General features: G+C 72.1%; 42 protein-coding genes, 1 tRNA gene and 6 pseudogenes (1 of these 49 only partly in view). 13 read left to right on the top strand and 36 right to left on the bottom strand.

Features of this window, described 5'->3' with window-relative positions:
• Window positions 1-13: transfer RNA gene (locus ACGF8A_RS19160), tRNA-Sec, on the bottom strand (it extends 80 nt beyond the left edge of the window).
• Between the two features lie 52 nt (window positions 14-65).
• On the opposite strand from ACGF8A_RS19160, the gene selD reads away from it, so the two are divergent.
• Window positions 66-1091, top strand: coding sequence for a selenide, water dikinase SelD (gene selD, locus ACGF8A_RS19155; protein ID WP_393109585.1), 1026 nt, complete (start codon window positions 66-68; stop codon window positions 1089-1091).
• Between the two features lie 7 nt (window positions 1092-1098).
• Here selD and fdh read toward each other — a convergent pair whose 3' ends face one another.
• The 7 genes and pseudogenes from fdh to ACGF8A_RS19120 all read right to left on the bottom strand — a co-directional run bounded on the left by fdh (window position 1099) and on the right by ACGF8A_RS19120 (window position 10010).
• Complete coding sequence (gene fdh, locus ACGF8A_RS19150) at window positions 1099-4359, bottom strand: formate dehydrogenase (protein ID WP_393109583.1); 3261 nt, start codon at window positions 4357-4359, stop codon at window positions 1099-1101.
• Between the two features lie 150 nt (window positions 4360-4509).
• Window positions 4510-5556 (bottom strand): NrfD/PsrC family molybdoenzyme membrane anchor subunit, encoded by a 1047-nt coding sequence (gene nrfD / locus ACGF8A_RS19145; protein ID WP_393109581.1) that lies wholly within the window; start codon window positions 5554-5556, stop codon window positions 4510-4512.
• Between the two features lie 22 nt (window positions 5557-5578).
• Complete coding sequence (locus ACGF8A_RS19140; RefSeq protein WP_393109579.1) at window positions 5579-6625, bottom strand: 4Fe-4S dicluster domain-containing protein; 1047 nt, start codon at window positions 6623-6625, stop codon at window positions 5579-5581.
• A gap of 290 nt (window positions 6626-6915) precedes the next feature.
• A pseudogene (locus ACGF8A_RS19135) lies at window positions 6916-7304 on the bottom strand (oxidoreductase); the annotation flags it as partial.
• Between the two features lie 40 nt (window positions 7305-7344).
• Window positions 7345-8202 carry an ANTAR domain-containing protein gene (locus tag ACGF8A_RS19130; RefSeq protein WP_393109577.1) on the bottom strand — a complete coding sequence of 286 codons (858 nt, stop codon included), beginning with the start codon at window positions 8200-8202 and terminating at the stop codon, window positions 7345-7347.
• A 324-nt stretch (window positions 8203-8526) separates the two neighbouring features.
• Window positions 8527-8988 carry an MSMEG_6728 family protein gene (locus tag ACGF8A_RS19125; RefSeq protein WP_393109575.1) on the bottom strand — a complete coding sequence of 154 codons (462 nt, stop codon included), beginning with the start codon at window positions 8986-8988 and terminating at the stop codon, window positions 8527-8529.
• 141 nt (window positions 8989-9129) lie between these two features.
• A pseudogene (locus ACGF8A_RS19120) lies at window positions 9130-10010 on the bottom strand (SDR family oxidoreductase).
• Window positions 10011-10238: 228 nt separating this feature from the next.
• Between ACGF8A_RS19120 and ACGF8A_RS19115 the strand changes: the two are divergent.
• Window positions 10239-12224, top strand: a complete 1986-nt coding sequence (locus ACGF8A_RS19115) for a DUF1996 domain-containing protein (protein ID WP_393109573.1) — start codon at window positions 10239-10241, stop codon at window positions 12222-12224.
• Window positions 12225-12303: 79 nt separating this feature from the next.
• Here the strand turns inward: ACGF8A_RS19115 and ACGF8A_RS19110 are convergent.
• Window positions 12304-12848: pseudogene (locus ACGF8A_RS19110) on the bottom strand (ATP-binding cassette domain-containing protein); the annotation flags it as partial.
• Between the two features lie 503 nt (window positions 12849-13351).
• Here ACGF8A_RS19110 and ACGF8A_RS19105 point away from each other — a divergent pair.
• Window positions 13352-13567: a hypothetical protein gene (locus ACGF8A_RS19105; protein ID WP_393109571.1), complete on the top strand. Its 216-nt coding sequence runs from the start codon at window positions 13352-13354 to the stop codon at window positions 13565-13567.
• Window positions 13568-13758: 191 nt separating this feature from the next.
• On the opposite strand, the gene ACGF8A_RS19100 is transcribed toward ACGF8A_RS19105, so the two are convergent.
• The 3 genes and pseudogenes from ACGF8A_RS19100 to ACGF8A_RS19090 all read right to left on the bottom strand — a co-directional run.
• The gene (locus ACGF8A_RS19100; RefSeq protein WP_393109569.1) at window positions 13759-14046 is read right to left on the bottom strand and encodes a hypothetical protein; all 288 of its coding nucleotides are present in this window, start codon (window positions 14044-14046) and stop codon (window positions 13759-13761) included.
• 74 nt (window positions 14047-14120) lie between these two features.
• Window positions 14121-14392: pseudogene (locus ACGF8A_RS19095) on the bottom strand (hydrolase); the annotation flags it as partial.
• 130 nt (window positions 14393-14522) lie between these two features.
• Window positions 14523-14954, bottom strand: a pseudogene (locus ACGF8A_RS19090) (ABC transporter permease subunit); the annotation flags it as partial.
• A gap of 1 nt (window position 14955) precedes the next feature.
• On the opposite strand from ACGF8A_RS19090, the pseudogene ACGF8A_RS19085 reads away from it, so the two are divergent.
• Window positions 14956-15399, top strand: a pseudogene (locus ACGF8A_RS19085) (GntR family transcriptional regulator); the annotation flags it as partial.
• 161 nt (window positions 15400-15560) lie between these two features.
• Window positions 15561-16925, top strand: a complete 1365-nt coding sequence (locus ACGF8A_RS19080) for an APC family permease (RefSeq protein WP_393109567.1) — start codon at window positions 15561-15563, stop codon at window positions 16923-16925.
• An 83-nt stretch (window positions 16926-17008) separates the two neighbouring features.
• On the opposite strand, the gene ACGF8A_RS19075 is transcribed toward ACGF8A_RS19080, so the two are convergent.
• From ACGF8A_RS19075 to ACGF8A_RS19065, 3 genes are all read right to left on the bottom strand, one after another.
• Window positions 17009-17554 carry a snapalysin family zinc-dependent metalloprotease gene (locus ACGF8A_RS19075; protein ID WP_393109565.1) on the bottom strand — a complete coding sequence of 182 codons (546 nt, stop codon included), beginning with the start codon at window positions 17552-17554 and terminating at the stop codon, window positions 17009-17011.
• Window positions 17555-17794: 240 nt separating this feature from the next.
• A complete protein-coding gene (locus ACGF8A_RS19070) occupies window positions 17795-18463 on the bottom strand; it encodes a class F sortase (RefSeq protein WP_393109563.1) in 669 nt (222 codons plus the stop codon).
• Window positions 18464-18572: 109 nt separating this feature from the next.
• Window positions 18573-19109, bottom strand: a complete 537-nt coding sequence (locus ACGF8A_RS19065) for a hypothetical protein (RefSeq protein WP_393109561.1) — start codon at window positions 19107-19109, stop codon at window positions 18573-18575.
• 1011 nt (window positions 19110-20120) lie between these two features.
• Here ACGF8A_RS19065 and ACGF8A_RS19060 point away from each other — a divergent pair.
• Window positions 20121-21308 carry a phosphatidylserine/phosphatidylglycerophosphate/cardiolipin synthase family protein gene (locus ACGF8A_RS19060; RefSeq protein WP_393109559.1) on the top strand — a complete coding sequence of 396 codons (1188 nt, stop codon included), beginning with the start codon at window positions 20121-20123 and terminating at the stop codon, window positions 21306-21308.
• 228 nt (window positions 21309-21536) lie between these two features.
• On the opposite strand, the gene ACGF8A_RS19055 is transcribed toward ACGF8A_RS19060, so the two are convergent.
• Entirely contained in the window at window positions 21537-22397 is an 861-nt protein-coding gene (locus ACGF8A_RS19055) for an RNA polymerase sigma factor SigF (protein WP_393109557.1), read from the bottom strand.
• Window positions 22398-22692: 295 nt separating this feature from the next.
• A complete protein-coding gene (locus ACGF8A_RS19050; RefSeq protein WP_393109555.1) occupies window positions 22693-24006 on the bottom strand; it encodes an amidohydrolase in 1314 nt (437 codons plus the stop codon).
• A gap of 167 nt (window positions 24007-24173) precedes the next feature.
• Between ACGF8A_RS19050 and ACGF8A_RS19045 the strand changes: the two genes are divergently transcribed.
• Window positions 24174-24350: a thiazolylpeptide-type bacteriocin gene (locus ACGF8A_RS19045; RefSeq protein WP_053760578.1), complete on the top strand. Its 177-nt coding sequence runs from the start codon at window positions 24174-24176 to the stop codon at window positions 24348-24350.
• Between the two features lie 119 nt (window positions 24351-24469).
• Here ACGF8A_RS19045 and ACGF8A_RS19040 read toward each other — a convergent pair whose 3' ends face one another.
• The 10 genes from ACGF8A_RS19040 to ACGF8A_RS18995 form a co-directional block, all read right to left on the bottom strand.
• Window positions 24470-26401 carry a TOMM precursor leader peptide-binding protein gene (locus ACGF8A_RS19040; RefSeq protein ID WP_393109552.1) on the bottom strand — a complete coding sequence of 644 codons (1932 nt, stop codon included), beginning with the start codon at window positions 26399-26401 and terminating at the stop codon, window positions 24470-24472.
• The gene (locus ACGF8A_RS19035) at window positions 26398-27153 is read right to left on the bottom strand and encodes an ABC transporter permease (RefSeq protein ID WP_393109550.1); all 756 of its coding nucleotides are present in this window, start codon (window positions 27151-27153) and stop codon (window positions 26398-26400) included. The genes ACGF8A_RS19040 and ACGF8A_RS19035 overlap by 4 nt, the downstream gene beginning before the upstream one ends.
• Window positions 27150-28196, bottom strand: a complete 1047-nt coding sequence (locus ACGF8A_RS19030; protein ID WP_393109548.1) for an ABC transporter ATP-binding protein — start codon at window positions 28194-28196, stop codon at window positions 27150-27152. The genes ACGF8A_RS19035 and ACGF8A_RS19030 overlap by 4 nt, the downstream gene beginning before the upstream one ends.
• A gap of 24 nt (window positions 28197-28220) precedes the next feature.
• On the bottom strand, window positions 28221-29333 hold the full coding sequence (locus tag ACGF8A_RS19025) for a peptidase M50 (protein ID WP_393109546.1): 1113 nt from the start codon (window positions 29331-29333) through the stop codon (window positions 28221-28223).
• Window positions 29330-30346, bottom strand: a complete 1017-nt coding sequence (locus ACGF8A_RS19020) for a lantibiotic dehydratase C-terminal domain-containing protein (protein WP_393109805.1) — start codon at window positions 30344-30346, stop codon at window positions 29330-29332. Before ACGF8A_RS19020 ends, ACGF8A_RS19025 begins: the two co-directional genes overlap by 4 nt.
• Before the next feature lie 26 nt (window positions 30347-30372).
• Window positions 30373-33093, bottom strand: a complete 2721-nt coding sequence (locus ACGF8A_RS19015; protein WP_393109544.1) for a lantibiotic dehydratase — start codon at window positions 33091-33093, stop codon at window positions 30373-30375.
• A gap of 12 nt (window positions 33094-33105) precedes the next feature.
• Window positions 33106-34695: a nitroreductase family protein gene (locus ACGF8A_RS19010; protein ID WP_393109542.1), complete on the bottom strand. Its 1590-nt coding sequence runs from the start codon at window positions 34693-34695 to the stop codon at window positions 33106-33108.
• Window positions 34696-34748: 53 nt separating this feature from the next.
• Window positions 34749-36686 (bottom strand): TOMM precursor leader peptide-binding protein, encoded by a 1938-nt coding sequence (locus ACGF8A_RS19005; protein ID WP_393109540.1) that lies wholly within the window; start codon window positions 36684-36686, stop codon window positions 34749-34751.
• A complete protein-coding gene (locus tag ACGF8A_RS19000) occupies window positions 36676-38880 on the bottom strand; it encodes a TOMM precursor leader peptide-binding protein (protein ID WP_393109538.1) in 2205 nt (734 codons plus the stop codon). Before ACGF8A_RS19000 ends, ACGF8A_RS19005 begins: the two co-directional genes overlap by 11 nt.
• A 98-nt stretch (window positions 38881-38978) precedes the next feature.
• On the bottom strand, window positions 38979-40868 hold the full coding sequence (locus ACGF8A_RS18995) for a BTAD domain-containing putative transcriptional regulator (protein ID WP_393109536.1): 1890 nt from the start codon (window positions 40866-40868) through the stop codon (window positions 38979-38981).
• A gap of 1052 nt (window positions 40869-41920) precedes the next feature.
• On the opposite strand from ACGF8A_RS18995, the gene ppk2 reads away from it, so the two are divergent.
• The 3 genes from ppk2 to ACGF8A_RS18980 all read left to right on the top strand — a co-directional run bounded on the left by ppk2 (window position 41921) and on the right by ACGF8A_RS18980 (window position 44490).
• Complete coding sequence (gene ppk2 / locus ACGF8A_RS18990; RefSeq protein WP_393109534.1) at window positions 41921-42913, top strand: polyphosphate kinase 2; 993 nt, start codon at window positions 41921-41923, stop codon at window positions 42911-42913.
• A gap of 115 nt (window positions 42914-43028) precedes the next feature.
• Complete coding sequence (locus ACGF8A_RS18985) at window positions 43029-43475, top strand: DoxX family protein (protein WP_393109532.1); 447 nt, start codon at window positions 43029-43031, stop codon at window positions 43473-43475.
• A gap of 310 nt (window positions 43476-43785) precedes the next feature.
• Window positions 43786-44490 (top strand): FAD binding domain-containing protein, encoded by a 705-nt coding sequence (locus ACGF8A_RS18980; protein ID WP_393109530.1) that lies wholly within the window; start codon window positions 43786-43788, stop codon window positions 44488-44490.
• Window positions 44491-44586: 96 nt separating this feature from the next.
• On the opposite strand, the gene mgrA is transcribed toward ACGF8A_RS18980, so the two are convergent.
• Window positions 44587-45636, bottom strand: a complete 1050-nt coding sequence (mgrA, locus tag ACGF8A_RS18975; protein ID WP_393109528.1) for an L-glyceraldehyde 3-phosphate reductase — start codon at window positions 45634-45636, stop codon at window positions 44587-44589.
• Window positions 45637-46133: 497 nt separating this feature from the next.
• Here mgrA and ACGF8A_RS18970 point away from each other — a divergent pair, with 497 nt between their 5' ends.
• The 3 genes from ACGF8A_RS18970 to ACGF8A_RS18960 all read left to right on the top strand — a co-directional run bounded on the left by ACGF8A_RS18970 (window position 46134) and on the right by ACGF8A_RS18960 (window position 49680).
• Window positions 46134-46469, top strand: a complete 336-nt coding sequence (locus ACGF8A_RS18970; protein WP_393109526.1) for a hypothetical protein — start codon at window positions 46134-46136, stop codon at window positions 46467-46469.
• 589 nt (window positions 46470-47058) lie between these two features.
• A complete protein-coding gene (locus ACGF8A_RS18965; protein ID WP_393109524.1) occupies window positions 47059-48126 on the top strand; it encodes a glycoside hydrolase family 5 protein in 1068 nt (355 codons plus the stop codon).
• Between the two features lie 414 nt (window positions 48127-48540).
• Complete coding sequence (locus ACGF8A_RS18960; RefSeq protein ID WP_393109522.1) at window positions 48541-49680, top strand: AI-2E family transporter; 1140 nt, start codon at window positions 48541-48543, stop codon at window positions 49678-49680.
• A 58-nt stretch (window positions 49681-49738) separates the two neighbouring features.
• Here the strand turns inward: ACGF8A_RS18960 and ACGF8A_RS18955 are convergent, their stop codons facing one another.
• From ACGF8A_RS18955 to ACGF8A_RS18920, 8 genes are all read right to left on the bottom strand, one after another.
• Complete coding sequence (locus ACGF8A_RS18955; RefSeq protein WP_393109520.1) at window positions 49739-50152, bottom strand: cytidine deaminase; 414 nt, start codon at window positions 50150-50152, stop codon at window positions 49739-49741.
• Between the two features lie 165 nt (window positions 50153-50317).
• Window positions 50318-51115, bottom strand: a complete 798-nt coding sequence (locus ACGF8A_RS18950) for an enoyl-CoA hydratase/isomerase family protein (protein WP_393109518.1) — start codon at window positions 51113-51115, stop codon at window positions 50318-50320.
• Window positions 51112-52392 (bottom strand): cytochrome P450, encoded by a 1281-nt coding sequence (locus ACGF8A_RS18945; protein ID WP_393109516.1) that lies wholly within the window; start codon window positions 52390-52392, stop codon window positions 51112-51114. The genes ACGF8A_RS18950 and ACGF8A_RS18945 overlap by 4 nt, the downstream gene beginning before the upstream one ends.
• Window positions 52393-52452: 60 nt before the next feature.
• Complete coding sequence (locus tag ACGF8A_RS18940) at window positions 52453-53829, bottom strand: cytochrome P450 (protein WP_393109514.1); 1377 nt, start codon at window positions 53827-53829, stop codon at window positions 52453-52455.
• Between the two features lie 10 nt (window positions 53830-53839).
• The gene (locus tag ACGF8A_RS18935) at window positions 53840-54400 is read right to left on the bottom strand and encodes an ATP/GTP-binding protein (RefSeq protein ID WP_393109512.1); all 561 of its coding nucleotides are present in this window, start codon (window positions 54398-54400) and stop codon (window positions 53840-53842) included.
• 3 nt (window positions 54401-54403) lie between these two features.
• A complete protein-coding gene (locus ACGF8A_RS18930) occupies window positions 54404-54787 on the bottom strand; it encodes a DUF742 domain-containing protein (RefSeq protein ID WP_393109510.1) in 384 nt (127 codons plus the stop codon).
• Complete coding sequence (locus ACGF8A_RS18925; protein ID WP_393109803.1) at window positions 54780-55607, bottom strand: roadblock/LC7 domain-containing protein; 828 nt, start codon at window positions 55605-55607, stop codon at window positions 54780-54782. The genes ACGF8A_RS18930 and ACGF8A_RS18925 overlap by 8 nt, the downstream gene beginning before the upstream one ends.
• A 20-nt stretch (window positions 55608-55627) precedes the next feature.
• Complete coding sequence (locus tag ACGF8A_RS18920) at window positions 55628-56761, bottom strand: ATP-binding protein (protein ID WP_393109508.1); 1134 nt, start codon at window positions 56759-56761, stop codon at window positions 55628-55630.
• Window positions 56762-57285: the final 524 nt, after the last annotated feature.

The following is a 57285-nucleotide window of genomic DNA, read 5'->3' as shown; positions in this document are numbered from 1 at the left end:
CCCACACGCCTCCATCGCCCGCCCAGGCTACCGGAGGGCCAGACCCACGACCCGGAGGACCCGGCATGACCACCACACGAGAAACACCGGTACGTCTGACGCAGTTCGCCCACGGCGGCGGCTGCGCCTGCAAGATCCCGCCCGGTGAGCTGGAGGACGTCCTGCGCGGGCTGTCCGGGCCGACGGCGACCGCGAGTGACAGCACGCTCCTGGTCGGTCTGGCCACCGGCGACGACGCGGCCGTCGTCACCGTGCCCGACGCGGCCGGCGCGCCGGACCGGGCGGTGGTCTCCACGGCGGACTTCTTCACCCCGGTCGTGGACGATCCGTACGACTGGGGGCGCATCGCCGCGGCCAACGCGCTCTCCGACGTGTACGCGATGGGCGGCCGTCCGCTTCTCGCCGTCAATCTCCTGGCCTGGCCCCGCGAGGTGCTTTCGTTCGACCTGGCCCGCGAGGTGCTGCGCGGCGGGCTCGACATCGCCACCGAGGCGGGCTGCCACGTGGGCGGTGGGCACAGCGTGGACGACCCCGAGCCCAAGTACGGCATGGCCGTCACCGGCCTGGCCGATCCGGCGCGCCTGCTGCGCAACGACGCGGGCCGGCCGGGCATGCCGCTGTCGCTGACCAAGCCCCTGGGTCTGGGCGTGCTGAACAACCGTCACAAGGCCACCGGTGAAAGGTTCGGACAGGCGGTCGCCACGATGGTGGCGCTCAACCGCGACGCGTCGGCCGCGGCCCTGCGCGCGGGCGCGACGTGCGCCACCGATGTCACCGGGTTCGGCTTCCTCGGCCACCTGCACAAGCTGGCCCGCGCCTCGGGCGTGACCGCCGTGGTCGACACCGCGGCCGTGCCGTACCTCGACGGGGCGCGGGAAGCCGTCCGGGACGGCTACGTCAGCGGCGGCACCCGGAGGAATCTGGACTGGGTCGCTCCGGTCACGGACTTCGGGCAGGCCGACGAGGACACCCGGCTGCTGCTGGCCGACGCGCAGACCTCCGGCGGGCTGCTCGTGGCGGGGGAGATCCCCGGCGCGCCGGTGGTCGGAGAACTCGTGCCGCTGCGGGAGCACTCCGTGGTCCTCACCTGAGGTCGGGTCAGGGCTCCGTACCCGTCCGTTCGTCGATGCCGGCCAGGGCCCGGTAGTCGCGCACCAGCCGCACGGCCGCCGGGCCCCTGGGCCGGCGGCCCGGCCGGATGTCGACGGCGAACGCCTTGGTCTCCTGGATGTGGGTGTTGGGGTCGAGGGCCATGTGCAGCAACTCGTTGGCGGCGTCCCCGGTGCTGTAGCCGTTCGGCCCCCAGTGGTAGGGCAGGCCGACCTGGTGCAGCGGGCGGCCGTGCACGGTCAGGGGCGGCACGCGGTCCGTGACCAGCACCCGTGCCTCGATCACGTTCCGGGCGCTGACGATCGTCGCCCAGCCCGTGTGTTCCAGGCCGCGCTCGGCGGCGAGTTCGGGGGAGACCTCGCAGAAGAACTCCGGCTGCAGCTCCGCCAGGTAGGGCTGCCAGCGGGACATGCCACCCGCGGTGTGGTGTTCGGTCAGCCGGTAGGTGGTCGCCACGTACGGGAACACCTGCGAACCGGGCTCGGTGCCGCTGGGCTGGTAGCGGTTGTCCGGATGTGGTGGCAGCAGATGGCGTACCGGGTTGCGCTGCCGGCCGTACAGCAGGTTCGGGAACGGCGAGTCCTGCGGCTCGTAGTGCGTGGGCAACGGGCCGTCCGTCAGGCCGGACGGCACGTACAGCCACGCCTTGCCGTCGCCCTGCATGATGAACGGGTCCGTGCCCGACAGGGCCTCGGGCCCGGTCGCGCCGCGCGGCGGCCGGTGGCCGGGCGACTTGTCCTTCTTGAAGTCGGCCACGTCGTGACCGGTCCATTCGCCGCGCTCCGCGTCCCACCAGACCAGTGCCTTGCGTTCGCTCCACGGCTTGCCGTCCGGATCGGCGGAGGCGCGGTTGTACAGGATGCGCCGGTTGGCGGGCCACGCCCAGCCCCACTCGTTCGCCACCCAGTTCTGCTGCTCGCCCGGCTTGCGGCGGGCCGCCTGGTTGACGCCGCCGGCATGGACGCCGCAGTAGATCCAGCAGCCGCACGCCGTGGAGCCGTCGTCGCTCAGGTCCTCGTACGAGGCGAGCGGGTTTCCCCCGGCGTCATGGCCGTTGATCTCGGCGAGGACGGCCTCGGCCTCCGGCTCGGCCAGCTCGCCCTTCGTCGGGTAGTCCCAGGTGAGGTCCAGCACGGGCCGGTCCATGGCGTCGGTCGAGGCGGCGAGCCTCTCCCGGACGATCCGCCCGAGGTGGTAGATGAACCACAGGTCGCTGCGCGCCTCGCCGGGCGGTTCGACGGCCTGGTGATGCCATTGCAGCAGACGCTGGGTGTTGGTGAAGCTGCCGTCCTTCTCGGTGTGGGCGGCGGCCGGCAGGAAGAACACCTCGGTGCGGATGTCCTCGGTGCGCAGCTCACCCGTCTCGATCTCCGGGCCGTCCTGCCACCAGGTGGCCGACTCGATGAGGGAGAAGTCCCGTACGACGAGCCAGTCCAGGTTGGCCATGCCCAGGCGCTGCATCTTGGCGTCGGCGGACCCCACCGCGGGGTTCTCCCCCATGAGGAAGTAGCCCTTGCAGGTGCCGTTGATCTGCGACATGACCGTCTCGTAGGTGGAGTGGGAGCCGGTCAGGCGCGGCAGGTAGTCGAAGCAGAAGTCGTTCTCGGCGGTCGCGGCCTCACCCCAGTACGCCTTGAGCAGGCTGACCAGATACGCCCGCATGTTGCCCCAGTAGCCCTTGCGGGCCGTGTCGGCCTGGACGAAGGAGCCCAGGTCCTGCTGGTGGTGGGCGTGCGGCATCGGAATGTAGCCGGGCAGCAGGTTGAACAGTGTCGGGATGTCCGTCGAGCCCTGGATTGAGGCGTGCCCGCGCAGGGCGAGGATGCCGCCTCCGGGCCGGCCGATGTTGCCGAGCAGGCTCTGCAGCACGGCGGCCGCGCGGATGTACTGGACGCCGACGGTGTGCTGCGTCCAGCCGACCGCGTAGGCGAACGCGGTGGTGCGCTCGCGCCCGGAGTTCTCGGTGACCAGTTCACACACCTGGCGGAACAGGTCCTGCGGGACGCCGCAGATCTCCTCCACCATCCGGGGCGTGTAGCGGGCGTAGTGCCGCTTGAGGACCTGGAACACGCAGCGCGGATGGGAGAGCGTCTCGTCGCGTCGGGGCGCCCCCTCGCCCACGTCCGCGCCGCCCGCGCCATGGGCCTCACCGCGCGCCGCCTCCGTCACCGCACTGCTGTCGCCGGTGCGCCTGTCGTACTCCTGGTCACGCCGGCCCGACGCCGCCTGGACCTCCGTACCGGCGTACTGCCAGCTGGTGTTGTCGTAGCTGCGGGTCTCGGGATCGAGCCCGGAGAAGACGCCGTCGAGGTCCTCGGTGTCGCGGAAGTCCTCGCGCAGCACGACAGGCCCGTTGGTGTAGGCCACCACGTAGTCACGGAAGTACTTGTCGTTGCTCAGGACATGGTTGATGATCCCGCCGAGGAAGGCGATGTCCGAGCCCGCGCGCAGCGGCACGTGCAGGTCGGCCAGCGCGCTGGTCCGGGTGAACCGCGGGTCGACGTGGATCACCTTCGCGCCCCGGGCCTTCGCCTCCATCACCCACTGGAACCCGACCGGGTGGCACTCGGCCATGTTCGAGCCCTGGATGACGATGCAGTCGGAGTTCTGCAGGTCCTGCTGGAAGGTGGTCGCGCCGCCGCGGCCGAACGAGGTTCCCAGACTGGGAACGGTGGAGGAGTGTCAAACACGCGCCTGGTTCTCGATCTGCACTGCTCCGAGGGCGGTGAACAACTTCTTGATGAGGTAGTTCTCCTCGTTGTCCAGCGTGGCCCCGCCCAGGCTCGCGATGCCGAGGGTGCGCCGGGTGCGGATCCCGTCGACCTCCCACTGCCAGCCCGCCCGGCGCGCCTCGACGACCCGGTCGGCGATCATGTTCATGGCCGTTCCGAGGTCGAGCCGCTCCCACTCGGTGCCGTGCGGGCGCCGGTACAGGACATGGTGCTCGCGGGCGCCGCCGGTGGTCAGCTGGAGGCTGGCCGAGCCCTTGGGACACAGGCGCCCACGGGAGATGGGGGAGTCGGGGTCCCCCTCGATCTGCGTGACCCGCTCGTCCTGGACGTACACGTTCTGGCCGCAGCCCACGGCGCAGTACGGGCAGATCGACTTCACCACGCGGTCCGCCGAGGCGACCCGGGGGGTGAGCCGCGCGCCGGCGCCGCTCTTGGCGGCGGCCCCGCGGCCCAGGGGATCCGTCCCCGTGAGCTGGCGGTAGACCGGCCAGGAGTCGATCCAGGTGCGCACGCCCATGTCGTCTGCCCTCTCGTCCCCCCATGCCTCTCCTGCTGATTCTCCCGCAGCCGGGCGGGCACGGCATCCGCTGCTGCGGACCTTCCGCGCGGTCGCGGCACGCCGCGGGGTACCCGGCAGGCCGACGCCGAAACGGGGCCGGGCGGCCGGTCAGTGGCCGTCGGAGCGGGCCCGCGCCTCGAGACGTTCCCGCTGCGGTACGACGGTGTACTTCGGGTCCTCCGCCGAGGCCACGCCCGCGTGGAACACGCCGAACCGCAGCGCCGCCGAACCGGCCAGCAGAGCCGTGCCGGCCGTCGCGGCGACCAGCCGGGCCCGGCCACCCGCGCCGTCCTCGCGGCCCCCGTACACCGCCAGCGCGGCGCCGCCGGCCGTGAGCACCTCGGACGCGCGCAACTGCCACCGCTGCTTGCCCAGTCCGTACGGCTCGGCGGCCAGGCCCATACGCCGCTTCATCAGCTGGAAAGCACCCAGCTCCAGTCCCGCGCCGAGCAACGCCATACGGCGTGCCGGGCCGGTCTCCCGCAGCGGCGCACAGGCCAGGGCCAGCCCCGCGGCCGCGGTGGCGGCCGAGCCGGCGAAGACGAACGGCATCTCGCGGTGGCCCTCGTGCCACGACGGGACCGCGGTGTCGGAAAGCAGCACGGCGGTGTAGGTGGCCACGGCCGGGCCGAGCGCGGCGGCGCCCGCCGTGGCGGCGCCCCCGGCGATCCGGTGGCGGCCCGCGACATCGGCGGCAGCGGCGGCCATCGTCAGCGGGGCGTAGCCCGCCAGCAGCCACGAACCCAGGTTCAGGGGGGAGGTCGGCTTGAAGACGCGCAGCATGTGGAGGAAGCGGGCGGGACGCCCCAGGTCGTGCACCAGCGCGGCCAGCGAAACGGAGATCGCTCCGGCCGCGCCGAGCTTCGCGGCGCGAGCCAGTCCCGGGCGGCCCGTGACGTGGCCGCCGGCGGCCAGCAGGGAGGAGGCGCCGGCGAGCCCGCCCAGGCAGAGGTAGCCCGCGACGTCCAGCGGCTTCCACGTCGGCCGGTTCAGGATCGGCCTGCCGTAGTACGAGGAGAACTCCACGTCGGGCACCATCGCCCGCTCGCCGCCTCCCCGCCGCCGTCGCCGGCGCCCGGCCCGGGCCCCTGTCGGGGCCTCGCGGCCGGGACGCGCGCCTTCCACCCCGTTCCTGGTGACGTCGGACCCGCTCATCGCGGCCTCCTGACGGAAGTGGTCATCGTGGCCTCCTGGCGAAACTGACGGCGGCCAGCGCGGCGAGCGACGCGGCGGCGGCCGCCGCGTGCCGCCACATCGAGGGCAGATCGCGGGTCGTGACGACAGGGTCGGGCGGCAGCCCGTAGACCTCCGGTTCGTCCAGCAGCAGGAAGAACGCGCCGTCGCCGCCGACGCCGTCCCCCGGGTCCTCGCCGTACAGGCGCGCGTCCGTGACGCCGGCCGCGTGGAGTTGCGTGACCCGGGCAGCCGCCCGCTCCCGCAGCTCCTCCAGGGGACCGAACTGGATGGAGTCGGTCGGGCACGCCTTGGCGCAGGCAGGTTCCATGCCGACGCCGAGACGGTCGTAGCACATGGTGCACTTCCAGGCGCGGCCGTCGCCGGGGCGCTGGTCGATGACGCCGTACGGACAGGCCGGAATGCAGTAGCCGCAGCCGTTGCAGATGTCCTCCTGGACGACCACCGTGCCGAACTCGGTGCGGAAGAGCGACCCGGTCGGGCAGACGTCGAGGCAGGCCGCGTGCGTGCAGTGCTTGCACACGTCGGAGGACATCAGCCAGCGCAGTTCGGTACGTCCGTCGGGCGCGACGGGGGAGATCGCCCCAGCGGGCGCGCCCGCTGGGGCGGAGCCGGGCTCCGGGGACGTGGCGCCGGGGCCGGGGGACGCAGGGGACAGGCCCAGGTTCGTGGCTGCGGTGAAGACGTCGACGTTCTCGTGCCCGACACCGGGTTCCTGACCGCCCAGCGGCTTGCGCTGCTCGATGAAGGCCACATGCCGCCAGGTGTCGGCGCCGAGTCCCTGGGTGTTGTCGTAGGACATGCCGGTCAGTTCCAGACCGTCCTGCGGGATCGCGTTCCACTCCTTGCACGCCACCTCGCACGCCTTGCAGCCGATGCACACGGAGCTGTCGGTGAAGAAGCCCATGCGCGGTGGGTGGCCGGTGTACCCGGCCGCTCCCGCCACGTCGTGCTGCGGACCGGACAGCAGGCCGCCGTGGGGCGCCTCCCTGCCCGTCCCCGACCCTGCGGCGGTGCTGTCTTCCGTCATGCCAGGGACCTCCTCGCTCACGACCGGCCGGCCTGCCCGTGGCGGAACGCGTTCCCGGGGCGGTGCTCACGGACCCGTGCGCCGTACCCGGTCCGTGTGCCCCTGGCGGCCACTCGTCACGCGTGTGGTGGCCGCTCCTGCCGATGACTGCCGCCGGTCCTCGCGGTCCGTCCGCGGCCGCCTGCCTTCCAGCAGACGCCGACGGCCGGTCGTCCGCAGCCCGGACGCACCCGTTCGGCGGGCCGCGGCTGCGCAAGCGACGCGCCTCCTGGACGGCTCGGGTCTCGGCCGGCGAACGCGTCGACGCCGGTCAGTTGGGCGGACAGGGCCCGCAGCCGGGCCGCCTCCTCCGGGTCCGTCGCCCGCTCCTCGACCCCGGATCGGTCACCGTCCGCCGGGGCGGGCCCGGCGATGGCGAGTCCTCCAGGCAGACGCCGCCCATGCCGTTCAGCCGGGGGGGAGGTCGCCGCCCACACCTGTGGGGCGGCGCCCTGCTGCGGCGTCTTGAACGGCTCGGGGTGGAACAGGTCGCCGTCCTCGTCGGTCCAGCCCCGTTCGACCATCTCCCGCTTCGGCGGATGCCGCTGAAGGGGGGTGAGGGATGCCACCGGGGTGCAGTGAGAACGCCGCGCTCCCGGCCGAGCCGGTCGGGATGCACGGCGAACAGCGCGTTCGCCGCCCGCGGCCGCCGCCCGGACCGGCCCGGGCCGTGGCGTCGTCTACCGCCTGGCCGTGGCGTGCAGGTCCTCCAGGGCGTCGAGGACCACGGTGTTGCGGTGCCATACCAGCCACCGGCCGACCTGGGAGCCCAGGTGGCGCAGCGCGGTGAGCTGCGCGCCGGTGAGCTCGTTCAGCGTCTGCTCGTGGTGGGAGGAGATCATGCCCAGCACGGTGCCTCTCGGCGTGGTCAGGGGCACACTGTGGCAGGCGCGGCTGCCGGACTGCAGGATCGCTTCCCGGGAGGCCTCGTCGAAGGTGTCCGAGGCCGCCACGTCCTTGACGGTGACCTGCCGGTTCTGCTCCGCCGCCTGGGCGCACGAGGTCGTGGTGGACTCGATGAACGCGAAGAAGTCGGTGAAGCGCCGGTTCAGTCCGGTGTGCTTCTCCATGCGCAGCATGCCGCTCTCCACGAGCTGCACGTTGCCCATCGTGGTGTCGTTGATGTGCAGCACCCGCCGCATCGCGGCCTTGAGCACCGCGCTGTCGCTCGTGGTGCTCGCTCCGTCGTTCAGCGGCAGGCCGGGCAGGGGCGGCGGCCCGGGGCGGTGAGGCCGGGAGAACCATCTGCGGCCGGCCGGGTCGGGGGCCGGACTCCGCAGGGTGGCGTCGGCGAGGGTGTGCAGCTTGGTGTTGTGGCGCTGGGAGGCGGAGCGCAGCAGCTCGAACGCCTCCTGCCGTGATTCGAGCCGGTAGCGGGAGAGGAGAACGTCCTCCGCGCCTGCCACCACGGCATGCGCCAGGCGCCTGTTCCGGGCTTCGACCGCGCCCTGGCGTTCCGCGTCCTGCGTGTCCCGGCACCGGCCGTCGCCCGGGTCCCTGGTGGCGTACGGCACGGGCGTGTCGGGGCGCTCTGTCACTGCATCGTCTCCTCACCCGGGCAGCCGGCCTCACGGCGCCACCCGGATAGCCGTTCCGTGTCGCGCCGAGTGGCGCTCGCGGACATCGCGGGGGTGTGCCTGCTGCCCAAGCACCCGCCCCACTGTAAACACGGCATCGACCGGCAGCGCCAGACCGCCTGGGGGCCGCGTCCGCCCGCGGTACGGGGCGCTTTCGTGCTCCCCGTCCGCGGCGCGCCGACCGCGCACGGGCGTTCCCGTCCCGCACCTGAGCGGTCTCAGCCGTGACCCGTCCGAGGCGGCGGGCCGAGCCCGGGGCCTGTGGAGAGCGCCGCCTTCCCCGGGCTACCGGTCGGACCGCGGCCACACGTAGGGCAGATCGTCCGGCACGCCGGGGAACGCGTCCGTGTACGCCTCGGGGTCCTTGCGTACGAGTGCGGAGCGATGGCTGAGGTGGAAGGCCTCGTCGCCGAGCCAGGGCGGCAGTTCCGACGCGGCGGCCAGAGCGGACTGGTCGCGTACGCGAGCGCCCGGACGGCCCGCGGCGAACCCGGCGACCAGGGAGGCCGCACAGCTGTCCTGGTGGCCCTGCTCACGCCACACCCGGCATACCTCCAGCCCGTACCGGACCAGGGCCTCCTCGTACCCGTTCCACATGCGTACCGCCGGGTGCCTGCGCCAGCCGTATCCCGGCACGGTCAGTCCCCGCAGCACTTGGAGCGCCTCGACCCGCTGCTTGCCCAGGCGGCGGCGGTCGAGCAGCAGGGCGGAGCGCCGGAAGTCCGGATCGGGCAGGAACGTCTGCATGATCGCCGTCCTGACGAGGGGACAGGAGGAAGGGCCACCGCCCCGGGAGGCTCGCCCACTGTGTACCAGGGGCACCACCCAATGTGCCCCAACGACGTGTGCCCCAGCGACCTGCGCGCCCACGACCGGTGCCGCGACGACTCAGGGTGCGTCTCCCGTCGCCGCGCGGTCGGCCTCGCCACCCGCGCCGAGCAGCCCGGTCGGCAGGAAGGGCTCCTGTGCCTCCAGGAGCGGCAGGCGGCGCCGGGCGAGGCGAAGGACCAGGGGAGGCAGGGCGGCACGCACCGGCTGCACCAGCCGCAGCCAGGGTGGCGCGTAGACAGCCGTCCGCCGGCGTTCCAGACCGCGCACGATCCGGCCGGCGACCGCCTGCGCGCTGTACACGCGCCGTGCGGGCGGCGGCATGTGCAGGCGCAGCTGCCGCAGTACGGCGTGCCGGTCGGCGTCGTGGACCATGTCGGTGCCGGTCCAGTTCAGGTAGGCGATGCCCACGCTGACGCCCTGGTGCGCCACCTCGGCCCGGAGGCTGTGGGCGAAGGCCTCGACGCCGGCCTTGGAGGCGCAGTAGGCGCTCATCAGCGGGGCCGCCCCGAGCGACGCGAGGGACGCCACCTGAAGGAAGTGGCCCGCCGTGGCGATCAGGTCGGGCAGGAAGGCGCGGGCGGTCTGGGCGCTGCCGACGAGGTTCACGTCGACGACCCGCCGCCAGGTGGCCGGGTCCGACGTGACGAACGGACCGCCCTCGGCGATGCCGGCGTTCGCGATCACGACGGAGGCCGGTCCCAGACGGTCGCGTACGGTGCGCGCGGCCGCGTCGAGCGCGGCAGGGTCGGTGACGTCGAGCTCAGGGCGAGCGCCGTCGTGGGCAGCCCCGCGGCCACCGACTCCAGGAGGGGCCTCTCGTGCCCGAGCAGGGCCACCCGTGCGCCCCGAGCCGCAGCTTCGCGTGCCAGCGCCGCGCCCAGCCCCCGTGCGGCTCCGGTCACCACGACCGTCCGGTTGCCGAGCGGACTGCTGTGCATCGCCTGCCCTCCTCGCCGGCTCGGTACCAAGCCCCCACGCATCACTTCCCGCTTCCGGCAGCGGGTGGATGCGCCCCAGACGGTCTTCCTCCGATCGGCCGACGATCACCGGGCGGCCGCCCTCGACCCTCGCGAATTCCGCGAGCCGATTGAACACACCGGCTCCCTCCCGCGTATGGCATCCGGGGGAACTCATGCCCGGGTCGACCAACGCGTAGGAGTACAACCGTGGGACGCAACACGCGCAGACGCCCAACCGGCGCGAGACGCGCGACATTCGCAGCCGTCGCGCTGATGCTGGGCGGCGGAGGACTGGTCGGTGTGAACGTGTACGCCTCCGCGACCGACAGCGGCGCGGGCGCAGACGTCGGTGACACCACGAGCGCGTGGGGCGCCGCCACGATCGACTGTCCCGATGTGGGCGAGCGGCTGACCTCGGTGCCGGACGCGGCACGGGCGGAGGTCGACAAGGAAATCGCGCTGCTCGACCAGCAGATCGCCGACGCCTATCGGCAGGTGCAGGTGCAGCCTGCCGGTTCCGCCCAGGAAGCGGTCCTGCAGCCGCTCACGGAGCAACGCGGGGCCACGATCGAGCGCATCGCGGTCGCCCTGGACGCCGCGGGAGAGCGGCCGGAAGGGCTGGAGGCCCTGGCGCCGTGCACGCTGCTGGAGGCCGAGGGCGCGCAGGGCACCGCCGGTGAAGGAGAGGCGGGTGACGGCTCCGAAGGCGAGCAGGGCGGCGGGCCCGGGGACGACGGGCAGGCGGACGACGCGGGCCAGGGTGGCGACGGGCAAGGGGGCATCGGGGGCCAGGCCGGCAACGGACCTGTCGCCGCGGACTACGCTGACATCACCGGCGTCCAGCCCGACGTGCCCGCACCGCCCCGGACGGAAGCCGCGTCGCGCGGCACCTTCACGACCAGTTGCGGTGTCAACGCCGAGGGCCTGTTCAACTCGGACAACGTGATCGTCGCCCCCGGCGTCAGCAACGGGGCCCACCACTTCCACGACTACATCGGCAACCAGTCCAACGACGCCTTCGCCAGCGACGAGGACCTCGCCGCCGCCGACACCAGTTGCGTGGACCAGGGCGACAAGTCGTCGTACTACTGGCCCGTGCTGCGTCTGCAGAACGGTACGCAGGAGCAGGACGCCCAGTCGCCCGGTGGCGGAGTGGAGGGGAACGCCGGCGAGATCGTGACGCCGAAGGAGGTCACGCTGACGTTCGTGGGCAGCCCGCTCGGTGAGGTGACCGCGATGCCCCGGCTGCTGCGCATCATCACCGGCGACGCGAAGGCGTTCGTCAACGGCCCCGGCAACGCGAACGCCTCCTGGAGCTGCACCGGGTTCGAGGACCGGCAGCTGAAGGACAAGTACCCGCTCTGCCCGTCCGGCAGCGACGTGGTACGCACCTTCCGCTTCCAGAGCTGCTGGGACGGCTCGAACATCGACAGCGCCAACCACCGCACGCACGTGGCCTTCGCCGACGCCGCCGGGAACTGCCCCTCCGGCTTCCGCGCGATCCCGCAGCTGGTGCAGCGGATCGTCTACGACGTCGACGCGCCGAGCCTGAACGACGGCGGCCGTACGACGCCGCTGTTCGCGGTGGACTCCTTCCCCGAGCAGCTCCACAAGCCGGTCACGGACCACGGTGACTTCATCAACGTCTTCGACGAGGACCTGATGAGGGAGATGGTCGACTGCATCAACTCCGGGCAGCAGTGCGGGGCGGGCGCCGGAGGCGGCAACGGCGACGGCGGAGGCAACGAGGAGCCGACGGCCGCCCCTGAGGATCCGCAGGACGGCGGCGACGGCGGCGGCGAGCAGCCTGGTGAGCCCGGTGACGGCGGTGCGGACCAGCCCGGCAAGGGTGCCGGTGACGGTGCCGAGCCCACCGGGGCCCCCGACGAGGACGCTCCCGCCGCCCCGTCGGACGGCGCCCCGGCGACGACCGCGCCGCGCCCCGCAGAGCCCAAGGCGGCCGGCACCCCGAACGCCCCGGCACCGGTGGCCACGTCCCAGCAGCCCGTCGTCGAAGCCGGGGCCGACGGCTCCGGAACCGAGTCGCCGGCCGGGCAGCAGGCCGCCGCTCCGCAGGGGAACCAGGGCGGACTGGCCGAGACGGGCACCCGTCTGTGGCCCGCCGCCGCGGGCTCCGCACTGCTGATCGCAGGCGGGCTTCTCCTGGTGCGGACCCGGCGCCGCCAGATGTGAGGCCGGCCCGCGCCCCCCTGATGAGGAGCCCGGGTCCGCAAGGGCCCGGGCTCCGCCACGGCACAGGGCAATACACCTGGCGGTCCCGCGAAAGCCGGAGGAGTTCGGCGAAGGTGCCGCCGGCGTGGACCAGGTCGTCGTACCGGCCCTGTTCGGTGATCCTGCCGTGCTCCATGACCACGATGTGGTCGGCGACCTTGGTGTTCTCCGGACGATGGGTGACGACGATCGTGATGCGGTCGGCGGCGACGGCAGACGCTGCCACTGGCCGCCCGACAGTTCCGCCCCGCCGAAGATCTCTCGGGCCAGAGGCGTGTCGAGGCCGCCGGCGAGGTCGGAGCCGTTCCAGGTGACGCGGCCCTTGTCGGCGAGGTAGACGCCGGTGATGCGAGGCGTGAGGATCGACTTGCCCGATCCGTTGACGCCGACGATCGTGAGGATCTCGCCGCGTCGCAGGGTGAGGGAGACGCCGTCGACGGCCGGTGCGTCCTTCCCGGGGTACTGGTAGACGATCTCCTCGAGACGGATCTCCCTGACGGGAGCGGAGACCTCGAGGAGGCCGCGCCGGGGCGCGCGGACCTCGGCGTCGTCCAGGAACGCGTGCACGTCGCTCAGATGGACCGTTGGTCGCCTGGATGTGCCCGGGCTCATGCTTCGGGCTGCTCGCACTCGGCGTCACCGCGGCCACCACCGGCTCGGCGGTGACGGTGGAGCGTGGGGACTGGCCAGGCACTGCTGGGTCTGCACGAAGTTCTGGCTGACCGTGGCCACGACCACCGCCACGGTCTTCGCCCCGTGGCCCTGGGTGAACGCCGCGGTCGCCGGTGTGGCGGCCGGCGGCGGACTGCCGGACGCCCGTGACGTCCTGATGGGGCCGATGGTTGTCGCTCTACGCCTGTCTGTTCATGACGGTGATCTCGATCCCCGACGTCTCCGTTCAGCCGCGCCTGCGATCCTTCGGACCCCATGAGCGGCCGGGCGCCGGGGCTCGCTCACCAGGGCTACGTGCTGGGCGGTGTCCAGGGCCATCAGGGTGGTCGCATGCCGTGTCGGGCCTCCGGCGCGGGCCGGGCCCGCGATCCTGGGCCGAAAGCGGCGGCACCCTTCCCACCGACAAGGAGCACGGCATGCCGACGGATACGGTCGGACGTTTTCTGGCGGCTCTGGACCCGGAGCACCGGGAGGCCGTGAGCGCCCGGTCTCGCGAGGAACAGGAACGTCTCGCGGGAGCCTGGGAACGTGAGCTCGAAGCGGACGACGAGCTCGACACCCTCGACGAGTTGTCCCCCCGGGCGGCGGAAGCCGAGGCCGCCCGCCGTGTCATGGAGCGCGAAGCCGGATAGACCAGGGCGCGAAGCCGGATAGGCCGGGGCGAAGCCGGATAGGCCAGGGACGGCGGACGCCGTCGGTGCGACGGGGGCTTCGCAGGCGCGCGGGACGGGAAGCCCCCGCGACGAACCACTTCGACGCAGGTCCGCCACTTCCAGGTCCGCTGCTTCGCGGTGGCTCCGCCTCCGGCCGCTCCGCCCTGCCGTCAGGACCCGAGGCTGCCGAGCCGGCCGGGAGCCGTCCACCAGGTGATCACTCGGTCGGCCATCGCGTCGGGGCGAAGTCCCAGGGGGTCGAGTCCGAAGTGATGCTCCAGCTCGTACCGCAGGAACTCCCCGATCTCCGTCCGGCCGGCACCGGCACGGAGCCGCCGGAGCAGCGGGGCGAGCATGCAGTCGTACTCGTCCTGCACGGCGTCGGCGACGCCGATCGGGTCCCACTCGTTGAGCAGCCGCCGCAGTTCCTGCTCGGTCGCCCTGTCGCGGTATGACATCGCACCAGTGTGTCAGCCGGAATCCCCCGCCCATGTGTCCGCCCACCGCGGAGGTCGCTCGCGGCGTTCACCGTTCACAGGACCCCCGGCGCAGCGTCGGGCAGCGCGAACGTCGTGACGACCGCCGCGTGGTCCGACGGCCAGGCGTTGCCGGCCACGTCGGGCCAGACCCGCGGGGTGCCGGCGACGTAGGTCCGCGACTCGAGCACGCGCAGGCCGCGTGGAGGACGTAGTCGATCCGGTCCTGCGGTTCGGGCCGGCCGCTGCCGACCTCGTGCAGGAGGTGGATCGGAGACCAGGTGTGCCCGGGGGCGGTGACGGGATCGGGGTGCGCCTCACGGTAGGAGCCCGGCGGCGTCGTGCGGGTGAACACGACGGACGCGGCCATCGGGACCAGGAAGTACAGCCCGGCGACTGCGAGCACGGCCCACCGCCACAGGGCCGGGCGGGTACGGGGCGTGGGCGGGCCACCGGGTTCAGGCGAGCCATCGGGCACTCCGGCGTTGCAGGGGCAGATACACGGCCATGACGAGGCCCGCGACGAGGACCATGTCGAGGCTGAGGGCGAGCGCCACGTTCTCCTGGCCGACCAGCACGTTGCCGGAGATGGCGTCGGCGATCTGCAGGGTGACCAGCGGAACGGAACTGCCCACCATGGCCGCGGCCGTGGCGTACGCGGCGAACGCGCTGCCGAACAGCAGCACCAGGCCGCCGAGCCGCGAGGGCAGCAGCACGGGCAGGGCCACGTACCGCCAGTACTGCACGGTGGTCGCGCCGTTGTTGTGCGCGGTCTCGCGCCACTGGGAGCGCAGGCCGTCCAGGGCCGGGGTGATGGTGAGCACCATCAGCGGGATCAGGAAGTACAGGTAGACGAGGACGAGTCCCCAGAAGCTGTACAGGTCCCAGCCGCAGGAGTACCGGCCGGCGACCACGGAGGACGCGGTACGCCTTCAACTCCCGCCGGGGACACAGGTGCTGCATGTGCTGCGGGTGCGCGGGCTGGACGGCGAACCGGTGCTGCTGGAGCGGACCGTGTACGCCGACTGGATCTCGCCCGCCGTGGAGTCGATCGAGCCCGACTGCCCCTCCGTCACCCAGCGGCTCTTCGAGGACACGGGCCTGGTCTTCGCCTACGGCGAGCACGTGATCGACGCCGTCGCCGCCGCTGCGCAGGACGCCGAGCTGCTCGGCATCCGCCGGACCGGCCCGCTGCTGCGGGTGCGGCGGGTGACGACTACGCACGAGGGGCGGCCGGTGGAGTGGTCCGACGACCGCTACCGCTCGGACGCGGTGAGCTTCAGCGTGCACAGCTCGATCGGGAACAACGCGTTCGCCCGCAAGACCGTCGAATAGGGCACGGCACCCCGGTCGCGCTCCGTCGCTCCGGCGGTCCGGTGCCGCCCCGTGCGCCGGTCCGCTCGGCGATCACCCTGACGGCGCTGTTGCCGCATGCCGCGCCGGGATGCCGGGCAGTGGAGACGATGTCCGGTATCCGACGTCCGGGGGGAGTCCTCGTGTCCGCATCCGCAAGTGGCGCCACCGCCTCACCGGAGGGCGGGGACGACTCTCCGCTACGGCGGGCCATCGGGCCCAAACTGCTGGTGCTGTTCGTGATCGGTGACATCCTCGGTACCGGTATCTACGCCACCACCGGGAAGGTCGCCGGCAAGGTCGGAGGGGCCCTGTGGCTGCCCTTCGTCATCGGGTTCGTGGTGGCGCTGCTGACGGCGGCCTCGTACGTCGAACTCGTCGGGAAGTATCCGAAGGCGGCCGGGGCCGCGCTGTACACCCAGAAGGCGTTCAAGGTCCCGTTCCTGACCTTCATCGTCGCCTTCATGGTCATGTGCTCGGGACTTTCCTCGGCGAGCGCGGCGGCCCGCGCCTTCAGCGGCGACTACCTCGGCGAGTTCACCGACGTCCTCCCGCCCACGCTCGTCGCGATCCTGTTCATCCTCGCCCTGGCGGCCCTTGCCCTGCGGGGTGTGTCGGAGTCGGTGAAGACCAATGTCGTCCTCACGCTCGTGGAGGTGACCGGCCTGCTCGTCATCCTCGCCATCGGCGCGTGGGCCGTCCTCAGCGGTGACGGCGAGCCCTCCCGGCTGGGTGAGTTCCAGGCAGAGGGGGCGAGTCACGCGCTGATCACCAGCGTGCTGGGCGCGACAGCGCTCGGCTTCTTCGCCTTCGTGGGCTTCGAGGACTCCGTCAACATGGCCGAGGAGACGAAGGATCCGGTGCGTACGTTTCCGCGTGCCATCTTCATCGGCGTCGCTGTCACCGGGACCATCTACGTCCTGGTCGCCCTGGTCTCCTCGCTGCTCGTCGACTACCGCGTGCTGGAGGACTCCACCGGTCCGCTGCTGGAGGTCGTCAAGGCGGGCGGCCTGGACTTCCCGCCGAAACTGTTCGCGCTGATCGCCTTGTTCGCGGTCACCAACTCGGCCTTGATCAACATCATGATGGCCTCCCGCCTCTGCTACGGCATGGCCAACGAACGCATCCTGCCGCGAGCCCTGGGCCGCGTGCTCCCGCGGCGCCGCACCCCGGTCGTCGGCATCGTCTTCGTCACGCTCCTCGCGATCGGCCTGGTCTCCACCGGGGAGATCGCGGGCCTCGGCGACACCACGGCCTTCCTGCTCCTGTGCGTCTTCGCCGTCGTCAACGTCGCCGTGCTCGTCCTGCGCCACGATCGCGTCGGGCACGAGCACTTCCGTACGCCGACGGCTCTGCCGGTGCTGGGCGCGATCACCTGCCTCGTCCTGGCCAGCCCGCTGTCCGACAGGCCCGCGGACGTCTACATCCGGGCCGGCGTGCTGCTGGCCGTCGGAGTGGGGCTGTGGGGGCTCAACAAGCTGGTGATGAAGGCCAGGCACGAGGCGTGACCCGGCGCCGTGCGGCGGGCGGCGACCCGACGGGGCCCGGCCGAGGAGCGCGGGGACGGCCGGGCCGCCCCGCGCCCGGTGTGTCAGTCGACGACCGGCTGGCCTCGGACGCCTGCCGGACGGGCGGGCGCCAGTGCGAAGTTGTCCTCGACCTCCGCCTTCTCGCTCGCGTCGGGATAGGGGTTCGTGCACGAAACGCCCGCGCTGGAACCCGACATGAGGCTGCTGCACGGGCCGGGCTTGCGGTCCGGCAGGCCCAGGATGTGACCCAGCTCGTGTGCCGATATCCGGACCGTGTCGTAGCCCTGACTGACGGCCTGCCGGCCCATGTAGACGGTTCCGTTGCCCAGTGAGGTGGTCAGGGCCCGGGGCCAGCCGTTGTCGGCCAGGATCCGGATGTTCGCTCGTTGTCCGGTTGCGGCCGGGCGCAGCTCGACGCTGTCCACGCTCTCGTTCCAGATGGCCGCGCCTCGGTCGACGGCGGCCCGGAACTCCGCGGACGCGCCGGCGTCGTAGGTGACGACGCGGGCCGCCAGGGCCGGCGCATCGGTGTCCGTGGGTACGGCGTGCGCCTGGCCCGCGGCGGCCAGGGTGGCCGCGAGGATGGGGGCGAACGTGCGTGCGTGCAAGGTCGGCCTCCTGTGGGGGGAGAGAAGCTGGACGTGCGCATGTCAAACTAGGCGTGCTCATGTCACGCTCTGCTGGGCACCCTGCCCCTGCCCGGCGAGCGTCAATCCCTCGATCGGTGTCCCGGAGGCCGGGGAGGCACGGCTCCACGGCCACGCGCACGGAGCCGTCCCCGGTCCGCCGTCGCCCCGGGTCCCTCCTCGCGGAATGCGCGGCCCCACCCCCACCGGCCGACGGGCCCGTCACACGAGGTGGGCGAAGACCACCAGGTTCTCGGTGTAGTCCTTCACCGACTGGTCGTAGTCCCCGGCGCAGGTGATGAGCCGTACCTCGGGGCGTTCCGTGTCGGCGTACACGCGCTCGTCGGGGAAGTCGTCCTTCGGGAAGGTCTCCGTGTCGTCCACCACGAACTCCGCCTTGCGCCCGTCGGCCCGGTCGACGGAGAAGCGGTCACCGGGCCGGAGTTCGTACAGGCCTGCGAAGACGGCCGCCGAGGTGGCCGTGTCGACATGCCCGGCGATGATCGAGGTGCCCTGCTCGCCGGGCGACACACCCCCGGCGTACCAGCCGACCAGATTGGTGTCCGCCGCCGGCGGAGGTTCGAGCTGTCCGGAGGACCCTACGGAGAGGGGGATGAAGGGGGCGTCCACGGAGATGCTCGGGATGATCAACCGGATCGGTGTGGAGCGGGGCAACGGCCGGGCTGCCTGGAGTGTGGCCGTGGGTGCGGAGGCCGAACCCACGGAACGGGAGCTCTGCGGGCCCCCGTCCGGCTGTTGGTGGTCGCCGAAGACACTCACGGCGATGATGATGATCGCTACGCCCCACAGGGTGAGCCGTCCGCCGCGGCCGGGGTACTGCCCGTCCGGCGCCCGCTCGGCGCAAGGAGTGGAGGGGGGATCTGCTGCCATCGGACATCACCTCGTTCGGCACGGCGGCACTGACTGGTGAGCTCGGGAGCGCGGGCCGCCGGCACGGTGTGCGCCGGCGGCGGCCGCAGCCTTGGAGAGCGGGGAGAGGTCAGGACGCCGGGCTGGTGGCCTTCTTGCGGCGCAGCGCGTACAGCCCGGTGGCGCCTACGCCCAGAATGGCCAGCCCACCAGCGGTGACGCCGGGCGAGGCGAGGGCGCCGCCGCCGGTGTGCATACCGCCGCGCGGCTTGTCGTGGTCGTCGCCGCCGCCCCAGCTGTCCTTGCCGTGCCCGCCCTCCTTGCCACCCTCGTCCTTGTGGGACTCCTCGTACTTGCTGTCCCCGTGGCTCGAGTTCCAGTCCTCGCCGCCCTGCACCGCGGCGAGTGCCCCGCCGCCGGTGTGCATTCCGCCACGCGGTCCGTCGTGGTTGCTGTCCTTGTCGTAGTCCTTGCTGTATGACTTGTCGTACTCGTCGGAGTCCTTGTCGTGGCCGCCGCCGGAGTCGCGGTCGTGCTCCTTGCTGTACGAGGAGTCGTCGCGGCCTCCGTGGTCCTCGGCCGGTGCGGCGAACGCGGCACCGGGCGAGGCGAAGGCGAGCGCGGCGGAGGTTGCCGCCGTGGCGAGAAGAATGCGGACAGAACGCATATCGGTGTCCTTCCGCCGTGACCGGGCAGTGGATACGGCATCGACTGGAGTGGACCCGGTCTCGACACGAACCACCGTCGGTCAGTCCCTTGCCACGCACCATCCGGGCCGCCCAGCCGTGTCACGGCTCCACCCGTCTGTCCCAGCGACACGCCGACGCATCCCCCTGCCGGGGCAGTCCCACGTCACCCGACTGCACGTCAGCGAGCCCATGCCGGGCGGGGCCACCGCCTCACCGCCGCGCGAAGGGCGCGGTGGGCCACGCGGCATCCGCGGGTGCAGGGCGTGCGGGAGGCGTGCGTACGGATGCGTCCGCCCTGAGGGGCCGACACATGTCTCGGCGTGGAGATGGCCCGGAACTCACCCGGCCGACAGGCCTGTTGTTCAGGGAAGGGCTGTCCGGCCGGGCGGACGGCAAAAGCGGTGTCGCCCGGCGGGCCCGACACCGCCCATGCGTCCTCGGCGTCCCGCAGGCCACCACGGATCGTCTGCTGTACGACTACGCCGCCGAGCTCGGTGCCCAGATCCGCCTGGGCCAGGAACTGGTCTCGGCGGACGCGACTCCTTCTCGACCGGACCGGCAGGCTCCGGCTGGCGGGGGCTGGGAGGACCGGGTCGGCCAGGTCGCCGGCACCGGCGGGAACTGGACGCGCCCGGCGTGCCACCGCGGCGGGACGTTCGTGCGGCCTGGGGCGGTGAGGGCCGGAAAGGCCTGCTCAGCGCGTAGTCGCGGTGGTTCCGCGCGGCACGGGGCCGCGCCCGGGGCAGCGCGGGTGCGGGCGGTCCGCGTGGCGTTCGGTGCTGATGGACGTGCGGGGTCGCGCGGTTTAGGCTTCCCGCTCGGCCGCGTAGGACGGAAAGAGGGAGCAAGGCGATGTCACAGCTGGTCTCGGCGCCGCGCCGGGAGCCGGTAGGACGGGCGGCGATGTCGTCACCGGGCGTAGGGGACGTCCCCGTCCGGCCCGTGCCCGCCCTGGTCCTGGGCGCCGGTCTCACGGTCCGGACGAGCGCATGACGGTCGCCGGAGAACGTCCCGGTGCCGCTCCCGAAGGCACCCTGCGGCTGCGCCGTCGCCTGGAGCGGCTGATCGGGGTGGCCGCGACGGAGGGGAACGAGCTCGTCGCCCTGCGCAACGGCGACGAGATCTTCCCCGCGATGCTGGACGCCATCCGGACCGCCGAGCACACGATCGACATGATGACGTTCGTGTACTGGCGCGGCCGGATCGCCCGCGACTTCGCCGGCGCGCTGGCGGAACGCGCCCGTGACGGGGTGCGGGTGCGGCTGCTGCTCGACGGGTTCGGAGCCAAGGAGATAGAGCGGGACCTGCTGGACGACATGGATGCCGCCGGCGTGCAGGTGGCCTGGTTCCGCAAGCCCCTGTGGCTGTCGCCGTTCAAGCAGAACCACCGCTGTCACCGCAAGGCGCTGGTGGTGGACGAGCACGCGGCGTTCACCGGTGGTGTCGGCATCGCCCAGGAGTGGTGCGGCGACGCCCGCAACCCGGACGAGTGGCGGGACACGCACGTCAGACTGCGGGGGCCGGCCGTGGACGGTGTCGCCGCCGCCTTCGCCCAGAACTGGGCCGAATGCCACGACGAACTCTACGACGACCGGGACCGCTTCACCGGGCACGAGCAGCCCGGCACCTCCGTCGTGCAGGTCGTGCGCGGCTCGGCCAGTTTCGGGTGGCAGGACATGCAGACCCTGATCCGGGTCATGCTCACCTCCGCCGAGTCACGCTTCCGTCTGGCCACCGCCTATTTCGCCCCGGACACCTACTTCGTCGACCTGCTGTGCGCGACCGCGCGCCGGGGCGTGACGGTGGAGATCCTGCTGCCCGGACCGCACACCGACCAGCGGGCCTGCCAGCTCGCCGGCCGGTACCACTACGAGCGGCTGATGGAGTCGGGCGTCTCCATCTGCGAGTACCAGCCGACCATGCTGCACGCCAAGATCATCACGGTGGACGGGGTGGCCTCGCTGATCGGCTCCACCAACTTCAACCGGCGCTCCATGGACCACGACGAGGAGGTCATGCTCGCCGTCCTCGACGAGGACTTCACCGCGGGCCTGGACCGGGACTTCGACGCGGACCTCGAAGGCAGCGTCGCCATGGACCCGGCGCGCTGGAGACGTCGCGCCATGCTGGACCGCGTGCGGGAGGCCGCGGTCCTTCCCGTACGACGGTTCCTGTAGCCGGGCGGGGGGGGGGGGGGGGGGGGGGGGCCGCGGGGGGGGGGGGGGGGGGGGGGGGGGGGGGGGCGGGGCGGGGGGGGGGGGGGGGGGGGGGGGGGGGGGGGGGGGGGGGGGGGGGCGGGGGGGGCGGCGCCCTGTGGGGGACGGGGGGGGGGGGGCGGGGTTGGTCCCCTACGGCGGGTCAGGGTGGCGGGGGGTGGGCGCCCCCCGCGCGCCCCACGGCGACGGTCAGTTGGTGGCGAGCATGCCTGCGCGCAGGCGCTTGATGGTGCGTGAGAGCAGGCGGGAGACATGCATCTGGGAGCAGCCGAGGCGCTCGCCGATCTGGGCCTGGGTGAGTTCCTCGACGAACCGCCAGTGGATGATCTGCCGGGACCGTTCGTCCAGGCCGGCGATCAGCGGGGCGAGGGCGTGGAAGTCCTCGACCAGTTCCATGGCGGCGTCCTCCGTGCCGATGAAGTCGGCCAGCACCGCCTCGCCCTCCTCGCTGCCGCTCAGCGTGGCGTCCAGGGAGGACGAGTTGTATCCGTTGGAGGCGATCCGGGCTTCGATGACCTCCTCCCCGGAGAGGTTCATCAGCTCGGACAGCTCCTTGACCGTCGGCATACGGTCCAGGCGGGAGCGCAGTTCCTCCGTGGCCCGGGCCAGTTCGACCCGGGCCTCCTGCAGACGGCGCGGCACGTGCACGGCCCAGGAGGTGTCGCGGAAGAACCGCTTGATCTCGCCGACGATGTAGGGGATGGCGAAGGACGTGAACTCGACCTCGCGCGTCAGCTCGAACCGGTCGATCGCCTTGATCAGCCCGATGATGCCGACCTGGACGATGTCCTCCATCTCGTCCGCGCCGCGGCTGCGGAAACGGCCGGCCGCGTAGCGGACGAGGGAGGTGTTCATCTCGATCAGTGTGTTGCGCGCGTACTGGTACTCGGGCGTGCCCTCCTCCAGCACGGCGAGCCGCTCGAAGAACTGCTTCGAGAGCGACCGCGCGTCCTTCGGCGCGATCTTGGCCGGGTCGGCCACCTCGGGCAGCAGCTCCCCGACCGTCTGCTCAACGCCGGTCTCGGCCCCTGACATCGTGGTCGCCGTCATTGCTCCAGTCCCTCCCTCTGCAGACTCTGCTGACCCGCGCACCGGCGGGTCGATGACACGGCGTCTACCCCTGGCCGTGCAGAGCATGCACGCGGATCTCCCGCCGCTGATGCGAGGTGCGTCCTGCGCGGTTGCCGCGCGCGGCCTCCCTCACGAGGGGCCGTCGGGCTCGCCGTGCGGGACCGGACGTCTCGATCACTGCCGAACGCTCCGCCCACAAGCTCCTTCGCCGTGTTCCCCGCACCGACGACCAGTGGCTGTCGCGACATCGGCGAGGGCCGAACGAGACGCCGGATCAGTTCTCCGTCCTGGGCCGGGAGTTTCCGGACGCCGGCTTCAGGTGCGCCAGTGCGGCCGCGGTCAGCGCCCTCGTCGCCGAGGGCAGGGCGAGGGGCAGGTGCGGCGCGAACTCGGGGGAGTGGTTCGACGGCAGCGACGCGAGCCTTTCCGTGACGTTCGCGCCGCTCGTGGCGGCCCACTGGCGCGGGCCCACCGTCCCGACCATCCAGTAGCCCAGAGGGATCCCGGCGCAGCCGTGGATCTCCTGGCCCGCGTCGCCGTAGAGCCCGAAGTCCTCGGTCGCCATCGACGGTGCCCACGGCACCACCCGTTCCGCGCCGAGCACTTCGCGATGGGCCTCGCGCGTCACCGCGGTCACCTCCCCGTCGGGGAGGGTGACAGGGGACCGCGAGACGACCGTGATCTCCGGGTCGCGTCGACAGCCGGACGCGGCCGCTTCGGCCCGTACCACTCGCTCGACGGCTGTCACGACACGGTCCAGCGATGCCGGGGACAGCGCGCGCACGGTGATGCCGAGCGCGGCGCTGTCCGGTACGACGCCGCTGTGGGAGCCGGCGTGGATCCGGCCGACGGTGACGGTGGTCTGTTCGGCGGGCGCGCTCTCCCGGGACACGATCCCCTGGAGGCGCAGGACCACCGCCGCCGCGGCGAGGACCGGATCCACCGTCAGGTGCGGCGCCCCCGCGTGCCCGCCCCGGCCGTGCAGGGTGACGTCCAGCTGGGCACTGCCGGCGAGCACGGGCTGTCCGTAGCCGTGGGCCACCATGCCGCCCAGGAGAGGCGCGGTGTGCTGGGCCAGCACCGCGTCGGGACGGCCGAAGCGGGCGTACAGGCCGTCCTCCAGCATCGCGCGCGCCCCGGTCAGCGTCTCCTCGGCCGGCTGACCGACCACCACCACCGTGCCCTGCCAGTGCGGCAGCGCACGGGACAGCAGCGTCGCGGTGCCGAGCAGCGCGGCCACATGCAGGTCATGGCCGCAGGCGTGCATGAAGGGGCCCTGGGCGGCGTACGGCAGGCCGGTCCGCTCCCGGACCGGCAGCGCGTCCAGTTCGGCCCGCAGGTAGAGGCGCGGCCCCTCACCGTTGGTGAGGACGCCGACCACGCCGTGGCCACCGACGCCCCGCGTCACCGCGTACCCCTCCGCGGCCAGCGCGTCGGCGAAGCGGGCCGCGGTACGCGCTTCCTCGCCGGACGGCTCCGGGTTCTGGTGGAGGTCCATCGCGAAGACGGTGAGCGGCCGCAGTACCGCGTCCAGTTGCCGCAGGACGGGCGCGTACCTGTCCGAGGGGACCTTCGCCGGTGTGCTCACCCGGACATGATCCGGTGCCGGGGCTGCCGCCCGCTGTCAGGACGCTGTCACCGGATGACAGCGCCCTGACAGCGGGCGGCAGCCCGATGCGTCAGCGGAGACCGATCCAATGAGGGAGCCGAACGCCCCGGGACGAGCCCGGTGGCGTCCTCACCTCAGGAGTGACCATGGCTGACAAGTCGACGCTCGCCGCCCTCGCCGACGAGATCCTGGAGCTGGAGTCGGAGACCTTCGAGATCTCGGACTACTCGGACGCCAGCGAGGTCGTGCTCGCCGGTTCCACGAGCTGCTCCTCCACCTCGACCTGCTCCTCCACCACCAGCACCACCTCCTGCAGCGCCTGATCCCAGGCCCGCAGACGTCGGCGTCAGGCCTGGCCGGGCGCCGAATCGGCCGGGTCGCCGCCCGCACTCCCCCGGGAGTGGCGGGCGGCGACCCGGCCGTCGCCGTTCGGCGTGGCGTGTCAGGGGAACGGATGCGGAACCCGGCGGATCTCCCACCCCTCCAGGTCCGTGTCGCGCAGCCCGCCGCGGCGCGCCGCCGTCCGCAGCCGGGGCATGCCGAGCGCGCGCTGGCGCGACCAGCCGAAGTCGATCGGCAGCAGCCCGGGAGCCAGCACGCACACCGTCCGCAGCCCCATCCTCCGCTGCTCCGGGGTGGTCTGGTCCACGACGATCACATCGAGCCCGGCCCGCACCAGCTCGTCGCGGCACAGGGCCACGTCGTCCGCCAGATCACCGGTACGCGGCCGCCCGGTGCTCTCCCAGGCCGCGTACACCTCCGCCATCGGGCCCACCGCCCTGGGCTCGTGGTACGGCGCCACGTGCACCGCCATGGCGGGAAGGCCGTACAGCTGGGCATGGTCCTTCAGGTGCGCCACCTTGGTGAAGTCTGCCGCCATCGCCTCCAGTTCACCCTGCCGTTCGCGCACCTGGCCCGGCAGGTGCGGAATGTAGGTCAGCACCTCTGACAGGGCACCCTCCAGCGCCGACGCCGGGTCCAGCGAGGCGCCGGCACCGAAGGAGTACAGGCCCGGTCCGCCGTCCCGCCGCACCGCCAGACCGGTCACCACCGGCACGGCGAGATCGATCCGGTTGTCGAAGGCGTGCACGTCGTACCCCTGGAGGGCGGCCCGGTCGATCATGGCGCGGACGGTGGGGTCGCCGACCGTGGCCAGGTCGATCTCCGTCAGCCGGGTCCCGCCGTACCAGGCCAGCAGGAAGGCGTCCCGCTCGATCAGTTCGAGCAGCCCGCCGAGCACCGCCTCCTCCAGGCAGCTGCCGATCGCGCACCCGTTGGAGCACTCGAAGACGAAGTTGTCCGCCGCCACCCCCGCGCTGTAGTGCACCAGGCGGGCCGGGACCAGCAGGGGACGCCGGTCGCGCAGGGAGTAGCCCCACACCCAGGGGATCGGCCGGTCAGGGTCGAACGGGTCGACGAGCGGGTCGTCGCGGTAGGTCTCCGGAGCGTAGAAGCCGCAGTCGGCGGGGTTGAGCGCGTCCTCGCTTAGACTGTTGTACGAGGCGCTGAGCAGCTTGCCACCGCGCCGTCTGTGGGTGCCGGCGTACCGCTCCAGGCCCTCCAGGAACGCCAGGTCGCGGCTGGCGGCGAAGCCGTTGGCCTGACCGCTCCAGGTCACGTCGGTCAGACCCGCGTAGCCGCGCATGAACACGCTGCCCGCGACCGGCGCCGTGGTCGGTGAGGTGACGTTGAGCCAGGTCCCGGCGCCCAGCAGGCCGGTGACCGGGTTCGCGAGCGCCTCCGGTGCGAGCGGGTAGGAGGACGCCGGCCGCAGCCGGTAGCCGTCCTCGGCCGGCTTCGGACGGCTCGCCAGGGGGAGTTCGCCCTCCCGGCGGCTGTCCGTGCCGCCGGGACCGCAGTGCGGGCACAGCGGGTCGGCGTACAGCGGGAACGTCCGCACGGTCAGCGTCGCCACATCCAGGCAGGAAACCTGCGGCAGCGCCCGGTCGGCGGGCGTCCGCCCCGGCGGCACGAGTGCCGGGAAGCCGTTGGCCGCCTCGTACAGGGCGTGCGCGGCGTCCGCGACGAACGCCGGCTGTTCGGGCCAGTGCGGGGCGAAGCTCCACGGGGTGCCCGTCTCCAGGGCGTCCCGCTCGGTGCGTGACCGCAGCCGCTGCCAGCGCATCGCGAGACAGGTCCCGCAGGCCCGGGCGTCCGTGTCGCCGCCCCAGGGACCGACCAGCACCTCGCGGGAGGTGAGATGCACCAGGGCCGCGGGCCGCACCGAGGCGTGCGGGTCGTCCCGCACGTCGCGGGCCCCCAGGGGCACCACCTCGGGGGCCGCACCCGGGGCGCACCGCTCGGCCAGCGCCGACCGCAGCCGGCGCACCGCCTCCTGAAGCGGTACGCCCTCCCGTACCGCGGTGGTCGTCATGCGCGGTTGCTCCAGCGGAAGGTCTTCAGGCCGATGGCCGCGAAGACGACGGTGAAGCCGGCGAGCGCGCCGCATCCGACGGCCACGTCACCGAGGCTGCCGTTGCCGGTCAGGGACGCGGAGACGGCGTCGTTGAAGTAGCGCAGCGGCAGCACCCGGGAGAGCGTCTGGAGCCAGGACGGCATCATGTCCAGCGGCAGGAACGAGCCGGACAGGAACGCCATCGGCACCATCAGGAAGTTCGCGATGGCGGCGACCGCCTCGGGTGTGTCGGCGTAGGAGCCGATGATCACGCCGATCGACAGGAACGCGGTGATGCCGAGCAGCAGCACGGGCAGCGCCAGCGGCCACCGTGAGTCCAGCTCCAGCCCGAACAGCGGCAGCAGCGCCACCGCGACGAACACCACGGCCTGCACGACGCCGATCGCGAGCGCCAGCACGTAGCGGGAGGCCAGCACCGTGGGCAGGCTCGTGGGCGTCATCCGGATCAGGCGCAGCAGGTCGTCGCGGCGCCACTGCATCAGCGTGAACGCGATGCCGAACACCGCCGCGTTGCCCACGCCCCAGGACATCACGCCAGGCGCGATGTACGAGATGTACGGCCGGCCGGTCTCCTCCACCTGCTGGCCGCTGAAGATCAGTCCGAAGACCACCAGGAAGACCAGTGGGAAGGCGAAGGTGAAGAAGAGTGCGGCGGTGTCCCGGACCTGGGCCCGGTACCCGGCCGCCGTCAGTGCCCCGTATGCGCTCATGCCTGGTGCTCCGTGTTTTCGGTGGTATCGGTGGTATCGGTGGTATCGGTGTTCTGGGGGTTCTGGGTGCTCTGGGGGTTCTGGGTGTGCGGGGAGTTCCCGTCGCCGGCGTCGGACGTGAGCCGGAGGTAGACGTCCTCGAGGGTGGCCGAGCGGGTCTGCACGCCGTCCAGGCCGCCCAGCGCGTCGAGTGCCGACATCACCTTTCCGGACGCCCGCGTCTCGAGTACGAGGCTGCCGCCGCTCAGCACGGCGCGGTCGACGCCCTCGATCGCCTCCGCCTGCGCCACGGTCATCCGGTCCGGCGGCAGCAGCACCGAGGTCGCCGTGCCCGCGGCGCCGACCAGCCCGCGCGGGGAGTCCAGCGCGGCGAGGCGGCCGTCGACCAGGATCGCCACCCGGTCGCAGAGGGCTTCCGCCTCGTCCAGGTGGTGCGTGGTGTACACGATGGTCCGGCCCGCCTCCTTCAGCCCGCGCAGGACGTTCCACAGGTCGCGGCGGGCCTGCGGGTCGAGCGCGGCGGTGGGCTCGTCCAGGAAGATCAGCTCGGGGTCGTGCACCAGGGCGGAGGCGATGGCCAGCCGCTGGCGCTGGCCGCCGGACAGGTCCTCCACGCGGGTGTCCCGCTGCTCCGTCAGTGCCACGGCCTCCAGCGTCCGTTCGACCGCCGCGTGGTCCGCGCCGTACAGGGCGGCGACGGTCTCCAGGTGCTCATGTGCCTTCAGACGGACGAAGAAGGCCGAGGACTGGGTCTGGACACCGAGCCGCGGAAGCAGCGCGACATCGCGCGGCCAGGGGGAGCCGCCCAGCACGCTGACATTGCCGGAGTCGGCCTGGCGCAGGCCTTCCATGATCTCCACCAGGGTGGTCTTCCCCGCGCCGTTGGGTCCGAGCAGGCCGAAGAACTCGCCCCGGGCGACGCGCAGCGACACCCCGTCAAGCGCCTGGCGGGTGCCGTAGCGCTTGCTCACCCCCTCGACCTCGATGGCGGCGTCCGCCGCGCGGTTGCCGGGGTCCGCCGGCACGGTTTCCGTCTCCGTCATGAACAGCTCCTCGAAACAGGCCCGTCAGGGGGCGAGCAGAACAAGCACGGCCGCGAGCACCGCGGCCGCGATCAGACAGACCAGAACGGACGAGCCGATCCCGTATGCCGTGTACAGAACCCGCGCCCGGCGCGGGTAGCCGGCCGCGGCCTCGCGGTCGCGCAGCCGTAGACGCAGGTAGCGCCCGCTCTCGGGCGCGTAGTTGGACACACCGAGCACGTGGGAGAGCATGGTGTACCCGTCCAGCGGGGGCAGTGGCAAAAGGTTGACCAGTGCCTGAACGCTGCCCAGCAGGAGCAGTCCCGACAGCACCCGGCGAGTGGGATCGCCCGGCTCCAGCGCCGCCCACCAGAGGGCGAAGGGCAGCAGGAACAGCAGGTTCGTGAAGGCGCCGGCCGCGCCGACCGCGAGCTGACGCCGGCGCCCGCCGAGGAAACGGTAGTCGTCCACCCGGCAGTACATGATCGCGGCGGGCAGCCGCCAGCGCAGACCGATCTCGCTCACCGTGCCGCCGTGGTGCCGGGCCGCGATCCCGTGCGCCAGCTCGTGGCCGCCGGTGCTCAGCCACAGCAGGGTGAACACACCGAGCAGCGCCACCGGTTGGTGGAAGAGCCACCAGGTGTCCCGTACGAGCGTGCCGAGCGCTGCGGCCAGGACGGTCTCCATGGCCAGACAGAGCAGCAGCAGGGGCAGCAGGACCCGCCGGCGCAGCAGCGGGCGCAGCGCCCGGTGCAGGCGCCCGGTGGTCGCGTCCGCGTCGGCGACCAGACGCAGGCTGCCCCGGTAGAGGCTGCCGCTGAGGGGCGGGGTGGGCGGCGTGGCCGGCACCTCGCGCGGTGGTGCGCCGGCGAGTAGCCGTTTGGCGCCGAGCAGCCCCAGCAACTGCCGCCAGTTGGCCTCACCCAGCCGCCGGCCGAAGGCGGAGGCGTACTCGCCGCCGATCTCCTCCAGGCTCCTCTCCCCGTCCAGCCGGGAGATGAGGAAGTACTCCTTGGGCCCGACCTCGAAGGCGGAACCGTCCGCGGGGTCCCTGATCAGGTGCACGGTGGCCGGGCCGCGCAGCAGCGGCGGGCTGAGCTGGACCTCCGGCCGCAGCCGGGGACGGTGGGTGAGCACCTCGGCCCGCTCCGGGCTCATGAGGCGGCCTCCGCCGCGCTTGCGCTGCCCGCGCGCAGGACCCGCCCGAGGATGTGCGAGAGGTACGCCTCGTCGCGGATCGTCACATGCAGCCGGTTGTTGGTCATGTGCATGTACGGAGACAGCAGCAGCGGCAGGGCGACGGCCGGGTCGGTGACCTGCTTGTCACGGGTGCCGTCCCAGGAGCGGAAGACCAGTTCGCCCGCCTCGGCCAGGGCGACCGCCTTCTCCCGCAGCTCCAGACAGTGCGCCGCCCAGCCGCGCAGGAAGGCCGGCAACCGGTCCAGCCGGTCCGCGGCGACGGCCCCGCGTATCTCCTCGAAGCGGCGGCCCAGGCGCGGCGCCATCTCGGCGTAGTTGCGGTCGTACTCCGACGAGCCGATGAAGCCGGTGCCGGGGAAGGCACGGTGCCAGAACTCGTAGTAGCTCTCCAGATAGCCGGCCAGTTCGTCGTCGTCGGGCAGGAAGCAGCCCGCCATGACCATCATCAGCTGCGCCGACGTGCCCAGCAGCACGGTCCGCAGGTGCAGGTTCATGGTCCCCAGGGCGTCGATCACGAGGTCGCTGGAGTGCGCGAAGTGCCACTCCGCCAGGGCGACGCCCGCCGGCCCGCCGTACTTGCCGTACTCGGGTTCGTACGGCTCGTAGGAGCGGGAGTTGTTCGGACGCAGCCGCATCCGGCCGTCCTCCGCCATGAAGTCGCCGCGGTCGCCCTCGGGGAACTCGATCTCGAAGAGCGTGTTGTAGAAGTCGTTGAGGAAGCCGGAGTCGACCTCGTAGAGCGCGGGGCGGCTGCGCAGGAAGGCGTCGACGGCCTCCTCCGCCCGGCGGCGCACCTCGGGCGTCGCCTCCTCGCTCGCCGGCTTCAGACGGAGCCGCACATGCGGGCCCTCCAGCCAGTAGTTGATGAAGAAGTGGCCGGCCAGCAGGCCGTCCTCCCTGAGTCCCGCGATCAGCGGACCGACGCAGTTCACCAGCAGGGGCTGGGGGTTGGCGGCGTAGAAGACGTGCATGGCCTGCCACGCGCCGGGGGAGGGGTTCAGCTCGGACACGGGGCGTTCTCCTCGGTGCGTCGGGTGGTGGTGAAGGTCTCGACGGAGAGTTCGGCCACATGGCTGCCGCGCTCGGAGACGACGTGCAGACCGTTCTCGGCGGGCAGCATCTCGCGCAGCTCGACCCGGTCGTCCGGCGACTTGACCAGCGCCTCGAACGCGGTCAGCGACAGGAAGCTGTCGAAGTCGACGTACTGCGGCTTGGCGCCCGCGCCGCCCCGGGGGCCGCTGGAGACGGTGGCGAACACCCGCGCGGGCAGGCCGTGTTCGCGGCGCCAGCGCCGCCAGGCCAGGAAGACCTCGTCCTCCGGGGTACCGGCCGGGCGGGTCGGGAGGGACGCGGCGGTGGTGGACCAGCCGCGCCGGGCCAGGACGAGGTTGCCGTGCCGCACGCGCGGGCGGCGGGTGACGCCCCGGTGCGCCGGGCCGTGCGGGACCCCGGCCCAGACGTCCAGCGGGGCCATCGACGTCGGCGACAGCAGCAGCAGAGTGCGCGGGGTCTCCGGCAGGGCGAGCGGCACCAGGTAGCCCAGGTACACGGGGATGACCTCGCAGCCCAGCCGCGTGGAGCGAAGCACCAGGCGGTCCTGCGCCTCGTCGTGCTCCAGGTGTAGATCGTCCAGGTGGACGCGGCGGTCCTCGGGGACACTGCTCGCCTCGCCGGGACACACGATCTGGTAGTCGGTGAGGCGTCCGTGGAGGTTGAGGTTGCTGGTCACGGGGCCACCGGTGAGCTCGGCGAGGACCGCTCCCGGCGGGGTGAGACGCACGCCCTGCTCGCGCAGCAGGTCCGAGACGCCGGGGCCCGGGCCCTCGTCCCAGACGTGCGTGAAGCGGCTGAACGGGAACGACAGCCCGCCGTAGGAGCGGTTGAGGACCAGCAGCGGCTCCCCGTCCTCGGACGTCACCTGCAGGTGGTGGCTCTGCGGGGTGAACGGGGCGTCGAGTCCGTCCAGTTCGGCCGCGACCTCGTCGAGGTGCTCCTCATCGAGGACGACGTCGGCCTCGCCGGTGTGCTCCGCCCACAACGCGCGCATCCGGCCGATGAACGCCTGCCTGCCCCGGTCCAGGGCCTTGATCTCCGCGAGACCCAGCCAGTTCTCCTCCGGCACGTAGTCGCCCTTCGCGTCGAAGGGAGCGCGCTTGGCCGTGAAGGAGAGGTACTGGTCGAAGAAGTCCTCGTGGAAGTCGTGGACGAGACCGAGCAGGTCGTCGCACCGGCCGCCCTTGCCGTAGCGGGCGAGGAAGAAGCCCTTGAACGTCAACCGCTGCGGCAGGGTCAGGTCGAACGCGGGCAGGATCCGCTCGACCGAGCGCAGCGCCCCGCCGTCGGCGCCGGTCCACGCGCCCAGCCCGCACGAGACGTCGTCGCCCGCGTCGGCGTCCTCGTAGAGCAGGGTCTGCGGCAGGGACACCTCAGAGACGCCCAGCAGCCGCTGGGCGTCGCCCAGACTGACCCGCAGCCGGCGCAGCAGGTGCGCGCGTCCGGCTGTGTTCGCGTTCGGGTACGCGTCGATCAGCGAGGCCGCGGTGCCGAGTTCACCGGCGAGTTCGTCCGCCCACGGCCGCTCCAGCGCCCGCAGGGCGTCCTGGAAGGCACGCAACGGGTCGGCCGTGTGCACGTCGGTGTCCAGGCACGGGACCCGGATCATGCCGAGTTGCACGAGCGCCGACACGTACGTCTCACCGAGCGGGGCGCCCGCGCCGTACTCCGCGCACAGCCAGCTCACCAACTCCCCGTGGCGCAGCTCGTGGTCGCTCAGCAGCGCGATGAGCCGGTCCAGCGTCCCACTGCGCCGCAGGAAGAACAGCCGGTCCTTGACCGCGTCGAAGGTGACCGCCGCGTCGTCGTCGCCCGTGGTCACCCAGCGGCGCACGTACCGTACGCGGTGGTCGTCGCTGCCCCAGCCCGAGGCGAGCCGGACCGGGAGGTCGGCGCGCAGCGCGGGGGACGCGAGGATCTGCTCGGCGAAACGCGCCAGCACCACGACGTTCAGCCGGACCCGGCCCCGCCACTCGGCGCGCAGCCGCACGGACGGGTCGTCGCCGTCGTCGAAGGTGCCGAGGGCGACGCCCGTGAACGTGCTGAACGGGCTGGTCTTGCACGCCGTCCGGTACAGGTAGGACAGCACCGAACGCTCGACCTTGCGCAGCCGCTTGTCGGGACGCACGCCCGCGCCGAGGCGCGCGTACGGCTCCAGGCGAGCCTCGAGTGTCGGCGACGCCAGGAGCAGTCCGTCGCGCAGCCGGTCCTCGTCCAGCAGTGTCTGCAGCACGGTGCGCGTGCGGGCGAGTTCCCCGCCCAGCAGCGCGGTTCCCCGGTGGCGCAGTTCGTCCAGCGCGCGCCGGCCGTCGAGCCACTGCCGGGTCCGCGCGGCCACGGCCGCATCGAGCGCCTCGATCAGGCCGAGTGCGGACGCGCTCCCCTTGGGCAGCCGGTTGTTGAAGATGTCCCGGCGCAGCGCGAGCAGGTGCCGTCGCCGCCCGCCCTCGTCATCCGGGAAGGCCCGTTCGGCGGCAGGGACGAGTGTATGGAGTACGTCGCTCAGTTCCCGGGCCCGCTCCAGCAGTTCCTCCTCGGCGCACAGCACGTCGTCGGCCCAGCGAACGCTGTCCGGGCAGCGCAGGTCGCGCACGGTCTCGACGGGCAGGCCGGCCACCCGCAGGAGGAAACGCCGGCCGGGCTGCCAACTGGTTCTCTGTGTCATGGCGGCTCCCGGTCAGGCGATGTCGGAGCGGAAGTCGGCGGGGTGCGGTCGCTCGTTGCCGAGCAGCATGATCAGCAGGGGCGCCTCCCCGGTGCCCTCCAGCCCCAGGTGCTCGATGTAGGAGATGTTGTCGAAGCCCAGGGCGACGCCGGCGCCGAGCCCGAGCGCGGCCGAGGCGGTGTAGAAGGTCTGCGCGATCGCCCCGACGGTCGCGTTCACCAGCCGGTATCCCCGGTCGCCGGTGGCGTCGAGAACCGCCGTCGTGCGCAGGGTGGGGACGACGACCGCGCCCGTCTGTTCGAGGTTGTAGTTGGACAGGAAGTAGTTCTGCTGAAGGAACGAGCCCGGCGCGCCCGGCGCCACCAGCCGCAGCGTGTGCGTGCCGGGTTCGTAGGCGTACGCGCCGGGCTCGACGCCCTCGACATGGTTGACGAAGGCGTACAGCCGTGCCTGCCGTGGTGTGCCGTCGGGTTCGGCGTCGCTGTCGAGCCGGGTCTCGGCGCAGGCGGCGAGAGTGGTGGCCAGCTGCGCCGCGGTCAGCGGGACGGTCGCGTCGAACCGGCCGAAGCTGCTGCGCCGGGTGCGCAGTGCCGTGCGCACGTCGACCTCGGGGAACACGGCGGGCGGCAGCGCGACCGGTTCCGCGGCCCCGGCCGGGGCGGCCGGCGCGCAGGTGCCGAGGGCGCCCGGCGCCGGTCGGTCGCTCGCGTGCTCCGCCGTCGCGCGGTGCATGCGGTGCAGCGTGTCGAAGTCGAGCACCGTCCGGGAGCGCTCGGCATCCCGTCGGCGGACGGCCGCGCCGCCGCTTTCCCCCGGGGTGTCCGAGGCGGCCGGTGGTGTGTCCCAGAGCAGCGGTACGACGGCGAACAGCCCTTCCTCGTCCTCGCCCAGGCCCAGCAGGCCGGCCAGCCGTGCCTCGTCGAACCACAGGGCGGGCGCCAGCCGCAGCCCCCGGGCGCGTGCCCAGATCCGCCAGGTCTGCAGCAGCGCCCCCACGTCCATGCTCACGGCGTGGAACGAGAAGCTGTTGTACTTGAACGCGTTCTGCCAGTACTTGACGCCCAGCACCAGGTACTGGTCCGTCGCCTCACCGTGTGCTCCGAGGGCCGCGCGCACCTCGCCGCTCACGTCGCCCGCCAGCAGCCGCTGCATGCAGTGGTGCGGCGGTGAGTAGTAGTGCACGCCGGGGGTGAGGGGTCCGGACGGGCCCGAGACCCAGTAGACGCTCACGGGGTACAGGCCGCCGCCGGAGGCGGTGCCCCGGGACCAGTTGGCCTGCGGGTAGTGGGGCAGGGCCGCGAGGTCGGTGTTGGCCTGGACGCCCAGGCGCCTGCCGACCAGGCCGTAGGAGTCCAGGAGCATGCCGGAGAGCAGGGGCAGCGTGAACGGCTCCGCCGTGCCCGGGCGGCCGTCGGGCAGACAGCCGGCCGTGACCGTGGCGTGCGCGGGATACGGTGTGTCGGGCAGCGGGAACGACTGGGCACCCGGGTAGTACTTCGCCTTGCGTGGGCGGTCCGCCCAGTCGGGCACGAAGTCGGCCGGCTCCATCGGGATGCGGCCGCGGTGCATGATGGCCGTCGCGTATTCATGGGCGTAGCCCACGGAGGTCTCCTCTTGTGTGGCGTGGGGGCTGGCAGCGGTGCGGACGGGTGCGGTCACGGGAACGGATGCGGGGCCGGGTTGAGGTCGGCCGCCTCCAGGTCCCGCTCGCGCAGGCCCGCCTCGCGCAGCGCGGTGCGCAGCCGGGGCATGCCCAGGGCACGCTGACGCGACCAGCCGAAGTCGATCGGCAGCAGACCGGGGACGACAACGCTGTAGGTGTGCAGCCCCAGCAGCCGCTGCTCGGGCAGGGTCTGGTCGACGACCACCACGTCGAACCCGGCGGCGCAGACCGCGGCGACACAGCGCTCCAGATCGTCCCGCACGTCGGGCGAGGCAGCCGCGCCGGAGGCGTCCGGCCAGCGGAGGTCGGCGACCGCGAGGGGAGCCTCGGTGGACGGGGCTCGCAGCAGGAAGTCGGCGTGGACGCCCATCTCGGGGATGCCGTAGACCAGCGGGTGGTCGTGCAGCGCGGTCACCCGCGAGAAGTCCTCCGCCATGGCGCGCAGCCTGGCCTCGTCGCGCTCGGACCTGCCCCGCAGGTTCACCGCGTCGGTGGCGATCTCGCACAGCGCCGCGTCCAGCGCGGACTCCGGGTCCAGCCCGGCGCCCGCCCCGAAGCACATCCGCCCCAGGCCGCCGTCCAGCCGTTCCGCGACGCCGGTGACGACGGGTATCGGGAACGTGATGCGGGTGTCGAAGAACCGGGCCCGGTAGCCGTACATCGCCAGCCGGTCCACCATGTGCCGGGTGGCGGGGCGGGCACTGGTGGCGGGGTCGATCTCCGGCAGCGGCTGCTGTCCGTACCAGGCGAGCAGGAAGGCGTCCCGTTCGACGACCTCCATCAGACCGAAGTAGACGGCCTCCTCCACACACCCGCCCGACGCGCAGCCGTTCGAGCTCTCCTGGACGAACCGGTTCTCCAGGCCGGGCGCGTGATAGTACGTCAGGATCTCCGGCACCAGCCGGGGCTTCCGGTCACGCAGGGAGAAGCCCCACACCCACGGGATCTCGCGGTCCGGGGCGAACGGCACGACATGCGGGTTCTCCCGGTAAAAGGCCTCCGAGTAGAGCCCCACGCGCCTCGGGTCGACCGCGTCGGCGCCGAACTCGTCGAGCGTCCCCGTCACCGTGGTCCGCTTGGCACGCGCCCGCATGCCCGCGTACCGCTCCAGCCCTTCGAGGACCCCGATGCGCGCCGAGGTGCCGAACGAGCCCGCGTGTCCGCCCCAGAACGTCTCGCGCAGGTACTCCCCGGAGCGCATCGAGAAGCAGCCGACGGTCGCGGACGTCGACGTGGAGGAGACGTCATGGACGACCGACGGCCCGAGGGCACCGCACACCGGGTTCGCGAAGGCGGCGACGTCGATGTCGTACGCCTCGATGCTCCGCAGCCGGAACGTCCCCGGCGCGTGCTTCGGCGCGGACGCCAGGGTGACGACGGCGCCCTCGGGCGTGTCGGCCACGGGCCGGGAGCAGGACGGGCATTGGGGGTCGGGGACGAGGGGGTGGCGGCGGACCGACAACGTTTCCAGGTCCAGCACGAGCACGTCCGGGAAGGGCTCGCCCGCCGGTGGCGTCTGTGCCTGTGCCACCACTGAGGCGAGTGCCTCGGCGGTGAACGGCACGGCGTACGGCCAGGGTCCCGACTCGTGCGTGGCGCCGCCCAGTTCGAGCGCGTCGCGCAGCGCCACCGAACGGACCGCCTGCCAGCGCCTGGTCAGGCACTGCGGGCACGGCGACCCGCCGTCGGCCGTGAGGGGGCCGACGACGGCCTGCCGCGCGTACAGGTGCACGGGGACGGAGCCCTGTTCGCAGGGGCCGGGGGCCTCGGTGAACGCGTCGCCGAACCCCAGCGCGCGCACCGTCACGGCCACGCCACCGTGCCCCTGCCCGTCCAGCGCCGTCCGCAGCAGGCCGGCCATCAGCCGCACCGGACTCGGTCCCGGCGCCGCCGGCGCTCCGGCCGGCCTGTCCGTGGTGCTAACCGACACGCCGCGCCTCCGACGTCAGCAGCACGCGCACCACGTGGACACCGGCACGCTCCAGGTCCGCGGAGCCCGTGGGCGCCACGAGCGCGTCACGGCGCTGTTCGCCGAGCCTGCGCAGCACGCCCGTCCACGACGGCGCCTCGGTCTCCTCGGCGGTCACCGGTGCGGTGACCGTCAGCGCGCGCGGGTCGAAGTCGCTGAGCAGCGCATCCCCGTACGAGGTCCCGTCCGCGAGGCCCTGCTGCTCCAGCTGGACCTCACCCAGCAGGTCACGCAGCGCCGCCGACGCCGCGGCCGGGTACGACAGTTCGGCCGCCACCGCCCAGCGGGCCCCGGCCCGGGCCAGCACCACGGCCACCCCGGAACGCTCCCGCTCCCCGAGGTCCAGCAGCTCCGCCTCGACGCCCAGATTGGCGGCGGAGCGCAGCAGGAAGGTGAGCTCGGGATCGGCGTCGGCGGGCACGGCGACACCGGGTACGCCACAACCGTGCAACGCCCGCCGCAGCGCGTCGTACGCGAGGGCCGACAGCATGCCCCGCGCGGCGGCGTCGGTCGCGCTCGCCCCCGCGCACATCCCGGCCCCCGTGGCCTCGAACAGCCGGTCGCGGTTGTCGGCCCCGAACGGACGGACCGCCTCACCCGGCACCAGGAACCGCTCCTTGGTGAGCAGGGAAGTGGCCGCGACCCACCCGCGTACGTCGGTCTGCGCACCGCCGATGCCGGACCACGTACCGAACTCCGCCGGGGCCAGGCGGACGGCCGGCATCGGCGCGCCGGTGCGCCGGTGCGGCACGACGTGTTCGGCGTACGTCTCGGCGGCGCGATGCAGGGCGCGCAGCCGGGCCCCCGCCACGTGATGGACGTCGGCGGCGCCCAGACGGCGGGTACGCCCGTGGCCGAGGGCGAGTTCCACGACGCTGAGCTTGAGCGGTGTCTGTGTGATGCCCTCGTCGTCGTAGCGGGAGAACACACCGGCGTGCGGCCGCAGCAGCACCGAGCGGCGGTTGAGCTCCTCCACCAGGGCGTCCGCCTCGCGGGCGGTGTCGACGGTCGGCAGGTCGAGTGCGCCGCCCCCGGTGTCCAGGCTCGCGAGATCGATCACGGGGGACTCCGCCTGTGTGTCCTGCGCGCACCAGGGACACCGGGGGTGGGGCAGCAGCGGCTCCGAGGTGACGTCGAGCGACTCCACGTCCTGGATGACCAGCTGCCCTGCCGTCTCGGCGGGCAGCGCCCCCGTCGCCGTCTTGAACACCTCGTAGCCGAGCATGTTGCCGAGCATCGCGGCAAGCGGCCGCCCGGGGTGGACGCCGGGGATCTGGGTGGCGGCCGGCAGGTCCTGGGCGAGGGAACTCCACACGTCCGCGGCCTGCGCCGCGCCCTCGCCCGCGCCCAGGCGCAGCACGGCGCACGCCCAGCACCCCGTCGTCTGCGCCGACATCGACGGACCGACGACCGCGTGCCGTCCGAACGACCAGGCCGGCAGGAGGGTGCGGCCCGTGGGGACTCCGGCGCGCAGCAGCGGGAACACGACGCGTGGGGCCTCGGGTCCGCCCGTCACGACGACGACGTCGTACCCCTCGACGGCGGCCCAGGTGAGCGGGGCGGAGACGGCGAGCTCGTGGATGTCGACGGGGCAGCCGTCGGAGCCGGCGGCCGTCGCCTCGTCGGTGATCCCTTCCAGGTCGAGCCCGGGCAGCACGCCGATGGCGGCGCTGCCGTTGCGCAGCAGGCTCAGCACGCACCAGCGCGCCACCAGGTCGCTGCCGACGACGGCCACCCGTGTGTCGCGGAAGCGCTGGAAGCGCCGCGCGGCGTCGTCGGCGTAGTGGTCGGCGTACGCGATCTGGGCGGCGTAGCGACGCGCCACGTCGTCGGACGGCTCGGGCCCGTCGAACGCCTCCGGCGAGGGTCTGGGCGGGACGGACCGGGCGAAGCCCCGTTCGTACAGGGTGCCGACGAGTTCACCGACCATCGCGCGCTGCCGGTCGCCGAACCCCGTACAGATCTCGGCGACGGTGTGTTCGCCGTTGAGGTGCGGCACGAGCAGGGTGGCGAAGCGGTACGCCGACTTGGCCGTCAGGCGGAAGCCGCCGTCGGCGTTGTGGAAGAGGACACCGTCGGGCGTCTCGGTGAACAGGACGTCGCGCCGGATGCGGGGGCGGGACGCTGCGACGGCTTCGTACCGTGCGGAAGGCATGCTGATGTCACCTTTGGATGGGGGCCGGGTGGGTGGGGTGGCCGGGCGGTCGTCCGGAAGGGGACCGGTGAGAGCCAGGCCGGCGGGTGGTCGCTGGGTCAGCCGGGGGCCGCCGTGGTACCGATGCGGAGCCGTGGCGGGGGCGTCTCCAGCTGACGCGCGTAGATTTTGAGCAGTTCGTGGATGCGGTACGGCCTGGGCGGGCCTTCCTCGACGAATCCGGCGTCCGCCAGCCGTTCGAGGACCTCGTCGGACACGTCCGGGGGCGCCGCACGGGCGTTCCCGCGCTCCGTGGCCAGCAGCACGAACGCCTCCCTCAGCTCGGGACTCAGCCGGCGCAGCGCCGCCCCGAACACGCCGGGTACGGACATGAGCGGCTCGTCCGCCAGCGAGAGCCTGGCAGGCAGATCCGCGGCCAGCCAGCCGGCGCAGTCGCCGATGCCGAGGCCGGGACGCGTCAGCAGCCGGGCAGCGGCGATCCGCAGGCTCAGCGGGAAGTGACCGCACATGCGGGCCAGTTCACGGGCGGCTTGGGGTTCCGCTGCGACCCGCTCGGCGCCCAGCGTGCTGATGAGCAGGTGATGCGACTCCTCCGGGTCGAGCGTGTCGAGGCGGTGCACGACCCCGCCATGGGTGGCGATCAGCCCGGCCAGGCCGCGCCGGCTGGTCACCACGGCGACGCCCTCGCCGGGGGCGGGGAGCAGGGGGCGTATCTGCTCCGCGCTCACCGCGTCGTCGAGGACGAGCAGACGACGTCCGGGTCCGTTCAGGGGCGGAAGCTGGGCGCGGGCCTCGGAGGCGTCGACAGGACTGCCGTCCGCCCGGGTCATCCGGAGCGTGCAACAGCCGCCGGGAAAGGCCTCCTGAGCCAGGTGGGCGGCCTGGAGGGCGAGAGCCGTCTTGCCGATCCCGGGGGCTCCGGAGATCACCACCGGCCCGGCTGCCGGACCGTCGGCCGTCAACGCGCTTTGCAGAGCGGCGAGTTGAGTGCTGCGGCCGGTGAAACAGGGGACGGGGGCCACCGGGGCGATCGCGGACGGGGCGGCCGGGACGGCGGGGACCGCCGGGACCGTGGGAGCGGCGGGGGCCTGCGCCGGGGGAGGGGAGGGCGGTACCGGCGCGACGGCCGGTACCGGGAGCAGGTCGTCCGGCGACGTGGAGTGCGGTGCGCCCGCCTCGCCCGACGGGAGCGCCGGAAGGGAGGCGGTTGCGGCCTCGATCGCGGCGATGGCGCGGGCCTGCGGGGCACCGAGATCCTCGCCGCGAAGTATCGTCAGCTCCAGGCGCTGCAGGGGGGCGCCCGGGTCGATTCCGAACTCCTCCTTGAGGCGCTCCTTGACGGCTCTGATCTCCGCGAGGGCCTCGGTCTGGCGGCCGGTCCGGTAGAGGGCCTCGATCAACTGTTCGGAGAACCGCTCCCTCTCCGGGTGGCGTCTGGCCGCGTCCCAGACCTCCGACAGCACCTCGCGACATCGGCCGCGTGCCAGCTCGATGTCGCAGAGCCGCTCCAGCGCCCGCAGGCGCTCCTCGGTCAGCCGGGGCGCCTCGTCGCGGTGGAGCATGTGCGACGCCACGTTGGCCAGCACCGGCCCGTGCCACAGCGCGAGCGCCTCCCTGAGCACGTGGGACTCGGTCTCGGCGTCGCCGGCCAAGTCCGCCGAGCGGACCAGTTCACGGAAGCGGACGAGGTCGAGGGTCTCGCGGTCCATGCGCATCCGGTATCCGCCCGGGACGGCCTCGATCGCGTCGTTCGCGATCCCGTACTTCGCGAAGATCCGCCGCAGCCGCAGAACGCAGCTCTGCAGGGCGGCCCGCGCGGTGGCGGGGGGCTCGGTGTCCCAGACGGCCCGCACCAGGTACTCGGTCGACACGGCCGCGCCGGAGTGGATGAGCAGGGCCGCCAGCAGACTCGTCGGCTTGGACGGCTGCAGCACGGCGGCGTGCTCGCCATCGGCGATGCTGAGCAGCCCTAACAGCTGGAACCGCATCCTGTATTTCGCTCCGTCTGGTTTGCTGACGGGACCGGCGGGCGGCTGATCCAGCTCGCTGCCGGGACCGACAGGAATACGAGTGCAAAGGGTCGGGGGGTGCTGACGTCTTTTTGTCGCTCGATGATCCGAAAAGAAGCGCGGAACGGGGTTGACTCTGCGGCAGCGGCCATCCGGCCCCCTTTTGGGAGTGCCTTTCATGCAGGTGCCAGCGAGTACCTTAAGTGATGTCCCGGAGTCACGTCGATCCCCGAGTTCAGGAAAATCCAGCGGGCGCCGGATTTATGTCACATTCCTTGAATGCTGCACTTGGCCTGTTTGTCCACCCTGTGTCGGTGGATGTGAAGCACCCTGGTCGACAGGTGAGTTGGGAGCGGGGCCGCCCCGCCGGCTGTCGTGGTTCGTGGCCGGCCCCGGGGGCGCCGCCGCGGCGAGTAATTCCGGAGGCGAGCAGCCCGGCGGGTGGGCGCAGTGGCATGTCAGGGGCAGTGGGAAGGTGAATGAGCCTCTGCTTTGTTGCCGCTTCGCTCGAGCGGCACCATTGCGTCGACGAAATTCACTGTGGGCTACTTGGAGAAGCAAATCCCTTCCTGGCGCGGTGATGGTTCACGCTATTGCCTGTCTCGGCGAACGAGTCGCGGAGGAAGCGTTAATTCCTTCGGTCGCGCAGGCGTCGGAAAGGGCGCGGTGATGTCATCAGGCGCTCGCCCCGGCGGCCTTCCCCGCCGCCTGCGCCGGCGTGAGGACCTGGTCCGTGACGTGCAGGACGTGGTGCACCTGTTGTTCGTACGCGCGCGTTGTGGCCGAGGTCCGGCCGTTGAGGGGCCGCACGCGGGTGCGGGGCCGGCAGTAGGACGAGGCCGGAGTCGGCCACCGTCCGGGGTGTCGTTCGGCAGGGACTGTGAGGTGCCGGCGTCAGGTGCCGCCGTCGGGGAGTACTCGAGGTGTGCCGGTCGGGCCGGAGGCGGCGAGCACCGGCACCTGCGTGTTCGCGCGGTGAGCGGGCAGGAGTTCCGGATGGATTGGGTCGTCGTGCAGGGACAGGGAATTACATGGACTCCGAGCGGAACGATGCGCCGTCGATGAGCGGCACCGGCTCAGATACGGTCGAGCAGGAACTCCTCGACGGCCTCAGTGTGGACGAGCAGCGCCCCGAGCGGCCGATTCTGCTCAACGAGGACGGCAGCCCTGTGGATACCTGGCGGGACAACCATCCATACGACCACAAAGTGCGCAGAGCCGATTACGAGCGGCAGAAACGCATCCTGCAGATAGAACTGCTCAAGATGCAGCGCTGGGTGAAGGACACCGGCCAGCGGATCGTCGTGGTCTGCGAAGGCCGGGACGCGGCCGGCAAGGGCGGCACCATCCAGCGATTCACCGAGCGGCTGAATCCTCGCGGCGCCCGTGTGATCGCGTTGGAGAAGCCGACCGAAAGGGAGGCCGGCCAATGGTACTTCCAGCGCTATGTGGCGCATCTGCCTGCCCGTGGGGAGATCGTCTTCTTCGACCGGTCCTGGTACAACCGGGCGGGCGTCGAGCGGGTGATGGGCTTTTGCACGGATGACGAGTACCGCCAGTTCCTCGACCAGGCACCGCTGTTCGAGAAGCTGTTGACGGAGGACGGCATCACGCTGGTGAAATTCTGGTTCTCCGTCTCCCAGGCCGAGCAACGCACCCGGTTCGCCATCCGGCAGGTGGACCCCGTGCGCCGCTGGAAACTCTCGCCGACGGACCTCGCCTCGCTCGACCGCTGGGACGACTACACGGCGGCCAAGGTGGAGATGTTCCGTGCCACGGACACCCCCCACGCGCCGTGGACGGTGGTGAAGAACAACGACAAGCGACGCGGCCGCCTGGAAGCCATGCGCAGCCTGCTCGACCGCTGCGACTACCCGGCGAAGGACCACGCCGCCGTCGGCAAGCCCGACCCCCTGATCGTGGGTGCCGCGGACACCCTGCTGGAGGCCGGTGAGCGGCCTACCGACCTGAGCCCCACCCCGCTGGTCGGTCACCACGACGGCCCGGGGACCCATCCCCGCTGAGCCGGTGTCCGGATGAGCCAAGTGGCCGGCCCGAACGTAATCAGTACGGGAGAGGCTGGTCCCGCCTCGCCCGCGCCGCTCGGCGGCGCGCGTATTGATTCGAGGAGTACGACCGATGAGCACCGCACCACTGAACGACCGGCTGGCGGGATACCAGCCTCTTGTCCTCGGCGCGTTCCGCATCGTCCTGGGCATCCTGTTCACCAGCGAGGGTGTCGCCACCCTCTTCGGTGTCCTCGGCCGGGAGGCGAGCCCGGTGGGTGACTGGCCGTTCTGGCACGCCGGAGTGATCGAGTTGGTGTGCGGCGTTCTTGTCCTGCTCGGGGTGGCAACGCGCGGTGCGGCGTTCATCAGCTCGGGAATCATGGCGTTCGCCTACTTCACCGAGCACCAGAAGGACGGTCTCTTCCCCCTGCAGAACGGCGGTCTGTCCCCCGTGCTGTTCTGCTGGGGCTTCCTGCTCCTGGTCTTCTTCGGGCCCGGCGCCCTGTCCGTGGCGGGGCCGGCCCGCCGGAGCCGCCCGGCCGCGGAGGGTGCCCGGCTGACCGGTCCGGCCGCCTGACGCGGGCCGCGGGCCGTACCAGGGCCCGACGGCGGTGCCGGCCGGCCCCGGAGTGGCATCGCTCCTTGCTCTCCCGGCGCGGCCGAGTTGGCCTCGGACACGGACGACCTGGGCCGGTCAGGTCGCACAGGACGGTTCGCGGTCGTCGGCGTTGCCGGCGTCGTCGGCGGCGCGAGACGGAACGGACGGCGTGCTTGTGTGAGCCCTGGACGCGCCCCCCGTCGAAGGGATTGTCTTACCGCGGGGCAGGTGGCTACTTCACGCCACGCACCGCTCCGATCCGGTCTGCGTGGAAGGCGGGTGGTCACTGGTGTTGTTGCGTTTGCCGGCGTCCGTGTCCGAGGCGAGGGAGTGTCTGGCCGAGGGAGCTGTGCCGATCGGCGGGGCGACACTCGTGTGGGCCACGTGGCAGCGGGACGGCTTCCCCGCGCTGGCGATGTCGCTGCGTGACGTGCCCGAGGCCAATGTGCTGGAACGCACCGCCGTGGGCGGGGCCGTGGTGCTGCAGCGGATCGACGACCGGGTGCCCGAAGCGCTGCGCCTGGCCGCCGCCCGCGTGGGTACCGGGGCCGTCCGGCGCAGCGCGACCGTCGGCGGCAACCTCGTCGGGAGCACGCTGCGCTGCCTGCTGCCCGCGGCGCTCGTGCTGGACGCACGGGCGACGGTGCTGGAACCGGACGGTGTCCGGGAGACGGACCTGGCCGAGGTGGTGGCCAAGCGTCCCGTCCTCCTCAGCCTGCGCTGGCGCGAGCCCGTCACCAGCGCGTTCTTCAAACTGGCCGGTGCGGCGGGCGCGGAACCGCCCCTGGTGATCGCCTCGGCGGTGCACGCCGAGGACGGCGGCCGTCGCCTGCGCGTCGCCGTCCGGGACGGCTACGACGTGCTCGACGGCAGCACCATGTGCACCGGCGACACCGAGGAGACGCTGCAAGCGCTGCGGGCAACCGCTCTCGGCGACCTCTCGCCGGCCGCGTGGGACATCGTCCATGCACACGTAGCCGCTTCGCCGATCTGATCGTGACGCGCGTGGGCCGAGCCGGGCCGTTACCGCGCAGGGGCAGCCGGGCGCGCTTTCGCGTTCCCGGCCGGCCCCTTCCCGGGGGCGGAACGCTCAGCTCAGGGTGCCGGTGCGGGCCTGCTGCCAGAGGTCCACATTGCCCGCGATGAGGGCGTTTTCGTCGATCTCCCGGAGTTCGTCGTCGGTGAAGGAGAGGTTGTCCAGGGCGGCGACGTTCTGCTCCAGCTGCTCGACGCGGGAGGCGCCGATGACGAGAGAGGTGACCCGCTCGTCACGCAACGCCCAGGCCAGCGCCATCTGGGCCAGGCTCTGGCCGCGGCGGGCGGCGATGTCGTTCAGGGCGCGCAGTCGCCCGAGCGTGTCGTCGGTGAGCCAGCCGGTGTCGAAGGACTTGTCCTGGCCGGCCCGGGAGTCGTCGGGAATGCCGTCGAGGTAACGCCCGGTGAGCAGGCCCTGGGCAAGGGCGGTGAACCCGATGACGCCGAACCCTTCCTCGGCGGCGGCGTCGAGGAGGCCGTCGGTCTCGATCCACCGGTTGAGCATGTTGTAGGAGGGCTGGTGGATCAGCAGCGGGGTGCCCAGTTCGCGCAGGATGGCGGCGGCCTGCCGGGTGCGCTCGGCGTCGTAGGAGGAGATGCCGACGTAGAGGGCCTTGCCCTGCCGCACAGCGGTGTCGAGCGCGGTCATCGTCTCCTCCAGCGGCGTGGAGGCGTCCAGCCGGTGGGAATAGAAGATGTCCACGTACTCCAGCCCCATCCGCGTCAGCGACTGGTCGAGCGAGGCGAGGACGTACTTGCGTGATCCCCCGCCCTGGCCGTAGGGGCCGGGCCACATGTCCCAGCCGGCCTTGGTGGAGACGATCAGCTCGTCGCGGTAGGGCCGCAGGTCCTGCCGCAGGAGCTTGCCGAAGTTCAGTTCGGCCGCACCGTAGGGCGGGCCGTAGTTGTTGGCGAGGTCGTGGTGGGTGATCCCGAGGTCGAAGGCGCGCAGGGCGATCCGACGCTGGGCCTCGAAGGGCTTGTCGTCACCGAAGTTGTGCCAGTAGCCGAGCGACAGGACCGGCAGGTCGAGCCCGGAGCGACCGGTGCGCCGGTAGAGCATGGCACCGTCGTAGCGGCCGGAGTCCGCGACGTAGGTCGACATGAGGAGCGTCTCCAAGGTGAGCCGGAGGGGCGAACGCCCTGATCAGGGGATGCTCACTACCTTGCGGTACGGCGAATGCGAAGTCCAACACGTCTCACTCATCACACTGTGCACCGCCGTTTCTCAATGTCTCCGGGGCAACCCCGATCCGCCGCCCTGATCGGGGGAGGGCCGCCTGCCTGAGTGCGGCATCGTGCCCCAAGCCGTCCGTCTCGCGTTGTCCGTTGCGAAGAGGGGGAACGCTGTCCGTCAGGGGTGTCGACTCCCCGCGAAGCGCTTGCCTCACTGCGGTCAAGCCCAGAACCGGTCCGGAGGCGTTCACGGATGAACCACCACCCGTATCCCGAAGCAGACAGCGTCCGCCTCCCGGAAACCAGCGAGACCCGCGCCGGAAAGGTCAGGGCGCGTGTCACGGGCCTCCTCGTCGACGACCGGGGCGGCGTACGACGCGTCGGCGGTGACCTCGCTGCCCCGGGCCCGGGCGAGGGGTCGCAGCGGTGAGCGGCGGTCGCTGGGCGGGCCTCGTCTTCCCCCTGCTGTTCCTGCTGTCCGCCGCCGCCGTGGCCGTCATGCTCGCGCGCGACGCCCGCAAGCACTCGCGTCAGGACGCGAACGTGAGCGCCGAGCGCGTTGCCGTCCGTGTCCTGCTGCTCTTCGGTGACCAGGCGGAGATCGTCGCCGATGTGCCGGCGGAGGAGCGCGCAGAGCCGGAGCGCTACCCGGCCGCCGACATCGCGGCGGCGGTCGGCGTGCCGGCCAGTGACCTGCCCGGCATGCGGCTGACGGCGGAGGTCGGCAAGGACCATCGGCTCTCCGGCTGGCACCAGGCCTGACGGCAACGGCCCGCCCGCCGCGGTCGTTCGGCCGGGCGCCCGCGTTCGACCCGGTGTGTGCCTCCGGCGAGGGCGCCGACCTCGCGTTGTTCACCGTGCGCCGCGGCAGCCGGCAGGCCCGTGCGCGGCCGGGCTGGAGCCTGTGATCCACATGCGCGCTACTCCATTCGGATGCAGACTTGACCCGACGTAGCCGCCCTGAGAAAGCCCGCCCACTCTCCCCCTGGGAGGTGCCGTGGTCTTGATCGCGTTGCTTGTCCCGGCCCTACTACTGCTCCTCCTCCTTGCCATGGAAGCGTTCGAGGACCTCGTGTTCCCGCCGCCGAAGACACCACCCGCGGAGGAGGCCCCACCGGATCAGCCGGTGGGGCCGTGAACGACCGGGCCCCAGCCCCCGCACCAGCCTCGTGCGGGGGCTGGGGCTTGTCACGCGAGCGGATCGAACGCGCGCTCTTGTGACCTGTTCGTCCACCGACGTGAACCGCTGTGGATGACCGCCGACGACGGCACCCTTGCCGCTTGCGGAAGCCACCTGCTTCCATCAGGTTAGGAAAGTTTCCTATCGGTCACGCCGGTGAACGGAGTTCACGTGAAACTGAAGCTCAGGCTGTTACCCCCGGCCGCGGTGGCGGCCGCCCTCGGCGGTGCCCTGCTCCTGACCACGGCCGTGCTCCCCACCGCATCTGCCCGCGCTACGGCGAACCAGGCCGCGGCGGACACGCCGGTCTCCGTGAACGGACAGCTCACGGTGTGCGGCACCAAGCTCTGCAACAGCCATGGCAACCCCGTCCAGCTCCGCGGCATGAGCACCCACGGCACCCAGTGGTACCCGCACTGCCTGACCGGCGGTTCGCTCGACGCCCTGGCCCGGGACTGGAAGGCCGACGTCCTGCGAGTCTCGACCTACGTGCAGGAGGGAGGGTACGAGACGAATCCCACGCACTTCACCGAACTCGCCAACTCCCTGATCCAGCAGGCGACCGACCGCGGGATGTACGTGATCGTCGACTGGCACATGCTCACCCCCGGTGACCCCCACGCCAACCTGAGCAAGGCGCGGAAGTTCTTCACCGACATCGCCCGTCGCAACAAGGGCAGGAACAACATCCTCTACGAGATCGCCAACGAACCCAGCGGCGTGAGCTGGTCCCGGATCAAGAGCTACGCGGAACAGATCATCCCGACCATCCGCACCATCGACTCCGATGCCCCGGTGCTGGTCGGGACCCGTGCCTGGTCCTCGTTCGGCGTCTCCGAAGGGGCCGACGAGTCGGAGGTGGTCAGCAATCCGGTCCGGGCGTCCAACATCATGTACACCTTCCACTTCTACGCCGACTCGCACCGCGACGAGTACCTGGCAACCCTCTCCCGCGCCGCCGACGCGCTCCCCGTCTTCGTCACCGAGTTCGGCACCCAGAACTACGCCGGAGAGGGCAGCAACGACTTCGCCATGTCGCAGCGTTACCTCGATCTGATGGCGAACAAGAAGATCAGCTGGACGAACTGGAACTTCTCCGACGACCACCGCACCGGAGCGGTCTTCAAGACCGGTACCTGCAACAACCCTGGCTCCTGGGCCGGCACCGCACCTCTGAAGCCCGCCGGCGTATGGGTCCGTGAGCGCATCAGGACCCCCGACGCCTTCCCGGTCGGCTGACTCCCGCTCGGGCGTCGCCCCTGCCCCAGGTCAGAGTGGCGCCCGAGTGGACGCCACCGACAGCGCCCCTCAGCCCGCTCGCCGCGGCGCCGTACGAAGCCTGATGGTGCGTGCTTCGGGGCGCAGCGCGAACTCGGGCGACACGCGGTGGAACAGGCGGCCCGGCTGCTGACCGGAAGCGGTCCGCTCAGCCACGACGAACTGGTGGTGAGGGCCGAACTGCGGCGGCGCGCATCCGCGTAGGCGGGGCCGGGACACCCATGCGCCACCGATGTCGGCACGGGCCGCCAACTCCCACCGGCGCGGCCTGCGTCGGCGTGCCGGCCTGCTCCGTCGGGGCGGGAGCGGTGACCGGCGCGGATGATTGCCGGGCCGCTCGGACGGAGGCAGCGCGGCGGCGCATAGGGTGATCGCATGTCTGCCCCTTTGAGCCCTGCGAGAACCCGTGCCGCACTCCGTGCCTCGGCGCGCATATCGGTGGAGCTGCTGCTGGTCCTCGCGGGGACCGCGGTGGTGCTCTGGCTTCTCGGCCGGATGTGGTCGATCGTCTGGCCCCTCGTCATCGGCCTGCTCCTCACCACGCTGACCTGGCCGGCCGCCCGGTTCCTGCGCCGTCACGGATGGCCGCCCGCCCTCGCCGCGTCGGTGGTGACCGTGCTCTTCCTCGCGGTCGCCGCCGGCGCCGTGGCACTCATCGCCGTACCGGTCGCCTCGCAGTCCGGGGAGTTGACCGACGGAGTGGTCGAGGGCATCGAGCGGGTACGGGAGTGGGCCGCGGGCCCGCCGCTGAACATCGGTGACGAACAGATCACCACCGCCCTGGACACCGCCACCGAGCGTCTCCAGAGCGGCGTCGGCAGCATGCTCACCACGCTCGCCACCGGCGTGGGCACGGTCGTCAACGGTGTGGTGACCGCGGTCCTCGCCCTGTTCCTGATGTTCTTCTTCCTCAAGGACGGGCCGCGGTTCCTGCCCTGGCTCGCCCGCCAGCTGCCCGGGCGCCTCGCGGCCGACATCCCGGCCGTGGCCGAGCGCGGCTGGGACACCCTCGGTGCCTTCGTGCGCTCCCAGGCGGCGGTCGGTCTGCTGGACGCCGTCCTCATCGGCATCGGGCTCTGGGCCCTGGACGTCCCGCTGGTCCTCCCGCTCGCCGTGCTCACCTTCGTGTGCGCGTTCGTGCCGATCATCGGTGCGCTGTTCGCCGGCTTCGTGGCGGTGCTGATCGCCCTCGTGTCCAACGGGCTGACGGACGCCCTGATCGTGCTGGCGATCATCGTCGTGGTGCAGCAGCTGGAGGGGAACGTCTTCCAGCCCATGATCCAGAGCCGGGGGCTCGGCCTGCACGCGGCGGTCGTCCTGCTGGCCGTGACCCTGGGCGGCAGCCTCGCGGGCATCGTGGGCAGCCTGCTCGCCGTACCGGCCGCCGCACTGATCGCGGTGGTCTGGAACTACGTGCGCGACCAGCTGTCCGAGCCGCCGCACGACCCGCAGGCCGTTCCGGCGCCCGGCCGCGGGACCGACCCGGAACCCGCGACAGCCCCCCTCCCCTCCTGACGGCCCTCGCCCTCCCGTACGGCGGGAGGGCGACCCGGCACATCCTGCGGCGCGTGCGTCACCCGGCGTCGAATCGATGGTCGGCCCAGACATAACCTTCGGGCAGCAGGCCGGCGACGGGGACGGTGCGCAGGCGGCCGTCCGCGCCGACGATGACGTCGAGGGCGGGGAAGTAGTCGAGCAGCACCTGGCGGCACCGGCCGCACGGGGGCACGACACCGCGGTCACGGTCGCCCACCGCGACGACCGTGTCCAGCTCGTGAGCGCCTTGGGCGGCCGCGGCCCCGATGAGGACCAGTTCGGCGCAGGGTCCTCCCGTGAAGTGGTAGGCGTTCACCGCCGTGACGATGCGGCCGTCCCGGGCGCGGGCGGCGGCCGCCATGGTGTGGTTCTCGCCCCGGCAGCGGGTGCGCGCGACGTGTGCCGCGGCCTCCACGAGTTCCTGGTCGACGTGGTGGGGGTGCGTGGTCATCTTCGCCGCCTTCGTCGGCTGTCACCCCCGGGCACGCGGCGCAGGGGTGAAGAGGGTGAGGACCAAGGGCAAGAACCCCGCCGTCGTCGGCGGGGCCCTTGCCCTCGAATGAGCGGCCGTGCCCGGTGCTTCCCGGGCGAGCGCCCGGACTACGCCACTGAAGCGTCAGTCACGAGCCCGGCGCCGGGTGAGCTGTGTGGTCAGCAGGTGTGAGTCGAGCAGGGCGAGGTCGCCCGTGCGGGCGGCTTGGGCGTATGCGGTGAGCATGCGTTTGGTCAGGACGAGTGCCTCGGGGGAACGCCGGGCGAGGGGTTTCGTCCAGGCGTTGACGATGTCGTCCAGCTGCTCCAGAGGCGCCACCTTGTGCAGGAGCCCGAGCTGGTGTGCGGTGGTCGCGTCGAAGGCGTCGCAGGTCAGCATGAGTTCGCGGATCCTCGCGGCGCCGGCCTCCCAGATGAGGCGGCCCATGGCGCCGCCCCACGCGGGTGCGAGACCGATGCCGACCTCGGGCATGCGGAACTGGGCGGTGTCCGAGCCCGCGCGGAGGTCGCAGTGCGCCGCGAGTGCGAGTCCGGCGCCGACGACCTTGCCGTGGAGCCGGGCGATGGTGACGGCGTGGGTGTTCTCCAGGGCCTGACACAGCCGGTGCGCCTTGTCCGCGATGCGGCGCAGCGACCCTATGGTCGGGTCCGTCGCCAGGGCCTCCTCGAATTCCCGGCGGTCGGCTCCCAGACAGAAGTCGTCGCCCTGGGAGGCGAGGACCAGGACGCGGATGTCCGGCCGGTCGTGGAGGCTGTCGAGGACAGCGGTGAGTTGGTCCAGGACGGCGGCGCTCAGAGTGTCGTCCTGGAAGGCGGCGTTGAGCTGGACGCGCAGGACAGGGCCGGTCTGCGTGATGCCCAGGGACTCGCCCGCGGACGGGGGAGTGGGCGCGGCGGGGGCGGGGGCGGTCGAGATGTTCATGCGAGGGCGACATCCAAGTTCAGCAGGCGCCTGAACGCCACCCGGGGGGCACGGGCGGGCCGGCGGACCAGGGTGAGCCGGGGCAGGCGTGCGAGGGTCCGGCGTAGCAGGGTCTGGGCCTCCAGCCTGGCCAGGGGCGCGCCGAGGCAGTAGTGGATGCCCGCGCTGAAGGCGAGGTGGGCGGGCTTGCGGTGGGGGTCGAACAGATCGGGAAGGGCGAAGCGGGCGGGGTCCCGGTGGGCGGCGCCCACCATGAGGTGGGCCATCTCGCCCGCGCGGACCTCGACGCCCTCCAGGACACAGTCGGAGGCGGCGATCCGGCTGATCACGTGGGTCGGAGGGTCGTAACGCAGTGCCTCCTCCACGAACGCCGGGACCAGGTCGGGTCGTTCGGTGAGCAGGTCCCAGCGGTCGGGCTGTTCGACGAGGTGGAGCGTCATGGTCGACAGGAGGGTCGAGGTCGTTTCGAGGGCCGCCAGCAGGACGAACAGGGCGAGGAAGTAGACCGCTTCATCGGCCTTGTCCTGGTCAGGCTCCATGGAGTCCCAGGTCCGTATCCAGCGCGACACGGGGTCCTCGCCGGGGTGCGCGCGCCGTTCGCGCACCAGGTCGAGGAAGTAGGCGCGCAGTTCGGCCATGGCGATGTCGGATCGGGTCAACTGACTGGCGGAGGGCAGCAGTTCCTGGGTGAAGACCTGGTCGTGGGTGAGTTCCCGCAGGAGCGGCCAGTCCGCGCTCGGCAGCGCGAGCCAGTCCCCGACGGTGGCGACGGGGAGCTCCTCACACACCAGGGCCGCGAAGTCCGCCTCCCCGGCGCGCAGACGCTCGTGCACGGTGTCGAGGAAACGGTCCACGAACCCGCTCACCCGCCGTCCGATGCGGTCGATGGTGTGCCGGTCGAAGTTGCCCGCCGACCGGCGCACGCGGGTGTGCTCCGGGGGGTTGAGCGCGGGCAGGGTGCGGCTGATCTCGCGGGAGGAGGGAGCGCTCCAGCGGGTGCGTTCTCCCTGCTGCTCCCTCCACTTCGTGTCGGGTTCGAGCCAGGCGCCGCTGCGCAGCACCTGGTCGCACGTGCGGAAGGTGGTGACGAGGAAACCGCCCCAAGGGGCGGGGCTGACTCCGCCCCGCGCTTGGAGTTCCGCGTAGAGAGGGAAGGGATCGGCCTGTCCTTCAGCCGTACGGAGGCGGGAGAACAGGGAGACGGTGGCCCGACGGTCGGCCGAGCTAGCCGTGGCAGTCCCCACGATGACGGCTCCTTTCTGGTGACCAGCCGCCATACGTACCCGTGGGGTATTTGAAGCATCCAATAACACGATCGGTTCTTATGGTTACTTACATCACTCGCCCCTCACCCAGGCGCGGAAGCGGCTGAACAGACCGCCCTTGTGCTGCGGCGCGTCCTGGGCCGGCCGAGGGTGCGGGGACACCTGGGACGTGGCAGCGGACGGCTGCGCCGGCTGGGCCGCGCGCGAGGCGAGCGGCGTCGAGGGGGCGGCCGGCGGGACGGGGCGGGGCGTGAACCGCACGGGAACGGCCGTCAGGGAGCGGCTCCACGGGGCCGGCACCCAGGCGAGTTCCTTGAACGGGACACCCACCTCCATGTCGGGGAGCCGGTTGAGCAGGGACTCGACCGCCGTGGCCGCGATCATGAACGCCGGGTCCTTGGCCGGGCACGCGTGAGGACCGGCACCGAAGGCCAGGTGGGCCTTGGAGCTGAGCTGCTCGCGGTGCTCCGTCAGCTTGGGATCGGTGTTGGCCGACGCGAAGGAGATCAGCACCGGGTCGTTGGCCCGCAGCGTCCTGCCACCCAGCTCGACATCCTGAGTGGGGTAGTGGGCGGCGTAGTTGGCGATCGGCGCGTAGTTCCACAGCGTCTTCACGACCGCGTCCTCGATCGGCAGGCCGGCCGGCCACTCGTCACTGAGGTACAGGGCGCTGCTGGTGCCGATCGCCGCGGCCAGGGGCGCGGTTCCGCCGGAGAGCAGGGTGACGAGCTGGTGCAGCACCTCCTCGTCGGTCAGCCGGGCGGAGTGCACCATCAGACGGGTGGTGAGGTCCTCGCCCGGCTGGCTGCGCTTGAGGGCGATCAGTTCGGCGAGCGCGCCGCCCAGCACCTCGTCGGCACCGGCGGTGCCCTGGAAGATGCCGGTGATCCCGGTGATGACGCGGTCGCCCAGCTCCGGCGGGCAGCCGAACAGATCGCCGAACACCAGCAGCGGCAACGGCTGGGCGTAGGCGGTCATCAGCTCGGCCTCACCGGCGCGGTCGGAGCTGAACCGGCTGATCAGGTAGTCGGCCGACTGCTGGACCAGGCGTACGAGCCGGACCTCGTCGACCGTGGCGAGGCTGTCCGTGACCGCCTGCCGCAGCCGGGCGTGTGCGGCGCCGTCGCTGAACAGGGCGTTGGGGCGGTAGCCCATCATGGGCAGGGCCGGGCTGTCGGCGGGCACGCGCCCTTCGCTCAACGCGTTCCACCGGCGTGAGTCCCGCACGAACAGGGCGGGGTTCTGCAGGATGTACAGGCTCGCGTCGTAGCTGGTCACGAGCTCGACCTGCACGCCTGGCGCGATGTCGACGGGGGCGCTGTGCCCCAGCGAGCGCAGGTGGGCGTACTGGCGCTCGGGGTCGGAGCCGAACTCCGGCCCGTACAGCGGGACGTTGCCGTGAGCGGGACAGCCGGCCGGTATGCCGGCCGGGTCGGATTGCTGGTGCATGCCGTGGCTCCTAGCCAAGTATGGACATGAGGTGCTTCACGAGGGTGATGAGGGACTGCGCCGCGGAATCCTGGTCGCGGACGTCGCAGTAGTTGATGGGGGTCTCATCGGAGAGGTTGAGCGCCTCGCGTACCTCGTCGAGCGGGTAGTCGGGGGTGCCGTCGAAGCGGTTGACGCCGATGGCGTAGCCCAGTCCGAACTGCTCGACCAGGTCGAGGATGGGGAAGCTTTCGTGCAGTCGCTCGGGGTCCACCAGCACCAGTGCGCCCAGCGCGCCCCGGGACAGGCCCTCCCACATCTCCTTGAAGCGCTCCTGTCCCGGCGTTCCGAAGAGGTAGAGGACGAGGGTGTCGCTGAGGGTCAGACGACCGAAGTCCATCGCCACGGTGGTGGTCGTCTTGTCCGGGGTGCCCGACAGATCGTCGAGGCCCTCACTGGCCTCGGTGATCTCCTCCTCGGTCTGGAGGGGCTCGATCTCGGAGATGCTTCCGATGAAAGTGGTCTTCCCGACCCCGAAGTGGCCCATGACGAGGATCTTCACGGAACGGGAGACGGCTGGATCCAGATACACGGCTTACGCTCCGAATCGTGTCTTCAGGCCGTCGAGCACGGCGGTGAGCAGTTCACGGTCGACACGTTCGGCACGTGGCGCCGGATTCCTCACGAAGATCAGGCCGTCCTCCGCCATCTGCGCCAGCAGGATGCGCACGATGCCCAGGGGCAGCCGCGTGTAGCCGGAAACCTCGGCCACGGACAGGAAACCGTCGGCGATCAGGTCCATGACCGCGCGGGCCTCCGGGGACAGCGTGCGAGCCGCCGCCGAGCCCCCTTCCTGGGCGGTGACGAGTGTGGTGTGCTCGTACTCGTGCTCCGCGGGCAAGGCGCGCCCCTTCGCGATGACGAACAGAGGGACTAACGCCGACGTCAGCTCCAGCTCGCCGTCCGCTTCCTCACGCATCGCCGGCCCTCCCTCCCTGGGACACCTGCCGCGCGACGAGCGCAGGTATCACGTCACTCAGGCGCGTGGTGAACTCCTCGATGTCGCAGTCGTGCTCGGCCGCCGCCGCCAGGAAGGCACCCGCCCCGGCCGCGATCAGGAAGATCCAGCCGTGCTGGAACTCGATGACCGTCTGGCGCCACTCGTCGTCGCGCAGTCCGCCCGCGAACGGCGCCGTGGCACGGCTGTAGGCGTGGATCCCCGTCATGGCCGCGGAGATCGTGTCGGCGAGATCCCGGCCGATCCCGGTACTCGCCCCCCGGGGCAGGCCGTCCGCGCCGAGCAGCAGAGCGTGCCGGGCACCCGGCACGGAGGCGATCACCTGGTCCAGTTCGGGCAGGACGAACCCCGTTCCGCCCACCTCCCCCCGCCGCACCGCGGCATCGCCCGCGGCCGAGGCCGCGTCACCGGCGGTCACCCTCGGAGGGGAGGTGAGGTTGCTGCCGAGCCGGGCGACCAGCCGGTTCATCCGGAAGGAGATCTGCTGCATGTCGACGTCGGGCTCCGCGGCGGCGGCCAGGTAGGCGCCCTGACCGGCCCCGATCAGGAACACCCAGCCGTGCGAGAACTCGACGATCGTCTGGTTCCACAGCCGGTCCTGCGACGGTCCGGCGAAGTGGGCCGTGGCCCGGCTGAGTGACTGCATCCCGGCCATGGCGGCGGATATCGTACGGACGTCCTTCTGGTTCAGGCCGTCCGTGGACCCGCGCGGGAGGCCGTCCGCGGACAGCACCACGGCGTGCCGTGCCCGGGGCACGTTGTCCACGATGTCCTGGACCATCCACGACATGTCTGTAGTTGTCATGCCTCTTCGGACCCTTCAGGAGTCGGGGCTTCGAGGTCACGGCCCGAGAGCGTGCCGCGCTGAAATGCCCCCAACCCGCCGCCGGAGCCCCGGGAGGCCCTCCTGGGCGTCTGCTCACCGCCGGCGACGCCCCCGTCGGTGGGGACGCTGGTGATGGGCGACTTGCGCGCTCCACGCTTCGGCAGCCCGTGCACCGTACGCGGGCTGGACTGCTCACGGCCCTCACCGCGGCGGATGCTGCTCACCTGCGCCTCGGTGGCCGGCGGGGTGGTCTCCTCCATGGTCCACAACTCCTCGGGCAGCAGGACGACGGCACGCACGCCGCCGTACCGGGAGACTCCGGTGACGTCCACCTTGAAGCCGTACTGACGAGCGATCAGACCGATGACAGGGAAGCCGAACTTCGGCTGGGTGCCCAGCTGCGACAGCCGTGGGACGGCTTCGCCGGACAGCAGCGCGGTCGCCTTGTGCCGGTCCTCGTCACTCATGCTGACGCCGGCGTCGTCGATGACGATGCACAGGTTCTTCTGCACGCGCTGGAACGTCACCTCGATCGGCGCGTCCGCCTGCGAGAAGCTGGCGGCGTTGTCAAGCAGCTCGGCCACCGCCAGGGCGACCGGCGCGACGGCGGACGACTTCAGGGCGATGCCGCTCGGCTGCATGATCTCGACCCGGTGGAAGTTCCGGATCTGGCTCTGGGCGCTGCGGACGACGTCGTAGACGCTGGCAGGCTGGTTGCGCCGGCCGAGAGGCGCGCCGCACATGACGGCGATGCCCTGGGCCTTCCGGGCCATCTGCGCGTTGGCGTGGGTGACCTCCATGAGGTCGGTGAGGACGGTGTGCCCGCCGTACTTGCGCTGGATCTCGTCCAGCAGCACCGTCTGCTCGACCGCGAGGCTCTGCAGAAAGCGGGCGGCGCCCTTGAGGACCGCCTTGGTGCTTTCCTCAGCGGCCTGCTCGGCCTCCCGGATCACACCGTCCTGCTCGCCGCGGACCTTGGCCAGCTCGTGCTGCGCGCGGGTGAGTTCGGCCTCGGCGTAGTTCAGCCGCTGGCCCAGTGCGGCTTCCGACTCCCCCTTCCTCACCCCCAGGGCTCTGTTGCGAAGTACGAGCGCTACGACTGCGGCCATGGCGGTCACCGCTGTCGCAACCAGGCACCAAAGAAGCACGTCTTGAGTCATGGAAACCTTTCTCGGCGCATGGCATGCAGGCGTCGACGGACCTCGCAAGGGGCCCGCAACCCGTCCCACGAGGACTGCATTGCTGCTGGTGCGAGGAACACCTCGGGTCAGCACCCGAACAAAGTGGATCAAGGTCGCAGACGGCGGAATGCTATCACCGTCAACTCGGCGCGCCGTCAACCGCGTATGACGCCTTCACAGGATCAACAAGGGCGCCTGCAAGGGGCGTTGACGAAGGCCGACAACCCGGCCGGCAGCCACTGCCGCCTCGGCGGGGCCGGGCGCCGGCGGCATGGCTGCGACCGCCCTGACCGGGCGTCCGACGGGAATACCGGTGACCCGGCCGTGCGGCGGGGGGGGGGGCCCCGGCCCCCCCCCCCCCCCGCCCCGCCCCCCCCCCCCCCGGGGCCCCCCCCCCCCCCCCCCGCCCCCCCCCCGCCCCCCCCGGCGGGTCCGCAGACGCACGGCCCCCC

The organism is Streptomyces sp. NPDC047706 (assembly GCF_043204795.1).
GTDB lineage: Bacteria > Actinomycetota > Actinomycetes > Streptomycetales > Streptomycetaceae > Streptomyces.
Note: the sequence above shows the minus strand (reverse complement) of the source record. Positions and strands in the feature narration are given on the sequence as shown.

What these genes read in the sequence shown, in the direction of transcription:
- ACGF8A_RS18940 (WP_393109514.1), bottom strand. Translation starts at nt 53,829, where the DNA reads ATGCACCAGCAATCCGACCCGGCCGGCATACCGGCCGGCTGTCCCGCT.
- ACGF8A_RS18920 (WP_393109508.1), bottom strand. Translation starts at nt 56,761, where the DNA reads ATGGCCGCAGTCGTAGCGCTCGTACTTCGCAACAGAGCCCTGGGGGTG.
- ACGF8A_RS19105 (WP_393109571.1), top strand. Translation starts at nt 13,352, where the DNA reads ATGCCGACGGATACGGTCGGACGTTTTCTGGCGGCTCTGGACCCGGAG.
- ACGF8A_RS19035 (WP_393109550.1), bottom strand. Translation starts at nt 27,153, where the DNA reads ATGAGCGCATACGGGGCACTGACGGCGGCCGGGTACCGGGCCCAGGTC.
- selD (WP_393109585.1), top strand. Translation starts at nt 66, where the DNA reads ATGACCACCACACGAGAAACACCGGTACGTCTGACGCAGTTCGCCCAC.
- ACGF8A_RS19020 (WP_393109805.1), bottom strand. Translation starts at nt 30,346, where the DNA reads ATGCACGTCTTCTACGCCGCCAACCCCCAGCCCCTGCTGGTGAACTGC.
- ACGF8A_RS19015 (WP_393109544.1), bottom strand. Translation starts at nt 33,093, where the DNA reads ATGACACAGAGAACCAGTTGGCAGCCCGGCCGGCGTTTCCTCCTGCGG.
- ACGF8A_RS18925 (WP_393109803.1), bottom strand. Translation starts at nt 55,607, where the DNA reads ATGGTCCAGGACATCGTGGACAACGTGCCCCGGGCACGGCACGCCGTG.
- ACGF8A_RS19065 (WP_393109561.1), bottom strand. Translation starts at nt 19,109, where the DNA reads ATGCGTTCTGTCCGCATTCTTCTCGCCACGGCGGCAACCTCCGCCGCG.
- ACGF8A_RS19040 (WP_393109552.1), bottom strand. Translation starts at nt 26,401, where the DNA reads ATGACGACCACCGCGGTACGGGAGGGCGTACCGCTTCAGGAGGCGGTG.
- ACGF8A_RS19140 (WP_393109579.1), bottom strand. Translation starts at nt 6,625, where the DNA reads ATGACGGAAGACAGCACCGCCGCAGGGTCGGGGACGGGCAGGGAGGCG.
- ACGF8A_RS19000 (WP_393109538.1), bottom strand. Translation starts at nt 38,880, where the DNA reads ATGCCTTCCGCACGGTACGAAGCCGTCGCAGCGTCCCGCCCCCGCATC.
- ACGF8A_RS19060 (WP_393109559.1), top strand. Translation starts at nt 20,121, where the DNA reads ATGACGGTCGCCGGAGAACGTCCCGGTGCCGCTCCCGAAGGCACCCTG.
- ACGF8A_RS19030 (WP_393109548.1), bottom strand. Translation starts at nt 28,196, where the DNA reads ATGACGGAGACGGAAACCGTGCCGGCGGACCCCGGCAACCGCGCGGCG.
- ACGF8A_RS18945 (WP_393109516.1), bottom strand. Translation starts at nt 52,392, where the DNA reads ATGGCGGCTGGTCACCAGAAAGGAGCCGTCATCGTGGGGACTGCCACG.
- ppk2 (WP_393109534.1), top strand. Translation starts at nt 41,921, where the DNA reads ATGGACTCCGAGCGGAACGATGCGCCGTCGATGAGCGGCACCGGCTCA.
- ACGF8A_RS18955 (WP_393109520.1), bottom strand. Translation starts at nt 50,152, where the DNA reads ATGACCACGCACCCCCACCACGTCGACCAGGAACTCGTGGAGGCCGCG.
- ACGF8A_RS18985 (WP_393109532.1), top strand. Translation starts at nt 43,029, where the DNA reads ATGAGCACCGCACCACTGAACGACCGGCTGGCGGGATACCAGCCTCTT.
- ACGF8A_RS19100 (WP_393109569.1), bottom strand. Translation starts at nt 14,046, where the DNA reads ATGTCATACCGCGACAGGGCGACCGAGCAGGAACTGCGGCGGCTGCTC.
- ACGF8A_RS19070 (WP_393109563.1), bottom strand. Translation starts at nt 18,463, where the DNA reads ATGGCAGCAGATCCCCCCTCCACTCCTTGCGCCGAGCGGGCGCCGGAC.
- ACGF8A_RS18950 (WP_393109518.1), bottom strand. Translation starts at nt 51,115, where the DNA reads ATGAACATCTCGACCGCCCCCGCCCCCGCCGCGCCCACTCCCCCGTCC.
- mgrA (WP_393109528.1), bottom strand. Translation starts at nt 45,636, where the DNA reads ATGTCGACCTACGTCGCGGACTCCGGCCGCTACGACGGTGCCATGCTC.
- ACGF8A_RS19125 (WP_393109575.1), bottom strand. Translation starts at nt 8,988, where the DNA reads ATGCAGACGTTCCTGCCCGATCCGGACTTCCGGCGCTCCGCCCTGCTG.
- ACGF8A_RS19025 (WP_393109546.1), bottom strand. Translation starts at nt 29,333, where the DNA reads ATGAGCCCGGAGCGGGCCGAGGTGCTCACCCACCGTCCCCGGCTGCGG.
- ACGF8A_RS18995 (WP_393109536.1), bottom strand. Translation starts at nt 40,868, where the DNA reads ATGCGGTTCCAGCTGTTAGGGCTGCTCAGCATCGCCGATGGCGAGCAC.
- ACGF8A_RS19045 (WP_053760578.1), top strand. Translation starts at nt 24,174, where the DNA reads ATGGCTGACAAGTCGACGCTCGCCGCCCTCGCCGACGAGATCCTGGAG.
- ACGF8A_RS19055 (WP_393109557.1), bottom strand. Translation starts at nt 22,397, where the DNA reads ATGACGGCGACCACGATGTCAGGGGCCGAGACCGGCGTTGAGCAGACG.
- ACGF8A_RS18960 (WP_393109522.1), top strand. Translation starts at nt 48,541, where the DNA reads ATGTCTGCCCCTTTGAGCCCTGCGAGAACCCGTGCCGCACTCCGTGCC.
- nrfD (WP_393109581.1), bottom strand. Translation starts at nt 5,556, where the DNA reads ATGAGCGGGTCCGACGTCACCAGGAACGGGGTGGAAGGCGCGCGTCCC.
- ACGF8A_RS18930 (WP_393109510.1), bottom strand. Translation starts at nt 54,787, where the DNA reads ATGCGTGAGGAAGCGGACGGCGAGCTGGAGCTGACGTCGGCGTTAGTC.